35 protein-coding genes, 1 tRNA gene and 2 other RNA genes are annotated in these 52,651 nt (G+C 40.7%); 14 read left to right on the top strand and 24 right to left on the bottom strand.

Translation table 11 applies throughout. The features are described from left to right. The 4 genes from AN214_RS17495 to fabB form a co-directional block, all read right to left on the bottom strand. Positions 1-2,196, bottom strand: a 2,196-nt coding sequence (locus AN214_RS17495) for a FimV/HubP family polar landmark protein (RefSeq protein WP_327077703.1), incomplete at its 3' end; no start/stop codon positions are given. A gap of 321 nt (positions 2,197-2,517) precedes the next feature. Further along, on the bottom strand, positions 2,518-3,534 hold the full coding sequence (locus tag AN214_RS17490) for an aspartate-semialdehyde dehydrogenase (RefSeq protein ID WP_054980905.1): 1,017 nt from the start codon (positions 3,532-3,534) through the stop codon (positions 2,518-2,520). A 1-nt stretch (position 3,535) separates the two neighbouring features. Continuing rightward, positions 3,536-4,663 carry a 4-phosphoerythronate dehydrogenase gene (locus AN214_RS17485; protein WP_054980904.1) on the bottom strand — a complete coding sequence of 376 codons (1,128 nt, stop codon included), beginning with the start codon at positions 4,661-4,663 and terminating at the stop codon, positions 3,536-3,538. Between the two features lie 116 nt (positions 4,664-4,779). Continuing rightward, the gene (gene fabB, locus AN214_RS17480; RefSeq protein WP_054980903.1) at positions 4,780-5,994 is read right to left on the bottom strand and encodes a beta-ketoacyl-ACP synthase I; all 1,215 of its coding nucleotides are present in this window, start codon (positions 5,992-5,994) and stop codon (positions 4,780-4,782) included. Positions 5,995-6,201: 207 nt separating this feature from the next. Between fabB and mnmC the strand changes: the two genes are divergently transcribed. Next, complete coding sequence (gene mnmC / locus AN214_RS17475) at positions 6,202-8,184, top strand: bifunctional tRNA (5-methylaminomethyl-2-thiouridine)(34)-methyltransferase MnmD/FAD-dependent 5-carboxymethylaminomethyl-2-thiouridine(34) oxidoreductase MnmC (protein WP_054980902.1); 1,983 nt, start codon at positions 6,202-6,204, stop codon at positions 8,182-8,184. 81 nt (positions 8,185-8,265) lie between these two features. Here the strand turns inward: mnmC and AN214_RS17470 are convergent, their stop codons facing one another. Beyond that, entirely contained in the window at positions 8,266-11,064 is a 2,799-nt protein-coding gene (locus AN214_RS17470; RefSeq protein ID WP_054980901.1) for a collagenase, read from the bottom strand. A 372-nt stretch (positions 11,065-11,436) separates the two neighbouring features. On the opposite strand from AN214_RS17470, the gene AN214_RS17465 reads away from it, so the two are divergent. Further along, a complete protein-coding gene (locus AN214_RS17465; RefSeq protein WP_054980907.1) occupies positions 11,437-11,856 on the top strand; it encodes a CBS domain-containing protein in 420 nt (139 codons plus the stop codon). A 29-nt stretch (positions 11,857-11,885) separates the two neighbouring features. Then, positions 11,886-12,215, top strand: a complete 330-nt coding sequence (locus tag AN214_RS17460) for a hypothetical protein (protein WP_054980900.1) — start codon at positions 11,886-11,888, stop codon at positions 12,213-12,215. 54 nt (positions 12,216-12,269) lie between these two features. Here AN214_RS17460 and AN214_RS17455 read toward each other — a convergent pair whose 3' ends face one another. After that, complete coding sequence (locus tag AN214_RS17455; RefSeq protein ID WP_084616552.1) at positions 12,270-13,106, bottom strand: OmpA family protein; 837 nt, start codon at positions 13,104-13,106, stop codon at positions 12,270-12,272. Positions 13,107-13,334: 228 nt separating this feature from the next. Between AN214_RS17455 and rnt the strand changes: the two genes are divergently transcribed. Continuing rightward, complete coding sequence (rnt, locus tag AN214_RS17450; RefSeq protein ID WP_054980898.1) at positions 13,335-13,994, top strand: ribonuclease T; 660 nt, start codon at positions 13,335-13,337, stop codon at positions 13,992-13,994. 83 nt (positions 13,995-14,077) lie between these two features. On the opposite strand, the gene AN214_RS17445 is transcribed toward rnt, so the two are convergent. Further along, the gene (locus AN214_RS17445) at positions 14,078-15,376 is read right to left on the bottom strand and encodes a hypothetical protein (protein WP_152960799.1); all 1,299 of its coding nucleotides are present in this window, start codon (positions 15,374-15,376) and stop codon (positions 14,078-14,080) included. Positions 15,377-15,895: 519 nt separating this feature from the next. Between AN214_RS17445 and AN214_RS17440 the strand changes: the two genes are divergently transcribed. Both AN214_RS17440 and AN214_RS17435 read left to right on the top strand, forming a co-directional pair. Next, the gene (locus AN214_RS17440) at positions 15,896-17,629 is read left to right on the top strand and encodes a hypothetical protein (protein WP_054980896.1); all 1,734 of its coding nucleotides are present in this window, start codon (positions 15,896-15,898) and stop codon (positions 17,627-17,629) included. 380 nt (positions 17,630-18,009) lie between these two features. Continuing rightward, positions 18,010-19,020 carry a hypothetical protein gene (locus AN214_RS17435; protein WP_054980895.1) on the top strand — a complete coding sequence of 337 codons (1,011 nt, stop codon included), beginning with the start codon at positions 18,010-18,012 and terminating at the stop codon, positions 19,018-19,020. A 140-nt stretch (positions 19,021-19,160) separates the two neighbouring features. On the opposite strand, the gene AN214_RS17430 is transcribed toward AN214_RS17435, so the two are convergent. Next, entirely contained in the window at positions 19,161-21,200 is a 2,040-nt protein-coding gene (locus AN214_RS17430) for a nuclease-related domain-containing protein (RefSeq protein WP_054980894.1), read from the bottom strand. 239 nt (positions 21,201-21,439) lie between these two features. Between AN214_RS17430 and ssrA the strand changes: the two genes are divergently transcribed. From ssrA to AN214_RS17420, 3 genes are all read left to right on the top strand, one after another. After that, positions 21,440-21,794: a transfer-messenger RNA gene (ssrA, locus tag AN214_RS22290) on the top strand. Between the two features lie 310 nt (positions 21,795-22,104). Continuing rightward, entirely contained in the window at positions 22,105-23,154 is a 1,050-nt protein-coding gene (locus tag AN214_RS17425; RefSeq protein ID WP_054980893.1) for a type IV toxin-antitoxin system AbiEi family antitoxin, read from the top strand. Then, complete coding sequence (locus AN214_RS17420) at positions 23,135-23,989, top strand: nucleotidyl transferase AbiEii/AbiGii toxin family protein (protein WP_054980892.1); 855 nt, start codon at positions 23,135-23,137, stop codon at positions 23,987-23,989. The genes AN214_RS17425 and AN214_RS17420 overlap by 20 nt, the downstream gene beginning before the upstream one ends. Positions 23,990-24,315: 326 nt before the next feature. Here the strand turns inward: AN214_RS17420 and AN214_RS17415 are convergent, their stop codons facing one another. From AN214_RS17415 to AN214_RS17400, 4 genes are all read right to left on the bottom strand, one after another. Next, positions 24,316-24,624, bottom strand: a complete 309-nt coding sequence (locus tag AN214_RS17415) for a DUF1272 domain-containing protein (RefSeq protein WP_152960798.1) — start codon at positions 24,622-24,624, stop codon at positions 24,316-24,318. Beyond that, on the bottom strand, positions 24,624-25,871 hold the full coding sequence (locus tag AN214_RS17410; protein WP_054980890.1) for a S41 family peptidase: 1,248 nt from the start codon (positions 25,869-25,871) through the stop codon (positions 24,624-24,626). Before AN214_RS17410 ends, AN214_RS17415 begins: the two co-directional genes overlap by 1 nt. After that, on the bottom strand, positions 25,868-26,878 hold the full coding sequence (locus AN214_RS17405; RefSeq protein ID WP_054980889.1) for a GlxA family transcriptional regulator: 1,011 nt from the start codon (positions 26,876-26,878) through the stop codon (positions 25,868-25,870). Before AN214_RS17405 ends, AN214_RS17410 begins: the two co-directional genes overlap by 4 nt. Positions 26,879-27,041: 163 nt before the next feature. Next, positions 27,042-27,653, bottom strand: a complete 612-nt coding sequence (locus AN214_RS17400) for an RMD1 family protein (protein ID WP_200911143.1) — start codon at positions 27,651-27,653, stop codon at positions 27,042-27,044. 397 nt (positions 27,654-28,050) lie between these two features. Between AN214_RS17400 and speA the strand changes: the two genes are divergently transcribed. The 3 genes from speA (at position 28,051) to AN214_RS22540 (ending at position 31,192) form a co-directional block, all read left to right on the top strand. Continuing rightward, positions 28,051-29,955, top strand: coding sequence for a biosynthetic arginine decarboxylase (gene speA, locus AN214_RS17395; RefSeq protein ID WP_054980888.1), 1,905 nt, complete (start codon positions 28,051-28,053; stop codon positions 29,953-29,955). Positions 29,956-29,958: 3 nt separating this feature from the next. Next, complete coding sequence (speB, locus tag AN214_RS17390) at positions 29,959-30,888, top strand: agmatinase (protein WP_054980887.1); 930 nt, start codon at positions 29,959-29,961, stop codon at positions 30,886-30,888. A 130-nt stretch (positions 30,889-31,018) separates the two neighbouring features. After that, complete coding sequence (locus AN214_RS22540) at positions 31,019-31,192, top strand: DUF6435 family protein (RefSeq protein WP_152960797.1); 174 nt, start codon at positions 31,019-31,021, stop codon at positions 31,190-31,192. A gap of 31 nt (positions 31,193-31,223) precedes the next feature. Here AN214_RS22540 and AN214_RS17385 read toward each other — a convergent pair whose 3' ends face one another. From AN214_RS17385 to AN214_RS17355, 7 genes are all read right to left on the bottom strand, one after another. Continuing rightward, a complete protein-coding gene (locus tag AN214_RS17385; protein WP_054980886.1) occupies positions 31,224-32,030 on the bottom strand; it encodes a DUF4124 domain-containing protein in 807 nt (268 codons plus the stop codon). 76 nt (positions 32,031-32,106) lie between these two features. Next, positions 32,107-32,337: a TIGR02647 family protein gene (locus AN214_RS17380; protein ID WP_054980885.1), complete on the bottom strand. Its 231-nt coding sequence runs from the start codon at positions 32,335-32,337 to the stop codon at positions 32,107-32,109. A 323-nt stretch (positions 32,338-32,660) separates the two neighbouring features. Beyond that, positions 32,661-33,812 (bottom strand): cell division protein ZapE, encoded by a 1,152-nt coding sequence (gene zapE, locus AN214_RS17375; protein ID WP_082428617.1) that lies wholly within the window; start codon positions 33,810-33,812, stop codon positions 32,661-32,663. Between the two features lie 21 nt (positions 33,813-33,833). Next, on the bottom strand, positions 33,834-35,000 hold the full coding sequence (locus tag AN214_RS17370) for an FAD-dependent oxidoreductase (RefSeq protein ID WP_054980884.1): 1,167 nt from the start codon (positions 34,998-35,000) through the stop codon (positions 33,834-33,836). After that, positions 35,000-36,172 (bottom strand): 2-octaprenyl-6-methoxyphenyl hydroxylase, encoded by a 1,173-nt coding sequence (gene ubiH, locus AN214_RS17365; protein WP_054980883.1) that lies wholly within the window; start codon positions 36,170-36,172, stop codon positions 35,000-35,002. Before ubiH ends, AN214_RS17370 begins: the two co-directional genes overlap by 1 nt. A 16-nt stretch (positions 36,173-36,188) precedes the next feature. After that, positions 36,189-37,508 (bottom strand): Xaa-Pro aminopeptidase, encoded by a 1,320-nt coding sequence (pepP, locus tag AN214_RS17360; protein ID WP_054980882.1) that lies wholly within the window; start codon positions 37,506-37,508, stop codon positions 36,189-36,191. 15 nt (positions 37,509-37,523) lie between these two features. Continuing rightward, positions 37,524-38,084, bottom strand: a complete 561-nt coding sequence (locus AN214_RS17355; RefSeq protein ID WP_010559630.1) for a UPF0149 family protein — start codon at positions 38,082-38,084, stop codon at positions 37,524-37,526. A 176-nt stretch (positions 38,085-38,260) separates the two neighbouring features. Between AN214_RS17355 and ssrS the strand changes: the two genes are divergently transcribed. Then, positions 38,261-38,443, top strand: a non-coding RNA gene (ssrS, locus tag AN214_RS22285) — 6S RNA. A gap of 144 nt (positions 38,444-38,587) precedes the next feature. After that, positions 38,588-42,673 (top strand): ImpA family metalloprotease, encoded by a 4,086-nt coding sequence (locus AN214_RS17350; protein ID WP_161805697.1) that lies wholly within the window; start codon positions 38,588-38,590, stop codon positions 42,671-42,673. Between the two features lie 109 nt (positions 42,674-42,782). Here AN214_RS17350 and AN214_RS17345 read toward each other — a convergent pair whose 3' ends face one another. From AN214_RS17345 to AN214_RS17325, 5 genes are all read right to left on the bottom strand, one after another. Beyond that, positions 42,783-45,518 carry a TonB-dependent siderophore receptor gene (locus tag AN214_RS17345; RefSeq protein WP_054980880.1) on the bottom strand — a complete coding sequence of 912 codons (2,736 nt, stop codon included), beginning with the start codon at positions 45,516-45,518 and terminating at the stop codon, positions 42,783-42,785. A gap of 436 nt (positions 45,519-45,954) precedes the next feature. Further along, entirely contained in the window at positions 45,955-49,068 is a 3,114-nt protein-coding gene (locus tag AN214_RS17340) for an efflux RND transporter permease subunit (protein ID WP_054980879.1), read from the bottom strand. Then, complete coding sequence (locus AN214_RS17335; RefSeq protein WP_054980878.1) at positions 49,065-50,369, bottom strand: efflux RND transporter periplasmic adaptor subunit; 1,305 nt, start codon at positions 50,367-50,369, stop codon at positions 49,065-49,067. Before AN214_RS17335 ends, AN214_RS17340 begins: the two co-directional genes overlap by 4 nt. Next, a complete protein-coding gene (locus tag AN214_RS17330; protein WP_054980877.1) occupies positions 50,359-51,774 on the bottom strand; it encodes an efflux transporter outer membrane subunit in 1,416 nt (471 codons plus the stop codon). Before AN214_RS17330 ends, AN214_RS17335 begins: the two co-directional genes overlap by 11 nt. A 788-nt stretch (positions 51,775-52,562) precedes the next feature. Beyond that, a tRNA-Phe gene (locus AN214_RS17325) sits at positions 52,563-52,638 on the bottom strand. Positions 52,639-52,651: the final 13 nt, after the last annotated feature.

Here is a 52,651-nt window from a genome sequence, read left to right as displayed (position 1 = left end):
ATCTTCAAGGGCAGCTGCTTCAACGTTTACATCAGCAACATCAATTTCAGCGATATCAGCTTCACTAGACGCTTCATCAGATTCAAGCGTTTCTATTTCATCCGCTTCAGGCTCAATCGCATCAAGTTCATCTAATTCATCTAGCGTCTCTTCACTCGATGCAAGTGAATCATCCAACGACTCTTCGAGTGCTTTATCTAGCGATTCTTCAAGTGATTCTTCTACTGGTTCGTCTAACTCTTCAGAGGTGATATCATCTTCAAGGGCAGCTGCTTCAACGTTTACATCATCAACATCAATTTCAGTATCATTTGGCTCTGTCGCATCGAATTCAGATTCTATTTCTTCACTTTGTTCAATTAGCTCATCGATGTCATCGAGTGCCGATCCATTATCACTTTCAGCTGTCTGCTCTAATAAGGCATCAATATCATCATCTGATTCAAGCGAATCTTCCAATTCATCTTCTAATGTGTCTGTATTTGCAATAGCTTCTGCAGCGGCTTGTTGCGCAGCTAAACGTTCTGCATCTGAGTTAGCCTCTTCGATTAATGCATCAAGATTGGTTAGGTCAGTATCATCAGACTCAACCTCATTGATCATCGCATCAATATCATCCATATCTAATTGGATTTCAGGTTCTTTCTCTTCTTCGCTTTCTGTTACTTCAGACTCTAGTTCATCATTACTTAGCTCATCCATAATAGCATCGACATCAGCTACATCAGGCTCTTCCTGACTGAGCGGCTCTTGCTCTTCTGGAATATCTAGTTCAATTTCACTATCGCTTTCTGCTATTTCGTCAATCGCCACATCATCGCTATCAGCGCCTGTGTCAAAATCTTGCGCTAGAATTGCATCAATATCGTCAGCATCTGCTAATTCGTCATCTGCGCTATCATTATTTAAATCTGGCACGAGATCATCTGAATCACTTTCATCTAGCAAATCATCATCAAGCGCATCACCAAGTAAGCCATCAAGCTCGTCTTGATCTAGCAGCGTGTTAGTTTCTTCAAGCGCTGGCTCTTCATCTTCGTAGAGCAAGTCTTCAGGTTCGCCCAGTGTATCGTCTAGGTCATCATCAAGTGCAACAACATCATCGTCTAATGCATCGTCAAAGCTTTGATCAAGCACATCATCAAATGGGTCGTCTAAACCTTCATCTGAGCCTGAACTTAAATCATCGTCTACTGTGTTATCTGCCAGAACATCATCTAACCCATCGCTTAAATCATCATCTAAGGTATCGTTTACGATAGGGTCTGGCACCTTTGACATTGGCGTGTCAAAAATGGGTTCTTCTTCAGGTTCCACTTTATTGGCGCGCGATTTAAACCAATAAATTGCGCCGCCAACAATTAAAAATCCAGGAATAAGTGCAAGCACTACTAAAAGCAGTGGGTTATTAGTCAAATTTTGTAAACTAAACGATTCCGCCTCAGCCTTAGCCTTGGCTTCTTGTTCTGCAAGAATACGATGCTGGTCAGCAAGTAGCGCTTTTAATTCGTCTAGCGTTTGTCTATCGCTGTCTAATTGACCGCGAATATGCTCAAGTTCAGTTGATAGGCTGGTAACTTGCTTTTTCAGGTTTTCATTTTCGTTAAGAATTACCTCAACGTTATCAACCGATGATTTAAATTCGTCTTTAAGCTGCTCTAACTTCTCATTTTGTGCTTCTTTTGCCTGCTTAATTTCGTCACTCAGTTCTTTTTTAGCAACGATTACATCTTCTTTTTTAGCTTGCTCTGCTTGCTTTGCAACAACGTCGATTTCGGTTTGAGTAAGTTCGCCTTTAACCTTTTTATCCCAAAGTTTGTCATCTAGCTCTGAACGCTCTTGAGCAAAGCCTGCATTAATGCTTCGGATTTCGCGCATTGATGGCATAGCTAAGTAAGCGCCAGGGCGCAAGTGATTAATATTATTATCGAGGAAAGAATTGGGGTTTTTCTGATAAATCGCTTGCATTACCTGATAAATCGTAACCGAGTTATCAGGTCTTAATTTTGTTGCGATGCGCCATAGCGTGTCTGAATCGCGGATTGGCCCATAGCGTTTCCCCTGTTCACCGATATCTACGTTTTTCGGTCCGCGGATGCGAGTGCTGTCGGCAAAAAGGTCGAATGATAGGGTCGATGCACCTAGCAACACTGCCGAAAATAAAATAATCGCTTTTGAAGAAAAGAAGCTGCGCATGGGTTTCCTTTAATATTAACTCTGAGAAGTTTATATGTTCTTGAACACGGTGCTCGAACACCAAACTTATGCAAAGTTTGCACCATTTTTGTAGTTTCCTAGCTGTAACAGCTTAAAATAGTGCGACTCTTTTTATAATTTTCAGCGTAAAACTATAAACCAGAAAACACTGAATATCCATTAATTAGCATTAGTAAAGTAACTGGCGGGATTACATTATCTCAGTATTTGAACGTGCCGCTTTAAACTGAAACTCAATAAGTTACGAATAATGCCAAACAATTACGGTGGTATAATTGTTTGGCATCAAAGAATTGACAATTATAGGTATTGTTCGATTAACAACTCTGCGATTTGTATACTATTTGTTGCCGCACCTTTACGTGTGTTATCAGATACAACCCACAAATTTAATCCGTGAGGATGGCTAATATCTTGACGTACGCGGCCAACATATACCGCGTCATTGCCGCTCGCATCGGTCACCGGTGTTGGGTAGTCTTGCTCATCTTCGATATATTCTACGCCTGGCGCATCGTTTAATAACTGCTTCACATGTTCAACATCTACCGGCATACGCGTTTCTAGGTGAATAGCTTCTGCGTGACCATAAAACACAGGTACGCGCACAGCGGTTGGGTTAACCATTACACTGCTATCGCCGAATATTTTCTGCGTTTCCCACACCATTTTCATCTCTTCACGGGTGTAGCCGTTATCTTCAAACGAATCAATTTGTGGGATCACATTAAACGCGATTTGCTTTGGAAATACGTCGTTTTCAAGTGGGCGCGCATTCATTAGGTTTGCTGTTTGTTTTGCTAACTCATCTACCGCTTTTTTACCACCACCTGAAACAGACTGATAAGTAGTTATGTTAATACGATCAATACCATAGGCATCATAAATCGGCTTTAGTGCCACCATCATTTGAATAGTTGAACAGTTCGGGTTAGCAATAATATTACGATTTCTAAAGTCACTCAGCGCTTCAGGGTTAACCTCAGGCACAACTAATGGCACATCATAGTCGTAACGAAAATGTGAGGTATTATCGATAACCACACACCCTGCTTCTGCTGCAATTGGTGCGTATTTTTCCGAAACGCTGCCACCAGCTGAGAACAGGGCTATATGGGCATTAGAAAAGTCAAAAGTCTCAACATCAATCACTTCAATGTCTTCGCCTGCGAACTTAATATCTTCGCCGGCACTGCGCTCTGATGCCAATAAGTACAGCGTATCAATTGGAAACTTACGCTCTTCTAGTGTTTCGATAATTTGACGGCCTACTAGGCCCGTTGCACCTAAAACGGCAACATTGAATTTTTGTGACATGTTATTCCTCAATCACGTTAAAGCCCAGTTGGCTTAAACGTTTTGCATTTGCAGTTGAACTGCATTTTACCGTTAAAGTGCTAAATTCGCGACGTCCCGGATAGTTTTTTCTTAAACTATCGAATCCTTCGCTATTTAATCCGTTTTTTAATAAGCCATAATCGCGGCGCGCATCATACACGCTATGCACTAACTGACAAATATTTGCATCGCTAAACGTAGCGCCTAAATGTACTGCCATAAACTCAGGTTGAGGGAGAAAATCTGCCATTTTGTGCGTTATTGGTTTACCAAGTTGCTGACAAACTGCTTGATACAACATATCGGTCCCCCCAGCTTTACCCTCAAGACTGTGACCGGCAATATGCACTGAGCCAATGCGTGTGTATGGCAGTAAGGCTAACTCAATACTCGGTTCATTCTCCCAGACATCCAGTACTAACGATAATCCACCGCCCGCTTGCATAAAGTTGAGCAATGCGGAGTTATCAATGACATCACCGCGACATGAGTTCACCACAATCGCATTTGATTTTAACTTGGCTAAATTACCTTGGTTAAGTAGATGTTTTGTTTTGTGAATGCCTTCTTTTACTAATGGCACATGAAAGCTCAAGATATCAGCTTCATCAATCACCGTATCAAGTGACACACCTTCACTTAGTTCGCCTGCGGCTTGCTTTGGCGGATCGCACAAAAGTAGCTTACAGCCCAAAGCTTCAAGTTTAACCGCAAGGCGGCTACCAATATTGCCTACCCCAATAATACCAACCGTTTTATCGCGTAAACTAAAATCATCTTCTTGCGCAAGCGCCAGCAGGCTCGACACCACGTATTCAGCAACCGCCGTTGCGTTACAACCCGGTGCGCTGGAAAACGCGATACATTTTTGCTGTAACAGCGTTTGATCAACGTGATCTGTGCCTATGGTTGCAGTGCCAACAAATTTCAGTTTGTTTGCATGCGCTAATAAATTGGCATCAACTTTGGTAATTGAACGTACTAATAGAATATCAGTATCAATAAGTTGTTGGGGATCTAGCTCACGACCGGCAAATCGAGTGATTTCACCGAATTCTGAAAAAAACTCTTCGACCAAAGGCATATTTTGGTCTGCAAGAATGCGCATAGTTGTCCTATTGAGGCGAACGGGAGATGCGCTATTTTAACGGGAATAAAAAAGCCACTCAATCACTTAAGTGGCTTTTCTTAGATTCATTTAGCAATAACTAAAACGTTCGCTAATTAACCCTTGTATTTTTGCATTACAAGCGTTGCGTTTGTACCGCCAAAACCGAAGCTGTTTGACATCACAGTGTTAAGCTCGGTTTCACGCGCTTCTTTTACGATATCTAAACCTTCAGCTTGCTCATCTAATTCATCGATGTTGATAGATGGTGCAACAAAGTTATTTTGTAGCATTAGAATTGAGTAAATTGCTTCGTGTACGCCAGCAGCGCCCAGAGCGTGACCTGTCATTGCTTTGGTTGCGCTGATTGCAGGTGATTTACCACCAAACACTTCTTGAATTGCGCCAAGCTCTTTTACATCACCTACCGGTGTTGATGTACCGTGCGTGTTTAGGTAATCCACTTCACCTTCAACCGATGCAAGCGCCTGTTGCATACAACGAACTGCGCCTTCACCTGATGGTGCAACCATGTCGTAACCGTCTGACGTTGCACCGTAACCTACGATTTCACCGTAGATTTTCGCACCACGCGCAAGCGCGTGCTCTAATTCTTCAACAACAACGATACCGCCACCGCCAGAAATAACAAAACCATCACGATTTGCGTCATAAGTACGTGAAGCAAGCTCAGGAGTTTCATTATACTTCGTTGATAATGCACCCATCGCGTCAAATTCCATTGCTAATGTCCAGTGAAGTTCTTCACCGCCACCAGCAAAAATAACATCTTGCTTGCCTAACTGAATTTGCTCAACCGCGTTACCAATACAGTGTGCTGACGTTGCACATGCTGAGCTGATTGAGTAGTTAACACCTTTAATTTTGAACGGTGTTGCTAAACATGCTGAAGTAGTTGATGCCATAGTACGCGGTACCATGTATGGACCTACGCGCTTAACGCCTTTTTCACGAAGAATATCAGCAGCTTCAACTTGATACTTAGATGAACCACCACCTGAACCAACAATAATGCCCGTACGCGGGTTAGAAACTTGCTCTTCATTTAGGCCAGCATCTTCAATTGCTTGTTGCATTGAGATATATGAATACGCCGCTGCGTCACCCATAAAACGGAATGCTTTACGATCAACATGCTCTTTCGGGTCAAGATCAATGCTACCGCTCACATTTGAACGTAATTTTAAATCTGCAAACTCTTGATTGAATGTGATGCCTGAACGGCCTGCTTTTAATGATTCAAGTACTTCTTCTTGATTATTACCGATACTTGAAACAATACCGATACCCGTAATTACGGCTCTTTTCATGGATAAACCTTTTCTACAAAGATAATTGTGCTCTATTCTACGTGTTATTTACAAAAAACTGGTCTAATCTCAGCGTACACGTGTTTCGAATTTACAGTATTTTAACTTTAACTGCCAAATAAATAAGACTTAATTGTTCTAAATCAAGTTTAACCGCCCCCCTATATCTCGTACAATAGCGCTACGTTAAGTTTGTTTTAAATAATTATGATCCGCCACGCAAAAATTGAGTTTAATGAATCAGGCACACCGGTCGCACAAGACTTTGACGATGTTTATTTTTCGAACGATAACGGCTTGTTAGAGTCAGATTATGTTTTTTTTCAACAAAACAATATTGCTTCGCGTTGGCAAAATCACCCGAGAAGGCACTTTGTTATCGCTGAAACGGGGTTTGGCACAGGGTTAAATTTTTTAAACACCTGGCAGCGGTTTAACCAAGATAGCGACAAATCGGTTGAGCAACTGCACTTTATTAGCTTTGAAAAATTCCCGCTTGAACAATCAGCGCTGCAACAAGCGCTTGCTGCTTGGCCAGAGTTAACAAGCTTAAGTGAACAACTTGTTGCAAGTTATCCAACTGCCATTGCTGGCTGTCATCGTTTAGAGTTTGATCAAGGTCGCGTTATATTGGATTTGTGGTTTGGCGATATTCAAGACACGCTGCCACAGCTCTGTTACGGTGAAAACGGTATTGTTGACGCCTGGTATCTTGATGGTTTTGCTCCCAGTAAAAACCCTGATATGTGGCAACAGTCGTTATTTGATGGCATGGCCAATCTAGGGCGCAGCGACTGTACCTTTGCCACCTTTACCGCCGCAGGCTTTGTACGCCGAGGCCTTGCCGATGCGGGCTTTAGCGTAAAGAAAGTAAAAGGTTACGGCCGTAAACGTGAAATGGTGGTTGGCACATTAGAAAAAGCAAACCAAAACAGTACACAACCAGCCTATTTTGAGCGGGGCACGCAATCACTTGAAAAAGTTGCGATTATTGGCGGCGGCATTGCCACTGCAACCTTAGCTTACAGCTTTGCAAAACGGGGCATAACTTGCGATATTTTTTGTAAAGATGATGCGCTCGCAAAAGGTGCGTCGCATAATCACCAAGGCGCTGTTTACCCAAATCTACAAGCTGATTTTAATGCCATAAGCGAATTTTTTGCTCATAGCTTTTATTATGCTAAACGTGTTTATCAGCAAATACATGATGATGGGTATCACTATCCACACGATTGGTGCGGTGTACTATTACATGGTATCAGCGACAGTAAAGTAGAAATTCAACAGCGCCTTATTGAAAAAAACGCGTGGCCAAGTTCTTTAATTCGCGGTGTATCAGCACAACAAGCAAACGATATTGCCGGTTTTGAAGCTAACTTTCCTGGCTTATTTATTAGTGAAGCTGGCTGGGTTAAACCACCAGCATTAGTAAACGCTATTTTCACTGCAAGTAATAGTAATACATCACATAATACCGTTTTTAACACCGAAATTAGCGAGATTATAAAAACACAAAATGGCTATCAACTTATTGATTCAAACAGCAAAGAAGTTGGAGAGTTTAGCCAAGTATTCATCACCTGTGGTGAGCTAACCACCCGCTTTTCACAAACCCAAGTACTGCCATTTAGCCCTGTACGTGGTCAAGTTACCCGCGTTAAGGTAAACGACTTATCGCAAAAGTTAAAAACCGTGCTGTGTCATAAAGGGTATTTCACTCCCCAGTTAGATAACACTCACTGTATGGGCGCAACGTTTGAAAAACGTAGTATGAGTCGAGAGATTAGTAGTAGCGACAACGCAATTAATTTAAATCAGTTGCGCTCTTTTTACCCCGAGCAGTTGGGTATCACCGAAGAATCAATACTCGATGCTAAAGCCGCTATTCGTTGTACAACCCCAGATCACCAACCAATCGTTGGTGAAGTTCCCGATGAAGACACTTTGTTAAGCAACTTTGCACCACTGAGAAACGGCAAACATTACGACTTTGAAACTAATGCTAATCCAAATAACGGTTTATATGTGTTTTCAGGGTTAGGTGCTCGCGGGCTATGTACAGCGCCGCTCGCTGCAGAAATGCTAGTTGCAGCACTATGCGACGAACCGTTACCTGTGCCAACACACATCAGCGAAATGCTACATCCAAATCGCTTTATTGTGCGCGATTTAAAACGCAACAAACTATAAAAACCAAGCGATAAAAAACAAACGATAAAAAAGCCGCATAGTTTGCACTATGCGGCTTTTTGGAGAGTTAATTTCGGGAAATTAACGACAACCTGGCGTATTAAAGTCGACAACAATCGACGCACCACTTGCAGTACCTGAGACTTTTACATAGCCCCAATACTCGCTTTGGTTAGTGATGTAAATACACTCACCATTACCCACATTTTGTGATGATGCATCTACACTACCAGCACTTGGCCAACCGCCATTACGATATTCTAGATTAATGTCACCAGAACCATTTGACGTAGTAATAGCCACACTTGTTGCACTACTTACATCCGCAATGCTTAACCAAATTGGTTCTTGTTCAGCAAGACACATTACATCGCCATCGTATAAACGACCGCCGCCACTTGGGCCCTCTGTTGCACACGCATTTGGTACATTAAAACCACCACCACTTTGTACTGTGTAGTTAGCTTTTAGTTGCGTATCAAAATTAGCATAGCCGTAAACCATTACGTGATAAGTGCCCGCTTGTGGTTCTGCGATAGTACAACGCTCGCTATTACCGCCAACATATGGACGACAGTCATAGCTTTCCATTGTTGGTGCATCACCAAACTTCACATATAAGTCACCATCACCCGAACCACCATTTAAAGTTATTTCTAAATCACTGGCGTTTGCAGGTACGTTTACAACAAAGCGTTTCTCATCGCCGGTGTTACCCGTTACTTGCTGCGCTACGCCGTTTTGTAGTTCATTACCAACTGGTGGCTGTGTACCTGTCACTGTTGCTGTAGTTGACACGCTAGCACTTGCACCTTCTGCATCAGTCACTGTAAGTGTTACTGCATAGTCTGCCGCGGTTGCGTAACTGTGGCTTGGGTTAGCTTCTGAACTTGTTGTGCCATCGCCAAAGTCCCAGCTGTATGACGCAATACTTGATTCTTCATCATAAGAGCCATTGCTTGTAAACGAAATTAACTCGCCCACTTCGCCACTGTATGGACCATTAATTACCGCCACAGGCGCTTTATTTTGTGGTGGGTTTGTATCACCGTTAGCAAGTGCTTGTGTCCACTGAGTAAACTCAGCATCATAGTTTGTTGCCCAAGTATTGATACGTGATTTATACCCTGCCCAATCACCTGAACGTGTTGACGCTAACATTTGGTTTAGTTCATCGCGGTGATTTTCGAACATAAAGCGCACTGCTAAGTAACCCCAACGGTAAATACGATCTTGGTCAAAGCCATCGTATGTTGTTTCAAATACCGTACCTAAGCTGTAAGTCGAACCATCTTTAATGGTATCTATTGCCGCAGGGTTATCATTTTCGTTTGCGATGTACTCTGCAACACCTTCACTCCACCATACAATTGCTTCTGTTGGTGCGTTAAAGCCGCCGTACAAATCAAAACGACCATCAAGATAATGTACGTACTCGTGCTCTAAGTTCCATACAAAGTGGTCGGCATTCGCATAGCTTGCTTCATACGCAACAAAGTTTGGAATATTACCCGGTGTTGATGGGTTACCTTCTAAGTACATACCACCATTATTAGTGTTAATACCAAAAATAACGCCCGCATATTTACCGTAGTCGTCACTTGAGTCGAAAATATTCACTTGTAACTGGCTGTTCACGTCGTCAGCAACCGGTGTGTTATTGGTTTGCAATTGAACGTGGAAATACGTTTCTTCATAACCCATTTTGCTACACGCTGCTTGATGCTGCGCGCTAGTCATATTTTGTGAGCGGATTTTAATCGTGCTGCTACAGGTATACGTTTGTGATAACACTTGTGATTCAAGTTGCTCTTCAAATCCACAAATATTATAGGTATCACAGCTACCGTGGTAACCCGCTGTATCTGCTGCACCTAACCATACCGAATCGCCATACCCATACATTTGATAATCTGAGAAAATACGATTTAACGCTGCATCAACAGCTGTTTGAATAGTGCCAGGGTATTGTTTTAATCGGCCTAATTCACGTGCCGCATTTGCAATCATAAATTCAGCATCAGAGTCGATCATATAAGTACTTGTTGTAAACTTCGCTAGTGCACTTACTAAATCATTCGCTGAACCAACTTTATTTTTAAATTCAGTGTTCCATTGCCCACGGAATAAAATTGTAAATACGCCGTTTACCGCACTACGCATATTCCACTTGCCTGCGTAACTTGCATTCCAACGGTTTAGCCATTCAACAACCACAGGTAAATACACATCTTGCTGCTCAGAGCTATCCATTGTGATAAGTACTTCAGAAAGTGTCTTACCGTGCGCATCATTGTCATCATAAAAATGGCTATTATTTACAAATGCATCAATGGCATTCTTAACAGCTGGTTTTACCCAAGACGCAAACGTTACTTGGTCGTTATAAAACTCCACATAATAACCAGCACGCAGATACAAAAATAATGCTTCGATATCGGTGTCACCGCCACCTTGATAACTATCAGAAAGGCTCTTCACATGGTTCGCTACTGCATACATATTGTTAGAGTCATAAACAGCAGATTGAATATCACTTGTTGCGCCAAATAGTTCATTAACACAAGTTGTACCCTGCGATTTAATTTCGCTAATCAGCTGGGTTGAGTCACTCGTAGCCAACACATTTAAATCACACGTTGCCGCAGCTGCTTGCTGCATACTTTGTGATTTAAGCGTATGAATGAGTTTGTGTGCGTGATCGAAAGTGTGCGTAGATTGTTGAGTGGTTACCGCGGTAGGCGCGTTGTCCATGCGCTTAGACTCAACACCATGATGATGAACCTTAGGTTGATTTTGTGAAATAGGCGCGCTAGCAGCAAACGCACTTTGTCCATAACTTAATGTGGCAAGCACTAACGCCAATTTTGTAAGTTTCATTGTTTATTTCCAATTGTTGTTGTCATAATTTTTCGATAAAACCAGTATCGAGTTTCGTTGCTGAACGACATATTGAATCGATAAAACATGGATTCAATATACTGTATACAATATATTAACTTTTGTTCTAAATATAGGGGCAAACTAACAGCTTTTTTGTTAATGTATATTTTTCAATTGGTTGTATTGTAAAAATGCGAAAATTGTATTAGAAAATCACGCTATATTTGCAATAGTTACTTTGAGATGCCGTGCTGACAGGTTTAATTGCACTAAAAACAACAGTTATTCGGGCTTACATTGCCCTAGCGCAAAGCGACAAAACAAATAAGCGCTAAACTTAATATTAAGTTCACTAATAAGTTAATGGTTATGACAAAAACAATTGCAGAGTTAATGACGTGTGACGTGCTATCAATTGAACTAGACAACACGATGGCTGATGTTCACCAAATGATGAAAGATCATAATATTCGCCATATTCCTATTGTAGAAGATGGCCTTTTTTACGGTATGGTAACGCAAAAAAGTGTGCTTGCTAAAACCATGTATTTACTAGACAAATACGGCGTAAATGCGTTAAATAGAAGGGAAAAGCAAGTACCTGTTTCAGAGCTAGTGGATAAAGACGTGGTTTTCGCCAACGCGACAATGCCATTGACCGAGGCGGCACGCTTTTTCTTAAATAATCGGCATGGATGTTTGCCTGTCGTAGACGACAACAACCAGTTGCAAGGAATAGTTACCTCATCCGATTTCGTTAGACTATCCTTAACACTATTAGAAAGTTAACCCACAAATGGGTGATCAGGAGTGATAAAATGAAGAAGTTATGTTGCAGTATCGCACTGGGCGTTTTAATGAGCTTTAGCTTTGCGGCGCAAGCAAATATTGACGACGTATCCCTTCCGAACGATTTTCAAGTACGTATGGCACTTGAAGACGATTACCCTATGATCATCTCCGGTTTTGTAAAACAAGACTTAGATTCTGTAATGGCGTTTTATCGCAATACCTTAGGCGAGCCAGAAACCATCACTGAAGATATTGGCCGCTATACATATTTTTATACGGTAGCGGGTAAACGCGTTAAAATTGGTTTTTACCAGCAAGAAAGTTGGTGTGAAGTAAGTATTATGATGACGAAATAACTTCGTCATCATAATTTAGAAACCGTTTTAACAGACTTATCTGCAAAAAAACCGCTAAACCTTTTCTATTTGAATAACTACCCGACGGTTTTTACCACGTCCAATAATGGTGTTATTGGTTGCAACATGGCGTTTTTCGCCAAACCCTTGCGTAACAATTTTCTCTGCTGCTATACCCTTTTCAGTCATGTAGCTTTTAATTGCATCGGCACGCTTTTCTGAAAGTTGTTGGTTAATATAGCGACCACCGTATGAATCGGTGTAGGCATTAATTACCACCGAATCAATATTAGGATCGTTCTCCAAATATAACCCTATTTTCTCTAAACGCTTTTTCGAATCACGCGTTAACTCGCTGCTATTCGACTCATATCGCATCACTGTATACGCAATATCATCGAAGCTAAATGGCAATAGCGCATCGCGACACTCTAAAAAGCTTAAGTAATTACGACGAAAATTAACCGACGACAATTCAACTTTGATCTTGTCTTGGCTGTTATGCCAATCCTGATAATAAAACGTAGGGACATTACCTTTTTCAAGTTCGGTTAGCAGTAACCAAGATGCTTTTGAATCTAGCTCTGTATCAAACTGCTTCAACAAATTAGCATCGAATAAGCTACGCGCAGGATTACCCGCTTTCCAAATAGGTGGCACTGACAGCACATCGGCAACATCGTACCCTTCTGGCTTAATAAGCATATCTAAGGTGAAATGCAGCGGTTTATCTTTACTCGCAGTCGCTAAAAATCGCGCCTTACCAAAGCGCGGAATATTATGCTCTAACTGACAACTTAAACGTGATGCTTCAGGGGTATTCCAAATCGCATTGCTTTCAGCTGCGCCGTAACTACGTAGCGCCGCATTGGCAGAAAACACAGCACCCATCGACAGACCAACGAACAAACACTGTACTTGCTTCTTTACTAGCACTGAGGTCTCCTAAATCTGATAAACGCTTGGTTAAATTAAAACACCGCTGCAACAAGCAACACCCTATTAAAATTTAAGCAATAAATATACCTAAATCAAACGTCCTTGCGTAATATTTTACTGGTCAGCAACAACCTAATTTTGACATAATACGCGGCCTTAATAAGCACTGAAAGTAAGTATATGTCTCAAGCTGAAGCACCAACAACTTTATTTGCCAAGCGTTTTCGCGGTTTCTTTCCTGTAGTTATCGACGTCGAGACCGCAGGCTTTAATAATAAAACCGATGCATTGTTAGAAATTGCTGTCAGCCTACTAAAAATGGACGATTCAGGCGAACTAAGTATCGACAAAACAGTGCATTTTCACGTAGAACCGTTTGAGGGTGCCAATATTGAGCAATCAGCTATTGAGTTTAATGGCATTGATCCGTTTTCGCCCTTGCGTGGCGCGGTAAAAGAAGACGAAGCAATAAAAGAAATCTGTAAAGCTGTGCGCAAAGCACAAAAAGCAGCAGGTTGTCAGCGCAGCGTTGTAGTAGCGCATAATGCGGCCTTTGATCACGGCTTTTTAAATGCCGCAATTGAGCGCAATAATATTAAGCGCACACCGTTTCACCCATTCGTGAGTTTTGATACAACCACCCTAGCTGGCTTAGCAGTTGGTCAAACAGTGCTTGCAAAAGCATGTCGCGCCGCAGGAATTGAATTCGATAACAGCCAAGCCCACAGTGCACTGTATGACACCGAGCGCACCGCCGAGCTTTATTGTTACATTGTAAATAAATGGCAAGCCTTAGGCGGCTGGCCAATGCCAAACGATTCTGAGCAAGTAGACGAGTAACGGCGGGATTTATTACCACCGTTACTTTTTACCATGGATTTATGCACTAAACAGCTTTTGGCTGCGCGTGCTAAGTGGCACGTTTAGTGCTTCGATTGCGCTGAAATAATGCTTTTCAGCGCGTCATGTGCTTTTTCATTGTTAAATAAGATGTCTTGTAACACGTGTTTTAGCGAGTCAGATAATTCGGCTCTTTCGATAAACACATACACATCTTCAACCGAATAACTTTGCTCTTCGCTTACATTCATAATTTCGAGCCAAAGCTCAAAACCATTTTTATTCAACGCGTTAGCTAACACTTCAAAAAATACCCGACCACATGGATAACTTGCGCCAATTGCAGGCGTTGACTCCAGATGTGAAAGCGCAGTTTGTTTAACACCTTCTAAACACTCTTTTTGTTGCTGCTGTAAAAAATACTTAAAATGCGATGGTGGCATTAAGCCTGAATGCACCATTGCGCGATAGGCAAAAAAGTCAGCTGAGCCTTCGTACAGCCAAATCGGAGTGCCATCTGATGGTTGCCAAAAATGCGCGTTCCAAAGGTGTAACGCTTCATGTGCTAGGGTTAAATAAATTGTTCGTTGGTATTTACTCGGGTGCTGGACTGCATCTTGCCCTGATATCTCAAACATAATTTGATTTGATAGTGCGCTACCCAAAAAGCCAATGTATGACGCATTGCTATTAGCGTTAATCAAGAATGTAACGTCGCGGTTTAAAGGGGAATTAAGCTGTTGGCTAAAATAACGCATAAGTTTAGCGCTGTTTTGCTCAAGCTGCACTTTAAAATCATTTGGCAAATTTGGCTCAATAACGAAATAAACACCATCTTTAGAGGCATTAGACGGTAAAGTTAGACTAATAAACTGTGCTAAATTTAACGACGATACCTTGTTAATGGTGCGCGTTCGCTGATTTTGCTCATTTTTCATTTTTGCTATTATATTAAATGTCACACTTAGCGCATCGCGTGTTATTAATTCATCCGCTACTTTCAATGAATGCGGCACAAAATAGTCCGCATAAAACGCGCCGTTGTTAGAAAAGTTAATAAACGGCGCATTAAATCTAAGTTCACTCACATCAAAACCATCGGATACTTCAAGCATTAATATGTCATTAAGATTCGTTAGCTGAATTGTGCTGTCATCTTTAACCACCGCTTTGCCTTTAACCGCAAAATGGTTAGTCAGGAAATGAGGTGGTAAGTGAGAAAAATCTAACGTTTGAGTCAATTTGGGCAATTGATAACTTACTTGCCACACGTTGCTGCCAATCTGTTTTTCAACATTAATCGACAGCGCTATTTTACTCTGTGCAACCGCGTTCATCGCGATAAACAACAAACATATTATTATTGTTTTACTGATATTCATTGAAAACCTCCATTATTTCAATCAGCTGCATTGTATAGCGCCGAGCAATATTAACAAGCAAGCAATCCCTACCAACTCACTTTCATTTCAACATTCGTTTAAATTTAAAGCGATTAAACCATTTAAATACAGTTAATTGTGCTTTGCCCTTGTTTAACATAAAAACTAAGCGTTATAATCGTGCCAACTGAGTATGATTCAGATGAAACAAATTCAGGGGCTGATTAGGATTCAACCAAACTCTTTAAAATCAAGCCCTCCAGAGCCTTTCTATCTTAGTGGTACACTGAGTGAGCCACACGCCAGCCTCAAATTGAGGCAATTATGAACTTAAATTCCATCACTTCTGAAGCTTTCTTTCCTTATTCAAGTACATATTAAGAAGTTTTTGTCAACAACAAAAAATCACGAATAATCAATGTAAAAAGGAACACTTACCTTTTCTCCCGAAATGGCACTTATTATCTCCGAAAGCGGTTAAGCCGTGAAACAAAGCAAAACGACACAGGCGCACATAAATTGCCGAGTGAAATAAAATTTAGTTTAAGAACCAAAGGTTTCGCGCAAGCAACCATAGCCGCTAATGTGTTCTCAGAATTACTTCTGCGTTTTGATAAACAATTAAAAACCAACATTATCGCGGAGATAAAGAACGTGGCATTAGTCATCAAAAATGAAGTGAAACGTGTTTTAAATGGCACAAACGTTAATCAAATTTTGGCAAATATGCGATTAGAGGATTTTGATGTTGAAGCTTTATCAATCTGCCAAGAAAGTGATGATTTAGCTACCCTTGAGACTGCAGCGCCACCTGTTTTGCGAAGAGATGCTGAAAAGCAATTCTCTAATTTTTTAAAAGAATCAGAAGTTTTATTTGATGCAAACGATACCCCTTATAAAGCTGGTGTCGCAAAAATTGTTAGAAGAAAACAATTTATTGGTAGCTTAGCTCAGGCCAGGCACAATGAAGACTGCCAGAAAGAGAATGAGTTAATCATTCATGCCAGCAAATTTGCGGATTTTGGTATTGTGGATCCTCGCTATATCCAGCCACAAAAAGAAATAATCATATCGACTCTGGATCAGGTGCGCGAGATCTATTTACAGGAAGAATTTGGTATAGACCTTGAACAATGGGAAAGTGACAAAAATTACAGAAACGCCAAAGAGAATGACAGAGCCAAAAAGCTCAACGAATCCATTAAGGAAGCTATTTTTTTCTTAGGAGACCGACCTGTTAACCAATACAAGAGTCGCGATTTTGACAGAATGTTTAAAGCAATGCTCAATGCACCAAAAGCAAGAGCTAAACACCACAGTTCACTGACACTTGAAGAACTTGAAGCTGTTGACTGGTCTGAATTCAAGGTCACAGATAAAAATGGTAAAGTGACATTTATAGATTTGCAGATCTCTCCATCAACTGTCGATAAGCATCGACAAAAGATCAAACAATATTTTAATTGGATCATCAAACGCCTCAACGATGATGATGAAACATTTGATTTAATTAGGGTAAACCCCGTTCAAACTAAAGCAATTAAAAAGGCACATCGTTCAAAATCTTGGGCGGGGTTTTCTGAAGAAGACTTACACAATATTTTCACTAACGAAAATGTGACCATTCCTCAGCATCCTTGGCAGTTCTGGATACCTGTTTTATCGAGAGCAACAGGCGCTCGACCAAATGAGTTAGCACAATTAAGTATTAACGATGTTTGCCAAGATACAATTACTCTTGAAGGGGATTCACAGCCTACTACATTGTATTACCTAACGATTGACGATGCACTTGCAGAGCAATCAACTAAAAATGAATCAAGTCGTCGCCATGTGCCGCTTCACCCTAAAATAATTGAGCTAGGGTTCATAGATTATGTTAATGATATACGCTTAACATTTGAAAAGGGCGCTTCTCTATGGCCTACATTAACACCTAAAAATGGCTATTACACACCAGCCTATAGCAAGTGGTTCACCAGAAAAGTGCTTGATAACGCTAACGTCATTCAAGATAGGTTTGACGAAGATAACTGCAAAAAAGTTACCTACAGCTTCCGAGCAACATTCATAACAAACAAAAAAGGCGACCCAAAGGTCGCCTTCAATGCCAAATTTTATCAGCTTTTGGTTGCTGTTTATCTTGTTCCAAACGCTTTTAGCGGTGTCTGGCTGCCGCCTCGTGTTATCAAATTAAACGAGAATCCAACAATCGTCGAAGTTAATGCGACAACAAACTGTATGTGCACATAATAACTATTTTTAGGAGTTTTCCTCTTTAAAAGGAAAGCTTTAAAATCGTTTTTTCGACTAACTGGGCATTTATTAGCATTGCAGCGCCGAGTCCATTCGGCGAACATCATTCATCCCTGTATTTTGCATTGAGGTGTAAGTAAAGATTTATCAAGAAGACGAAAAGTGAATTAATTTGCTTTAGAGTAACTCAGCATCCTTGCTACTAGAATAATTAATCAAACATTGTGTAAAATACCTTTCATAGAAAGGTACATGAAAGAGCATTATAGAAGCTTATAAGTTATGTATTTAACAAAAATTAGATACTAAAAATTGACGACAGTAGACTCTAAGAATATTATACTTTTCAAGGTTTTACTTTAAGGGAGTTGTAGGTTGTGGATTCGGCTGTAATTAAAAGCGAGTTAGATTTATTAAAATTAGTAGAAAGTGTATTTAAAGGAGAAAAAGAAGCTCCCGGAAAGCTTCAATTTGATGGCTGGCCAATAATTGACATCAACGTTAAAGGAGAACGTTATAAAAGTAGCCTACCAACAGGAATGATGGAAGGGTTGATTAATTTTCAGAATGAATTAAGTCGCGCTTATGCTACAGTAAAATATAATACTGCTAATCTTCAAAAATTAACAAATGAAGATAGAAGTGCCCTTGAACTTATTTTTACTATCAAGGAAGGCTCAACAGATAGTAAAGGTAATGCTCATGACTGGTTAAATGGTATTTTTGATAAAATAGGTGTTGTTTTGGAAGGCATGACAGGTAAAGAAAAATTAGCACTATACAGCGTGATTGCTTTGTCAGTTGCTGGCTATTTCACCTATTCGCAATACTCTGACTCCCAAACAAAAATTGCTCTAGAAAAAGAACAAACAAAACAGATGGAAGTGGTTTCCAAAGCTGCTAAAGAAAACCCACTAACCAGACTACGTGATGAACTTGAACCTGAAATAAGACATTTGGCTGGGGAAACTGGTGAACGTGTGATTCGACATATTGACACAGGTTATACTGAAGTAGTACGAACTGTTCAGGATGCAACCGCAGTTTCAATTGGCGAAAAGAGTTATGATAAAGATGATATAAAGCGAATAGTCAGTATTAAAGAGCCTATCAAAGATGTATTAGAAGAAAAAGGTTCTTTTACTATCGAAGGTATTAAAAAAAATCTTGATTATCTTATCGTTAATGTTGTGAATCACTCTGAAGATTTAGCATTTAGTATCAAAGTTGATTTATCATTCACACCTAAAACAGAGCTAGATACTCTTTATGATGCCTTACGTGATGGGAATCAGCTTGAAATTAGCTATCAAGCACATTACCGTGACGGAGAAATAGTACGAGCACGATTGATAAAGTTGTTACAACCAATAGCTAACTCAGTTTAAATTCTATTGACGCCTTACTTTTTCGTTTGGCGTCAAATAGATTATCTATCCGGCCTCATAAATTAATACCATAGAACCCCATAGACCTTGAATGACCATAATAAGGTCTATTTCAACACTAATAATTATTAATTAAAAAATCAATGATTTAGTAACGAAGAAGATAACTTGTCTTTAAACAGTAGACTTAATCCTTTCTTTTGATCTGCGTCTAATTGTTCAATTATGAAGCCGCTCTTATTGCTAGTAATTATACCGCACCGTAACTTCTCTATATTATTTGTGTAAACTTTTAGATGGATAGGGTTATTCATGTGGTTAAGTAAATCAGTCGAATTAGGTGCATCTCCCTCCCACAACCTGAGTAATTCAGTCTGTTCATGACCACTTGAACCTTGTTTATTGCTCTCACTAAAGACTACATTACCCTTACTAATAAAGTGAGCAAAGCTTGAATAGTCAGATATATATACTCCTCGATATTTTCCTTTATAAGAAAATGGCTGAGCATTCATAATAACTGGTATTAACTTTACCTCACTTAATTCAAGTCCAAAATGTTCTTTTAATACTTCTGGGTATTGTTTAAGTCCATTGACCAGTCTTTTGACTTGTAAAACTGTTTCATCAATAAACTTTTTAAATCTCGCGCCTCTCACTGGAGACCATCCTGATAAGGATCTGTTTTTACACTCGACTACGAAAACTTTATTATCTAATAGGAATACGGTGTCATATTCATATTCATCTTTTCCCCTTTTAAACTTAAAACTTTTACTTTGTATTCCCTCATCTCTAAGCTTTTTTAAAATCTTTCTTTCAAAGTCTTCTCCTTTACTACCTACCACCACTTCTAAACTTGAGAATCGCGACAATAAGATGTTCAATACAGAAAAGCCTTTGCTTAATATTATGTCTGGTAAAAAAAACGTTCCATTATCAAGCTTAATTAGAGGTGTATCATATATATCACGAGACCCCTTCCCGAATGTAACTAGTTTAATAAAAGTAAGCGCTTTATTTTTAACTATGCCTCCCAGCTTAAGAATGTGTAAAATTTTATCATACGAAAAAATGCAAAAATCTTTCTTTGTTTCTACATTTTTAGTCAGGTAAATTAAACAAAAATATCCTCTAACCCATTCTTTTATAGTCAGCCCATGATATTGCTTATCACTCGAAAATATATCCGTACAATAATAATCTGAAAGAGAATTTAGACAATTCATTTCATTCTCAGATAAAAATAAGCCTTCCCTTAAATCAGAAATATTTTCAACTACTAAGGCTTTGAACTGTGGATCTAAGACTAACTCAAAAAAGTTCTGACTTTGCCTATCTAGGTTTCGACGTTGTGATATAAAGTCATAAACTTCAAAATCACTAAAATGAGGTTCAAAATGTGAAATACAATTAAACCCAAAATCAATTTCTTCTCTTGCTAATTCACTACCTTTTCTAACATAAGCTTGCCCTCCAAATAATACGCATCTTGCGGAAGTATCCTCTAGCTTCCTCCATGCTGTAGCTAAATTAGGCATTTCAGCAATATCAGGGATTGTGTCAAAATTTGATTTAGCCTGTGTCGGTGCCTTAATAATTAATTCACCACTTTTAACATCAAAAAGTGAATTTTTATGGCCATATAAAATTGTAGATAGACTTAAAGCACAAATTAGTTGCTCAATCTGGAAATCAGGATCAACATCAACTCCATTTAGATTAATCCTATGTCTTTGTGCAACTAGGAGGCCACCATCACGCTTTGCCATTTGTTTTATTTGCCTTTGAAGCAAAGACGTTATTTTAATTATCTCTTTTTCAATACAAACGAGTTGAGCCCAAAATTGATCTTCAACCGGCAATTGATTTAACGCACTATCACTTATTGAGCCTTTAATTTCATCGAATTGTTCTTCTGCGCGGTGGAATAGGTTTACTTTTATAAATAAATGACGATTGAGGTTAACAAAACCTTTAAACTGGCAAAAATTTAGCACCTCAGCAAAAAAACTATCACGATCTTTTCTTTTCTTTAGATCATGGGGATAGATATGAGTCACCCCATATAAGAATTGCTTATCAAAAATATCTTTCAAGCCTTTTTCGTCTAAATAATTTGCCGCATCAATAAAGCTGTTATAGTTATATTTATTGGCAAACTCTAATAACTTACTCATGTGCTAAGTCCTTTTTAAAATCTCAAAGTCGGCTAATTTAATATTAATAAATAACTTATGACAAACATAATTAACTTTCACAACTCAAAATCTAACCGCCATAGCTGATACACAAACTGGCACACAAGAAAAAATGGAAAAAGGTTGTCAAACCAATACAATACCGCTACAATCCGCACCATCACTAGCTTTGCTGGCGATAGAAAAGTATTCTAAGATTTATGTCTTATGACTGAATCGGGGCTGATTAGGATTCGACGGGATTCATGAAGCCTAAGGTGCATGTCGAGGTGCGGCTGGCCTCGTAAAAAAGCCGTATTTAAAGTAATCGCAAACGACGATTCTTACGCTCTAGCAGCTTAGGCCGCTAGCGCTCCTTCCAAGTATTCTTGTGGACTGGATTTTGGAGTGTCACCCTAACACCTGATCGCGACGGAAACCCTGGCCGGGGTTGAAGCGTTAAAACTAAGCGGCCTCGCCTTTACTTATCGTGTTCGTCCGAGATTTAAAGGTTAACCAAAAGACGATACTAAACATGTAGGACCGAAGGTCGACGCTTTTCGGACGGGGGTTCAAATCCCCCCAGCTCCACCAAATATAAAAAGCCTGTGCATTGCACAGGCTTTTTTACTTTAAGGGCGTTAGTAATTTTTTCTACACAAAGTTATTTAGAGTGGTTTTAACCCTATCACTGTAGCAAAAGGCAAGACTTGACCCTGCTGGTTTTTTTAGACTATTTCCAAAATGGCAGTTTTGCACCTACATAAGGTAGCTTTTCTTTTTTGTTCACTAATAAAGATTGTTCAATAATAATGAACGTAACAGTTTATTGAACAAACTCTTGCTTTATGTTCAATTTATATTATCGTTCAATATTAATGAACGAAATTATTTATTGAACACCATGTTAGAACAAGAATTAATTCACAATACTATCAAAAATTTAAACCAGCAAACTGGTTTAGGTATCGATTATCGTGTTTTTGAAAACGGAAATATCGATGGTGAGTTGGTATTGCCTAATGTAAAACAACGATTGCAAGTCGAATGTAAAAAATGGATAAACAAGGCTAACTTACAAAAGTACCTTGCTGAATTAACATTCAAAAATAAACTCACTGATGTTGTATTAATTACTGACTATATCAATCCAAGTCAGGCTACTCAGTTAAGAGATCATAAAGTACCTTTCATAGATTTAGCAGGAAATGCTTATATCAACACCCCCCCTGTTTATATTGATATTCAAGGTAAGAAGCCAGAAAAGCCGATTCAAGAAATAACTTTGGCGAGACAACTAGGAAAAGCATTTCAACCTAAAGGCATGAAAGTGGTGTTTATGTTGTTAGCCCATCCTGAATTATTGAAAGAACCGATGCGCACCATTGCTGAGACAGCAGAAGTTGCTCTCGGTACAGTTAAGCAAGTGATCGATGATTTACTCTATCAAGGGTTTATTATTCAAAAAAACACTCGTAACAATAAGAACGCTATCAAAGAAATGAACAATCTACAGGGTTTACTCGACAAATGGTTAGACGCATATCCAACAACCGTTGAAGCTAAACTAAATAAAGAAGTTTACACCACTGACAACTTAGAATTATTAAGGACTTTAGACCTCACCGATACTAACGCGTTGTGGGGCGGCGAATATGCAGTTGAACTATGCGACAACTACCTAAACGCAAAAGACTATCTGCTATATGTTCAGCCAGAGCATAAAAATCAAATTTTGAAAACTGCCAGGCTGCGTAAAGCTAAAACTAACGAAATTCTAAATAAAACGACTACAAGAGTAATTCTAGCTGAACCACCTTTAGGGATCAGAAAGATAGAAGGTAAACAAGATAATATGGCACATCCATACTTCATCTATGCAAACTTACTCGCTAGCCTAGAGCCAAGGAATATTGATGCTGCAAGGAGGTTTTATGAAAACCACATCGCCTAATGTTGTCGGCAAGCTGCCAGAAGGACTAGTAGAGCTTTATCAAATTATTTCACATCATACTGAAGCTCTAGATATCCCATACTTAGTAGTTGGTGCAACAGCCAGAGACATCATTTTACATCACGGTTTTGGAGCGGCTATTGAGCGCGGTACACGTGATGTAGATTTTGGTATTCAAGTTGAAAGCTGGGAGCAGTTTGAACAGCTGAAAATAGCGTTAATTGAGAATGGTTTTGCTCCACATAAAACGAAACCTCATCAATTAATTACGACGGTTTCTAATGGACAAGAATGGGAAGTTGATATTATCCCATTTGGTGAGATTGCTAATGATGAAAGTACAATTGCGTGGCCGCCACAGTATAATATAGAGATGTCAGTTACAGGGTTCAAAGAAGCATTTGATCATAGCCTAAATGTGACTATTTCAGATGACCCTACTTTAGAAATTAAAGTCGCATCACCTGCCGGAATGTTGCTTCTAAAACTCATCTCTTGGTTAGAACGAGAACATAGTATTCGCCAAAAAGACGCGATGGATATTTACTATCTAACCAAGCATTACTCAAAAATACCGGAAATAGCTGATTCACTATATAGCGATAATTATATGGAAGATCAAGATTTTGATGAACATAAAGCAGGAGCAATGAAGTTGGCCGGTGATGCCAAAGATATTGCCAGCGAAGAAAGTCTTGTATTTATAAATGAGAAACTATTCGCCGATGAAGCTAAACTCGACAATCTAATATTAGATATTAGCCGCAATATACAAATAGAATATGCTGAAGCTCAAGATTTGATAGAAGTGATCAAACAACAATTAGACCAGTGAGCGTAAATGTTTAAGTAAGATTTGATTTAATCTTGAGACTCTAAAACCTCAATATGAGAAAACTAATCGTTATTATTGAAAAGTGTGTATGGTTGATTGTAGTAAAATTAGTTTCGATAAAACGGGATAATGCAAAATACCTAAAAATGGAACTGCACAACGAATGCACGAGCCACTCGCTAGCCCTTTAAAACTAGATGTTGGACGCGCGTTCAAATCCCCCCAGTCCACCGATAGCACAGACAAACCCGCTTTTTAGCAGCTTTTCTTTTGCCTAAAATTTTTATAAATCATTCAACTAACCATAAAGACACTTCCCGATAAGCTTATCGCTCAGCTGCTGCAATAGCGCAATGGGCCTTTGCGAATAGCTCAATTTCTTCAATGCTATATGATGTATGAACTTTGTTTGTTGAGGCTGGTTGGTGCTTTAAGCTAACACCTTTTCTTCTCGCTAATTTAGGCCTTATAGGGCGATGTGAAAAGCCGCCACCACAATTCGGGCATACGTTTAAAAGTACCTTTTCAACACATGTTTTACAAAACGTGCACTCATAACTGCAGATCATTGCATCGGTTGATGTTGGTGAAAGTACTTTGTTACAACACTCACAATTTGGTTTAAGTTTTAACATTATTGCGCCTTGTTTTTATTAATTAAGTTAAGTACTTCGAGCAATACGGTATCTTTGCCATTTTGATAATCTTGCCAGCTTGGTGCTATTTGGATATTAGGATAGATGGCATCTGTTGACTCTTTCAAAAAGGCGTAATAACGCTTCGATAAACTCAGCTTTCGTTTTGAGTTAGGTAAAGTAAAACGATAACTTTCTGCATAATGATTTGGGTCGCCCCCAGTTGGCGTGCCAACAATTTTTGCGTTTAAAATCTGCTGATATTGCACCGTATTACTCATGGCCGCTGAAAATGTTTGGCCATCGGTGAGTACATAAACTCCGTGTTGCCAATCAAATTGGTCAAGGGGTAATAAGCAAGATGAAAATGCAAGTCCCGTATAAAAATCACCTCCGCCGTTTGCTCTAAAATCAATCACCAAATAACGTGATTGCGCACTTTTAAGCTGCGTTTGTAATGCCTTGCAATTATCAACAACCTGTTCAAATTTGGGGTATGAATTAAACGCAAAATAGGCGACGCTCTTTTCGTTTAAATACCTTAATTTAATGCCAGGCATCGCAATGTCTGTATTTTGCAACTTTGGCATTGTTTGCGAAAATGCTGAACTTAATTGGCCAAACTCCCCCATTGAAACAGGCAGTATCTCTTTTTCAATCACTTTACCTTTATGCCAAAACTCAAACTTTGTCGGCTTTCCCTCTTTTACAATATCTAATCCCAGCAACAACTTATGCAGCGTTAGATAATATTCAAAACTCACTTTTGCACTAAATTGGTTATCCACACCGGGTAACAGCGGTGAAACAATCTTAAATAATTCACTCACGCTTTTACCATTAATGGCTTTTAACGCTTTGCCACGCAAGGATTGATAGGCTTTTGTTGTATCGATTACGCGTAATTTATCTTCAAAAAATTTATAGCGAAACGGAAAATGCTGATGCGGCCCAGACATCATAAAATAGTTGCTATGACCATCACCTAAAGCACCAGTTATTGCCATAAGGCGTGTTTCTATCTCGACTTCACAGAGGTTCGCTAGATCATTTTTTAAGTCGTTAATATGTTGATTAAATTCCGCTTCTGACAAGGTATGAAATGGGTTGATATGCCTTGTTTTAACTTCATTTTGATAAAACTCGATATCTTCTAACCACAGTTTTTGCTGCTTTGTTGTTAAATTGGCTGCGTTTAAATTAAACGATGCAACAACCAACATCGCTAAAATCAGTTGTGCTCTCATTTCCCTTCTCCTAGCAGCACTGTGTTTTGAGTAAAGGTGTTATTGGTAATTAACGAAGAATGACGTGTGCCATTTAAATAATGGGAAGGAGAAACACCAAACTGTTTGGTAAATGCGCGGCGAAAACTATCGTAATTATTAAAACCCAGCTTGCTTGAGATTAGTCGTAAATTGCTATTTTCTTGAGAAAGCAAGTCCCGTGCATGGTTGAGTTTTAGCATGCGAAAGTAATGGCTCGGTGTGCTGTTAAGATGCAACTTAAACAACCGAGCAAGCTGCCTTTCGCTTAAACTGCAATACTCTGCCATGCGCGACACTGAAATTGCGTTATTAAGCTGTGTTGCTAGCCAGTCGATAAGTGGCGAAAGCTTTAAACTGTCACCCGATTGCAGCGCAAGCACATCGGAATATTGCTGCTGTGATCCTGCGCGCTGTAAATATACAACCAAATCTTTCGCAACTTTTGCCGCCATACTGTTGCCGTAATCTTCACGAATAATCGCAAGGGCAAGATCAACACCTGATAACACGCCTGCTGATGACCAAATAGTATGGTCGCGAATAAAGAGTGGCTCTGGTGTTACAATTTTATTGGGATGCTGCTTGGCTAAACTAGCTGCATGACGCCAATGGGTTGTCAGTGTTAACGCTTTATCTTGAAAAAGTTGGGCCAAAATAAAAGCACCGGTGCAAATGCTAAATACGCGCTTCGCTTTTAACGCAATTTTTTTGAGCGCTGCGAGTTCAATGTGACTAAGCGCAAGTGTGCGCATGCCTGTACCACCACAAATAATTAAATCGTCCAGTTCAAAGTCATCTTCTAGCGTAAAATCAACGCTCACTTTTTGACGGTATGCCGTTTGCACGTCCTCACCATTTATGCCCAATAACTTACAATCGTAAGCACCGCCTTTAAAACTATTGGTTTCCATAAATGCTTCAAGCGGGCCAAATAAGTCGAGCGCCTGGAATCCATTTGCAATAAAGTAAACTTGTTTAATCGTCATGTATGTTCCTCCATGCGCTCATCATACCCCGCTTAAAATGTCATTTAATACATTAAAACGACATTACCAGACATTCAGACATTAAGTTTAGAGGTATAGAACAAATAAAAAAAAGCCTGTGAAAACACAGGCTTTTTGTTGCTTTTAAAATTTAAGCGGAGGCTTAAAAGAAATAAATCGCGATATCTACGGCAATTAAAATAATAATCACCCACTCTAAAAACGCAGAGTGCTTGTGGTTTTGCTCGGTACTTAGCATGTCGACCAAGTTGTGAATGGTGTCGAGCTTTTTTTGTAAAATATGTATACGTGGCAATAAATCTAAATATTTGCTGAGCTGCTGATAAACACCTTCTAAATTTGGGTTATCCCAAAAGAACTCGGGGGTATCGAGCAAATTAAAGTGCAAATTAATATCCGTGCTGGTTTTAAAAAGTGTACCACGCAACTTTGCTAATGCTTTTCGTGTTAAAGGCACCTTGCCAGTTTGCGCAAGCTGCTGAGATAAATATGCATTTTCGCTAATTACCGCTTGAGCTTGCTCTTCAAAAAACTCAAGCTTAGCCGACTGTGCTAGCGCATGACTAAGCGCCAACTTGGTCATATCATCTGAGTTATCCAAAAATAGGCAATCATTTTTAATATAAAACTCACTGCTTTCGCCTTCACAATATATGTAATGATCAATACTTGGGCGTTTAAGCGGTGCAATAATTACATCATCTAACTGTTGTATTAATTGCTCAAGCTCGAAAGGCGTAAAATCCCAACACACCAAAACCGCATAATCAAATAACCAAGCTTGTTTTGTTTCAAGTTTAATACCATAGGCATCGCGAATTTTGATTACATTTGGCTGTGCTAAAAAATTTCATCCGCTTTTCGTGTATCAAGCGAATGTCCTAAAAAGCTTATCGTTAGCCGGTGTTCGTTGTGCGCTAGTTCACGCATGTAGTCGCTCCGAGTAAAACCAGTTAACCGCAATACTGGGTCACCAATTTGCTTTTGGTTTATAGCCTGTAACTCGTTAAAAATAAATTACTTTAATGCGTTTTTTCACAACATAATAATTGTCGATACGACAAAAATTTTGTGTTGGACTTCACCCCCCTATTCCCTTTAAATGCGCGCACTTTTTGGTCTTATGGCCGATTTATTTTTTAAGGGTAGAAATGAAAGAAACCACTGCAATTGAACATGTTCGTGCAAGCTACAATGTACCTCATTGGAGCCAAGGTTATTATGGCATTAATGACCAAGGCGAAATTACTGTGTCACCAAATATGGCAAAGCCAACGCATGCAGTAAGTTTGTCTAAAATTGCCGAACAAATTCAACAGCAAGGGTTATCGTTACCAGCGCTTGTGCGATTTCCGCAAATTTTACACCACCGCGTACATAGCTTATGCAATGCGTTTAACGCGGCTATTGAAAGCTATGACTACAGCAAAAACTATTTACTGGTATACCCAATTAAAGTAAACCAGCAACGCGAAGTGGTGGAAGAAATTTTAGCAAGCCAAGCGAGCCAATCGGTAAAGCAATTAGGTTTAGAAGCTGGCAGTAAAGCTGAGCTACTCGCAGTACTTGCGATGGCGCAAAAAGTCAGCTCTGAGATTGTGTGTAACGGTTATAAAGACCGCGAGTATATTCGCTTAGCACTTATCGGCGAAAAGCTTGGCCACAAAGTTTATATTGTACTTGAGAAACGCTCTGAACTTGAAATGGTGCTTGAAGAAGCAAATAAACTTGGCGTAAGCCCACGCTTAGGTGTGCGCGTACGTTTAGCATCGCAAGGTAAAGGCAAGTGGCAAGCAAGCGGTGGTGAAAAATCAAAGTTTGGTTTGTCAGCATCTCAGGTATTAAGTGTACTCGCTGAGCTTAAATCACACAAAATGGAAAGCGCACTACAACTTGTTCACTTTCACTTAGGTTCACAAATGGCGAACATTCGCGATGTGCGCACAGGTGTCAGTGAAGCAGCACGTTTTTACTGTGAATTGCGCCGTTTAGGTGCAAATTTAGCCTGTATGGATGTGGGTGGTGGTTTAGCCATTGACTACGACGGCACGCGCAGCCAATCGAGCAATTCTATGAATTACTCACTTGCTGAATATGCGAATAACATCGTCTACACCATTGGCGACATGTGTAAGCAATATCAGCAGCCAATGCCGATGATTATTTCAGAGTCAGGTCGTGCCTTAACAGCGCACCACGCGGTACTTATTACCAATGTGATTGGTACTGAATCGTATCAGGTAGAAGAATTGCCAGCGCTTGAGAGCGATGCACCACTACTTTTACAAAACATGTGGCGTTCGTGGTTACAACTTAATAACCGTGTTGATGACAGAGCGTTAATTGAGATTTATCACGATTGCATTAACGACCTAGCCGAAGTGCACAGCCAGTTTGCAATGGGCCTTTTAAGCCTAGAGCAACGCGCATGGGCTGAGCAAATTACACTGCGCATTAACTACGAGTTGCAGCAATTGATGGATGGTAAAAACCGTTTTCATCGGCCAATTATGGACGAATTAAACGAGCGATTAGCAGATAAGTTCTTTGTTAATTTTTCGCTGTTTCAATCGCTGCCAGATGCATGGGGCATTGATCAAGTGTTTCCTGTGTTACCGCTTTCTGGCCTAGAAACCATGCCAGATCGCCGTGCGGTGCTACTTGATATTACTTGTGACTCAGATGGCACAATTGATCAATACGTAGATGGACAGGGCATAGAAACAACGTTGCCAGTGCCAAATTGGCAGGCCGACTCACCATACTTGTTAGGCTTTTTCTTAGTGGGTGCTTATCAAGAAATTTTAGGTGATATGCACAACCTATTTGGTGACACACACAGTGTGGTGGTCAATGTGAATGAACAAGGCAACAGTGAAATTGTTGAAATTAACGAAGGCGACAGCGTAGAAGATATGCTGCGTTATGTGCACTTAGATGCAGAAGAATTTAGACACGCATTTGCTCAATTAGCGAATAGTAAATTACGAGCGAGCGCAGTGCTTGCTGAGCTAGATGCGGGTTTGAAAGGCTACACCTACTTGGAAGATATTTAACCTATGGTTAAGGTTTTTGATAAACACAACGGCATGCTTTTTGGCAACGGCGCAACCTTTATGCGCCAGCCATTAGTTAACGACCCAACATCAAGTAATGCAGATGTGGTTGTACTTGGCTTGCCATTTGATATGGCAACTTCTGGTCGCTCTGGTGCCCGCATGGGCCCAGATGCAATGCGCCGCGCATCTGTAAACCTTGCATGGGAAGAAACGCGTTACCCATGGCCATTTACACTAAACGACCATTGCAGAGTAATTGATGCGGGTGATTTAGTGTATTCATCTGGCGATAGCGAAGGTTTTACACAACAAGTAGAAGATGCCGCAACACAACTTTTAGAACAAGGTAAAAGCCTATTAAGTTTTGGTGGCGATCACTTTGTTACTTTGCCGCTGTTGCGCGCCCATGCAAAACGTTTTGGCAAAATGGCTCTGGTGCATTTTGATGCGCACACCGACACCTATGCTAATGGCAGCCAGTATGACCATGGCACTATGTTTTACCATGCGCCAAATGAAGGGCTTATCGACAAAAACAGTTCGGTACAAGTGGGTATTCGCACTAACTACACCCAAGCTGAGCATGGCTTTAAAGTGATTGATGGTACTGAAAGTAATGCACTATCGGCACACACGATTGCCGAAATGATTAAACACTCAGTGGGTGAGTTACCGGTGTATTTAACCTTTGATATTGATGCACTTGACCCAGCCTTTGCACCAGGTACGGGCACACCGGTTTGCGGTGGCTTAACCACCGACAAAGCGCTCAATATTCTTCGTGAATTAAAAGGGCTGAATATTGTCGGAATGGATGTGGTAGAAGTTGCTCCCACTTACGATAACAGCGAAATTACCGCACTTGCAGGCGCGACCATTGCGCTTGAAATGCTGCATTTGTGGACATATAAACATAAGCTTGGCAATTAACCACGTTTATATTTTGGCACCCAACAAAAAGCCTGTGTTTTCACAGGCTTTTTTTTATTAACACGAATGATCCACATTCATAGTAAAAACGTTTCATTCACATGTTAAAGAGTAATGACTAGGTTCTATCATGTTTAGTTTCTTAAAACCTAACCCAATAAAAAAAATGAAGAAAGATTATTTTAGTTTACTAGAAAAAGCGATGCACGCTCAGCGAAGCGGTGATATAAAAACATACTCTATGTTAACGGCCGATGCTGAGGCCCTTTGGCTAAAAATCGAAGCACTAGAAAATAAAAACTAGTTTATATATCGTCAAAAAGGTCAAAGTGTCGCTAATCCACTTCGCCTTCATCGCGTGTACTTTTTTGTTTGCTTCGTAAAAGCGCATTATCGCTTACCAGTGCATCGATTTTTACTTGATATTGTTTGTTAATTGCGGCCATTTCTTGTGCCAGCGATTGCTGAAGTTTGGCACCCGCTATATTGCTTTTGGCTTGCCCAGATTGATTTTTTAATGCTGCTAATTCGTCATTCATTTCACGCTGTAAACGCTTTATTTGCGCATTATTATTCGCTATTTTTCGCTCTACAGCGCGCTGTTCAACATAACTGCCAATGCGATTTAATTCTTGCTCGTGTGAGTTACCACTAAAACCGCTACTTTGACTGCTGTTATTAAGCTTATTTAGCTCTTTTTGCAAACGCTCCAAATTACCTTGCTCTAACTCAATAGACGATTTGTAACGTTCTGTAATGGCATTCATTTCAAGTGCTAACGCTTCTGAACGAGTGGCACCATAAAGGTTATTTGCGGTACGCACTGTCATGTTTTTAACCTCGCTTATCTCGGCATCCATGTCTTTTTGTAGCTTTTTAATACGCGCTTTCACTTTATCTATCTCGCGCTTTAACTGGCGTGATTTAACGTAGTTATCGGTTGAATCGGTATTTTGCTTCGCACCCGACTCTGGGCGCTTTTTTATTACTTGTGGACTGACTTCGATTTTCTCGTATTTATCACTACATGGGGTATCGCTAAACGTTAATACACCATCAATTTCGCACTTATAAATTGCACTATAAGACGCAAAACTACTCAACAAACAAACAGATAAAAGGGGAAATTTAAGATTAAACATAACAGTCCTTATTTAACGTAGCCTGTCTAGATTACACCAATCTAGACAGGTTTTGGACTGTTTATTTTGCGCGGGATTATTTTAATGCGTTGGTTAAATGTAACGCGTGTTGTTGTAGTTCATGGCCTAATTCCGTTAAATAGCCACCATCTACTTGATCAATAATGCCACGGTCAAATAAACGTTTTGCCGAGGCCTGCATACTTTCTGGCGCATCATGATGAATTTTAAGACCTTGCATCGCACTCGCTGTAGGAAATTTTAAAAGTAATTCTAAATCGGTGATTTGTTCTGTCGCTAGGCTCATTGTGTTTCCTTTTTTATTATTGGTTCCGTTACACAGTATAGATAACCTGAGCTCGGAATAACAAATTACTTTCTAGCAGCTTCTTTTTCTTATTACTGCGTTAAATTTGTTTGCAAGAGGCTCCGCTATTGACGCACAAATTTGCCTTGTCCTAAGAAAAATTATCAAGCTAGCAGGTTTAAAATAATAAAATATATATAATACAAATTGTTAGTTAACTTCGTATCCCGAGTTCAGGTTAGATAAACTTTTTTAAAATTGCTTGATCTTGCTCATGTAAAACACTGAATTTTCAATAATACTTTGTTTACACAGTATTTTGTTTAAGCTTTGTACTGAAAACGTAAAAGCTGCATTTCATTTAAACGGCTTAGTGTACGCCTAAATGCAAACGCCAAAATCCCTTGCGTATATAATTCATCTAATGGCACATCGGCATTAATGTAAAGTGGAATTGATCGGTCATAGCACTCATCAACTAACGCAATAAAGCGGCGCACGCCATCATCTTTTCGCGACAGCATTGGCAATTCACGATCGCCAGCAGCAACACGTACCGCACCATCTTCCGTGCCCCGCGCTATTTGCTTAGTAACCGACTGACATGAAAGTTGCGGTACCTTGTCTAAAAATATGGCCTTAAACGAATCACATAAAGTGATAAAATCTACCGCCGCTAATGGTTGCTCGCATAACGCATTGTAATCACATAAAAGCAATTGCTCGCTGCGCTTATGTATTGGTATTTGCAGATGACCTAACTCAAACGGTGTGGTTATCAATTGCTGCTGGTCCAGTGCTAAATACGTATTGGTAAAACTCGTTTCTAATGCGCTTGGTTGGTTAACCCAATAGCGACAAAATTTTTCACCAGGGTGTAAGCGATGATCTTGTCCACCATCAACACTTAGCACCTGCATATGTTGTTTTAATGCATTAATGGCAGGGAGCAGCCTTTCACGATTAAAACCATTTTCATAAAGCGCATTAGGATGCTGATTAGAGGTGGCCACCAGCACTAAACCTTGGTCAAAAAACGCCTGTACCAAACCACTTAATAAAATTGCATCGCCAATATCGCTAACAAAAAACTCATCAAAACACAGTACATCAACTTCACTTGCCAGTTCACTTGCAAGCACATTAAGCGGGTTTTCACGACCTGTTAATTGAAATAAGCGTTGATGTACCCAGCGCATAAAGTGATGAAAATGCTGACGCTTTGCAGGCACGGTTAACGCGTTGAAAAAGCTGTCCATCAACCAGGTTTTACCGCGTCCAACAGGGCCATATAAATAAACGCCTGTTACGGCTTTTCGCTTATTTTCCAAAGCTAAATAACAATCTTGCAGCGCAGCGACAGCAACCGCTTGCGCCGCATCATGTTTAAAACCCTTGGCTAACGCGTTGTTGTATGTATCGAGAGGCCCAATGGCTGTTTGAAAGATAGACATAAGTGCAAAGATTTGGCGCATTATGCGCCAAACTGGGAGACGTTATTGCAGTGCTTTTTCAGCAAACAAGTGCTTTATTGGTTTAGCGGCATCAACCACATTTAAACCAATGCCACGGATCAGCTTTTTAACTGGGTTGCTGCCCTCAAACAGCTCTTTTAAACCTTGCATCATTGCAATATGCGTTTGTGCATCGGCTTTTCGTGCCATTTCGTATTGACGCAATAGTTTGCCACTGGCAAATACACTACTTTGGTCATCTGCAACTAACTGTAGTAATTTTGCTACGTCTTTTAAGCCCAAATTCATGCCAAGGCCAGCTAGCGGGTGAATGGTATGCGCCGCATCCCCCATTAAAATAACACGGTTTTCGACCCACTTTCTTGCATAGCGCATTTTTAGTGGGAAACTCAGTCGTTGGCTATTTACACGACATAAACCTAACTCACTATCAAATGCAGCAGTAAGTGCTTTATTAAATTCGCCCTCTTCCATTGCCACTAGTTGTTTGGCATGTTCCGGCGAAGTAGACCACACAATTGAGTGGGTATTTTGCTCAGGTAATGGCAAGAATGCGAGTGGGCCTGTAGGTAAAAACACTTGGCGCGCTGTATTTGCGTGTGGAACTTGGCTTGTTACGGTTGCCACTATTGCGTGATGGTCGTAATCCCAAAACGTAATTGGCATTTTAAATTGGCTGCGAATTGCTGAATTTGCGCCATCGCACGCAATTAACAGCTCTGCCATAACCGGCTCACCAGAAGCAAGGGTAACCAATACTTGTTCATCGGTTTGATGAATGCTGCTATACGGTGTTTCGAACAAAATTTCTAAATTGTCGTTTTTTTCACATTGAGTAATCAGCGCCTGACGGATCACCTCGTTTTCAACAATATGACCAAGCTCAGATAAATCGAGTTCGTTACTAGCAAAGTGAATGCGACCAATTGAATCTTTATCGCGTACATCCATATTTGTGTAAGCAGCTAAGCGCTGTGCTTCAATGCCCTGCCAGATCCCTAGCTTTTCAAAAAGTGCTTGGCTTGCTTTACTAATCGCGCTGACTCGTAAACCAAATTCGTCGCTATCTACCTGAGCTGGCTTGCCTGCATCAATCAATAACACCTTTTTGCCAAGATTAGCTAAGCCTAGCGCTACGCTTAACCCAATGCAGCCACCACCAACAACAATTGCTTGAACCTGTTTCACTAACCTACATTCCCCATCAGTTGTTTTGCTAGTGGCGCTTTTACACGTTTACACTTGGCCATAGCGGTTAAAACAAGACTGCGCGTTAATGCAAACGCGCGATTATCATTAGAAAATCCTCTAACGAGAGCATCAGTTAACCACAACACAGTGTCAACATCTTGATTTCGCTCAACTTGGTATCGATTAAGCAGACTTACATCGCCAATATCTTGTTTTGCTGCAAGTGCTTCAGTCACGAGCTTTTCAAGTAATATCACATCGCGCAAACCAAGATTAAAGCCTTGACCTGCAATAGGGTGAACAAGATGAGCAGCATTGCCTAAAATCGCAACACGATGATGCATTAAACGCTCCGGCTTACCCACTTTAAGAGGATACGCTGCACGCATACCCACTTTGGTGAAAAGTCCCGCTCGATAGCCAAATGATGTCTGTAATTGTGCTATAAATTCGTCGTCTGGCAGTGCTAATAAAGTCTCTTGCTGTTCAGGTTTAACACACCACACCAATGAAAAACGATTTTTCGTCATTGGTAATAGTGCCATTGGGCCTGTTTCTGTAAAACGTTCAAATGCTTTATTGTGGTGACCGTCTGCCACCTCAATATTGGCGATCAGTGCCACTTGGTCATAATCAAGGGTTTCGGTATGAATGTGCAATGGCGCCAATGTTTTAGAATGCGCGCCATCTGCCACCAGCATCAATTTGGTGCTGATCTCAGCGCCTGATTCAAGCGTGAGGTCAACTCTGCTCACGTGCTGTTGGTAAGTACTCACCTTATCTGGGCAGTATAATTCTATACCTTGTGATGCCATCTTTTTATGTAATTGTTGGCCCCATGGTCTTACCTCAACCACATAACCAAGCGCTGGTACTTGATATTCCGCGCTCGATATTTGGGTTTTACCAAAATGGCCGCGATCAGATACTAATACATCGTTTATTGCGGCAGTAAAGTCATTATTGGCATCTAACAAATTAAGTGCCGATAAATATTTAAATGATTCACTTGCCAATGCAATACTGCGGTCGTCAAAGCTTGGTTGACTTTCATCAGTTGCAACAAACGCTTCTATTACGGCGATAGTTAACTTTGGGTTGCACAACTTTAAGCTAAGGGCTGCGCACGCACCAGTTAAACCACCGCCTACAATTACAATGTCGAACATAGCTTTACACCTGAGATTACTGAGCCATTATTGCTTCAATTTCGTCAATCGCTTTTGGCACACTTGCAGTAAGATTTTGATGACCTTGCTCTGTAACGACCACATCATCTTCAATGCGAATACCAATACCGCGGTACTTCTCTGGCGCGTCACTATCGTTAGCAATATATAACCCCGGTTCAATCGTCAGTACCATGCCTGGCGCAAATGGACGGTCTAGATCGTCTAATTTATATTCACCAACATCGTGTACATCTAACCCTAACCAATGGCCTAAGCCATGCATGTAGTAATCTTTGTATTTTTCGTTTGCAATCAGGCTGTCGATATCGCCGTTTAAAATACCTAAATCAACTAATCCTTGCGTTAAAATACGCACCACAACATCAGCAGTTTGTTTTAGGGTATTGCCTGGTTTTACCATTTCAAGTGCCGCTAGCTGCGCTTTTAAGACTAAGTCATATACTTCACGCTGCGCGTCGCTAAACTTGCCATTTACTGGGAAGGTACGGGTAATATCTGCTGCATAGCCATTTAGCTCACAACCAGAATCAATCAGCACTAAATCGCCATCATTGAGTACATCGCTGTTTTCGGTGTAGTGTAAAATATTAGCGTTATCGCCGCCGCCAACAATTGTGCCATACGCTGGGTGGCGCGCACCATTCATTGCATAATGGTGATGAAGTTCAGCTTCTAATTGGTATTCGGTCGCTCCCGCTTTAGCAAATTGCATTGCACGGATATGGCCTTGTGCACTGATTTCACCTGCTTTAGCCATAATTGCAAGCTCAGCATCTGATTTAAACAAACGCATTTCATGCAAGGTGCTGCGAATATCACTAATCACCGTTGGTGCTTTCCAGCCACGCTTTGGCGCACCGCGTAATGTGCTTAACAGCGACCATACTTTGTCATCGAATTCTTTATAAGTGCCTTGTGCGTAATAAAGTGTTTGTTTACCAGACACTAAATCAATCAAGCTGTCGTCAAGATCTGCTAATGTGAATGCATTATCAAAACCGTAGTCTTGTTTTGCTTTTTCAGCACCGATACGACGACCACACCAAATCTCTGCTAATTTATCTTTCTCGCGACAAAATAAGTGCGACTCTGCCGTTTCGCCTTTTACCAGTACGAGTACAGCATCAGGCTCTGGAAATTGCGTTAAATAGAAAAAATCACTGTCTTGGCGAAACGCAAATTCCGTATCACGACTACGTGTTATTTCAACAGCGGCAGGAATAATCGCAACTGAGTTATCTGTCATTGCATCAAGTAATTTACTGCGACGCGCATTTACTTCTTCAACTGAAATTGAAAGTGGATGTGTCATATTACTTCCTACTGCTTAGTGAATGGTGGTGTTAACTGCTGCGTTTTGTTGTTCAATTTTGCCTAGTTCAGCAAAACATAAATGCACCGAAATACGCACATATTCAACTACTTCATGAAACGCTTGTTTATCTTCTTCGCTTTCATCAAAGGTTGTATCCATTTGGTTAATTTCGGTAAAGTCGTGAATTACTTCTTTTACCTCTGCGGATAACTTACCGTAGTCTTTTTGTTTTAAGCCAAAACCCAGTAGAAAACCTGACACCCATGATACTAAAGCGTTTGCTCTGTCATGTAGCGATTCATCTTCGTCTGGCAGGTACAACTCAAATTGCAGTTCTCGATTGTCTAGCGTGCTGCGAATTTGGCTATAAAAGCCCACTAATAACTTCTTCAGATCGCCAGAAAATGCGATGCCGTCATTAAACACATCGCTTAAAATTGTTAGGTATTCTTTATCTTCAATATCAATGCCGCAAGCAAGTAAGCCGGTAATAACGCCGTGTACTTCGCTTGGCATAATAAACAGTTCATTTTGTTCGAGAGTAACTTGAGTTGCTTGATAATCTTGTGACATAACGCGCTATTTGAGTTGCTGTAGTTCAATGATAATGCTAACACTGACGCCCTATTCACGCCATTGTTTTAGACAACAGTGTTGAAAACACACACAATTCGAATACTTTTGCTGCACTTGATCAAACAATATTAGATTTGCACTAGTTATCTCGGCAATATTTCTTATAATAAAGATGTTCCCTCGAGTGTTGGAGAAAGGTTACGTCCCTGAGCCGATAAACTTTTCTTAGGAACTCAGTTCAGATTACTATTGCGCAAGCTCGGCATGTACCGAGAAGCCTACGGTAACTAACTGCGCTCCGCCTTGAGCCTTAGGGTTCAAGGGCTGACACCTGATACCGCACTTTTGGGAACACCTTCCTTGCTTTATGATTTCCCTTTTTATCTTAAGCTAACTTTTTGATTCATAGCTTAAAAAACCAACTTTTTGGTTATACCTCTGTTATTGCACAAATGTTAGAGTTAAAACTCAACTTAAATGCAAAATTAACAACAATAACAATGAAAAACATCAGTGCACTCTTTCTTGCTGTTGCATCTCTTACGTTATCGGGCTGTGGTGGTGACGATAGCAGCGAAGAGAATACGCAAATAGTACTCAACACTCTTCCTACGTTAACTGGCGAGCCAGACAATGCCTTTGTTGGCAAAATGTTCGAGTTTAAGCCAACTGTTAGCGATAAAGACAACGACCTTGTTTCAATAAGTGCGAACAATTTACCCAATTGGTTGACGCTTTCTAACAATATACTCATAGGCACACCAGCCGTGACGGATTTAGGAAGTATTACATTCGAATTGATTGCATCCGATGGCAAAGGCTCATCGACGTATACATACAGCCTTCAAGTCATTGACTCACAAGAAACCAACACAGCGCCTGAAATTTCAGGTACGCCGCCAAACGCATATGAAAACAAAGCATATACATTTGTGCTTTCTGTTACCGATAAAGAAAACGATACACTCACATTTGAGGTTAATAACCTTCCAACATGGCTTTCGTTTGATGAGTCAAATACCACTTTTAGTGGCACCCCATCAGGCGACAATATTGGACAGCACAATAATATCAACCTAACTGTAAGTGACGGCAAGCTACAGAGCGAAATAACCTTTTCGATTACTGTATTAGCCGCCGAACCTACAAATACCGCACCTGTTATATCAGGCACACCTACGAATGCACAAGCTAACTACCCTTACTCATTTATTCCAACCGCAAGTGATGCTGATGGAGACACGTTACGCTTTAGTGCACGTAATCTGCCAAGTTGGGCTGCGTTTAATACTGTAACGGGTGAGATCTACGGGACACCGCACGAACAAAGCGTTGACACCTATAACAATATTGTAATTACCGTTAATGACGGCAAAGATACTGCAAGTATGACAGTGAGCATTACCGTGGATGCTGCGCCAATTATCAATAACCCACCAGAGATTTCAGGTACGCCATCGAATGCGGTTGTAAACACCGCTTACGAGTTTACTCCAACCGCGAAAGACAGCGATGGGGACAGTCTTAACTTTAGCGTGAAAAACTTACCAAACTGGCTAAGTTTCGATAATAAAACGGGTCGCCTATTTGGTACGCCAACTAAGGATAACGTAGCAACGTATTCTAATATTGCAATTAGCGTTTCTGACGGTAAGGCCGAAGCAACACTCATTATTGAGATAACTGTTGAAGCAATTAACAATCTGCCTGTACTACTCACAACAACAGCTAAAACACGAGCGGCTGAGCCATTTAGCCTAGCGCTAAACGTTAAAGACGATGATAACGATACAATCACTATTACCCCAGTTAATTTACCAACTTGGCTTTCGTTTAATCAAAATACTAAAACCCTCGCGGGCAGTGCGAATGATGACAATGTTGGCTCAGAGCAATTAACGTTTAGCTTATCTGATGGTAAAGAAAGTAATACTCAATCCCTTACTTTAGAAGTTGAAAAGAGCTGGCTAACAATTGCCATTGAAACTGGCAATGCCTTGTTTGTTAAGGAAAGCAACACCATCTTAAATGCTGCTATTAGCGAGTTATCGTCACATAAAGCGCGTTTTAACACGATTAAATCACAATTGTTTAAACAAAATGCTCAAGGTGGCATGCTAACCGCAATTGATTGGGACCCAACGCATGACGCTGCGATTTTACAAGGCCAATACCCGTTTAACGATACTGTGCTTTACAGTACCAACTCAAATCAATCTGGCGGGCCTGACAGAGTACTACCAATAGCCATTGCCGGTAGTAAAACTGAAAACACAAGCAGATACCTAGCATACGGTGGCAACCCATTTAGAAACACAGTAAACGACCAAATGCTAACCTTTATGACCAATGCATTTGATTGGCTTACGCAAACATCCACAACCACTAAAAGCCAATTTAATGTGGTGCTAACTCAGCTTGATGAAAGCTACTGGTTTAGAGACCGAAGTTTAACGCGCGCGTGGTTTGATAATAACTACAGCAATGTTTCCTACAACCAAGAGGGTGATTGTGATGGCAGCAAACTGGCTCAGTGTATTGCTGCTAAGCCCGATGTGATTATTATTTCTCGTATGGTACGTGATGATGATAACAAACAAGCCATTTTAGATGCAGTTAGCTCGGCACTTGAACAAGATATCCCTGTAATATATATCCAATACGATGGTGGTATCGGCGATCATGGCCGTAAGCTGTTACAACTGCTAAATATTAGCCATCAAAATGATAATTATTGGTGGAAGCTTTACTTAGGCGACTTTAATCCAAGTACCGTATTTAATACCTTGCCAAGCGATATGGTGGCAATAAATACCCTGCTAAATAATTTTAGAGCAGGTAACTTTAATGTCGATTTATCAAATTGTGAAACGCGCAGTTGCCCTGCAGAATCTAATACTCAAAGCGAATTTTTTGCCGGTGCAGATGCTGTTAAAGCAATGTTTAACGGGTTTGATAGTGAAAAACGGAATATTTTTACAAGTGCTGACTATCGTTTAAATAAACTGCTGATTTTACTGGCTGATCATTATCGCCAAACAGTTAGTTTTCCGATGGATAAAATCACTACTGATACCACCTCATTTTTTAAATCTTTGTATGCCGATTACGCGGTTTACAATGTACGAGATATCAACCCTATTCAGCCAGATATGGGTAACTTTAGTCGCTCAGATTTCAGTCATATAACGCCTGAACATACTTCAGTTACGCTAACTGCAAAACCGTACTTTCGCTCTGCTGGGGTATACGCTATTCCCGGACAAAGCTTTACCGTGACGCGCACCGACAACCAAGATGTATCAACCCATGTATTTATTAATACACTGCGCACTGGCGCAACGCATATATTTAATGAAAATAAATACAACCGACCTTATTTACTACAAACGCAAAGAATTGAAGTAAAACCTAACGAATCAGTCACATTGACATCCAGCTATGGTGGGCCAATTCAAATTGCATTTAATAAAAAAGATGTGGATGTAAGCTTTAGCTTTACCCACATTGGGCGTCACCCGCACTGGCGTAATAAAGCTGACGATGCCATTTTTGCAGAGCGCATGGCAAGCGGCGACTATGACTGGGCAGAAATTGCGACGCCCGGCTTTGAGGTGCATTCAAAACTGACTAAATTAGAAGCCTCACTTGCAGGCAGCATCTGGCCTGTGGCATCTGATTTTGCCAATGCAACATCTCGCTATACTCATAACTTAGTACATGTGCTTGCAGGTTTTAAAGGACCTGGAATTGATGTAGAACCAGAAATACACGACTTTGTAACCACTCGTGGTTTGGACGTTGATACCATCGACATAGTGAAGCATATGAATGCCGACCAACCCACTTGTGGCTGGGGTTGTAGCGGTAACCCGTATGATGCAGGTTGGAACTTTAGCCCTACGGGTCACGGTGACTTACACGAACTTGGCCATGGCATAGAACGCGGTAGCATGCGCTTTGAAGGCTATGGCGGTCACTCAAATACCAACTTTTATTCGTACTTTAGTAAATCAGTTTACGAAGATGAAACAGGTGAGTCTGCAAGTTGCCAAAGCTTACCTTTTAAAGCGCTATTTAATACGCTGCAGCAGAGCAAACTTGATGCCGACCCTGTCGCTTATATGCAAGCTAACTTAACGAAAAGCTGGTCTGAGCATCATGCTATTTACATGCAGCTTATGATGGCCGCACAAGCACAAAAAACGCTAAATAACGGCTGGTTTGTTTACCCGCGCCTGCATATTTGGGAGCGAGAATTTTATCGAGCTGATGATTCAGATAGCGCGTGGGAAGGTAAAAAAGTAGGCTTGGGCTTTGCCAATTATACCCGTTCAGAAGTTGCCAGTATTGCACGCAACGATTGGCTGTTTATTTCATTGAGCCACATTACGCAACTTGATTTAACCAATTGGTTTACCATGTACGGATTCACCGTATCAGATAAAGCGAAAACACAGGTAAAATCGAATGGTTTTAACGAACTAGCAGAAGTATTTTACACAAGTGACGGTACAGGTTATTGCTCGAGTTTAGAACAAACTGAATTACCGGTTGATGGTACACAAACATGGCCACATAACTAACCACTGCAACTCTTTTACAACAGTAACAACAAAAAAAGCCCAGTTATTATAACTGGGCTTTCGCTAACTAACTCCAGGGAAATTAAAAGAGTTAATTATTAGGTTGATATTAGAAACGCTGCGTGTAATTCAACGTAAATACGCGACCACGTACATCATAAAGAGATAACACAGGTTCACGCGGTGAACTAGTTTCGCGTGGTGTATCTTCATCAAGTACATTTAACGCAGCAATTGACACTGTTGCATCCCACGGCGCGTTATAGGTGTACGTTAAGTTGTGACCAGTAAACGAGTCCAACTCATTGGTAACTTGCTTTTCACCGTTATCGTCAACATACGCATTTTCTTGTGCAGAAATGTAGTATGAGTATAGGTTTACAGCATGATCGCCTAGTGACCAAGTAATGTTAGCGTTGATTCTATCTTGTGGACGGTAAACATCACCAAGTTCGTCTTCACCAAGCTCTACACCACCTTCTTCATTAATAAAGCTGGTTTTGTATGCCACCATGTGCGACCAATTTAGGTCAAAATCAAGTTCACCTGCAGCTTCAAAGTCAAACTTACCTGTCAGTGTCATATCAAGACCAGCACTTTCACGTAAACCAGCGTTTGCTAATGGGCTAATAATTTCAGAAACATTGTCACCACGATAAAGAATATCAACACCCGGTAAACGCGCTGAAATTGGTACGTTTTGGCCTTCAGTTTCCCAAATTTGAATTTGCATAATTTGCAGTAATTCATGGTCAATCGTATCTACACGGCCTTCTACATCAAGCGTCCAGTAATCGGCTGAAAGTGACCAACCATCTGAGAACTGCCAAACCACACCTAAGTTCGTATTATCTGATTCTTCTGGCTCTAAGTCTGGGTTACCACCTGAACTTGCCCAGTAAGATGTACGATATTCACAATCGCCAATACTAATGCCATCTTGATAACAGCCAATAAAATCCACTTCGTTTTCAGCATAACCACGTACTACATCGCTGTATAAATCGGTTAATAATGGTGCTTGGAAACCACTGCCTATTGATGCGCGAAGTAATAGGCTATCGATTGGACGGTAACTAATATTTGCTTGAGGGTTAAATGTGCCACCAAAGTCGCTGTAATCATCATAACGAGCGGCTAGTTTCACTTCCATGCCTTCGATAACAGGAATAACAACCTCGGTAAATGCTGCAGAAACAGTACGTGAACCAACACCACCGCTACCGCCGTTACCACCACTTACGTTACCTGCTTCAGCCTGACCATCGATTTTGCTGTAGTAAGTTTCACGGGTATGCGATGCACCAACATAAGTTGACATTGCGCCTGCTGGTAGTTCGACGATATCAAATTGTAAGCCACCGCGAACGGCAGTTTGTGTTGCACGTCGGAACTTATCAAAGTTTGCTGATACTGATGCTGGTGGACGAGATTCAGGGTCACGAGGATCCCAACCTTGCCAAACACCGTCGTCATCAAAACTGCCTACTGAACCTGAAAGCTGAGGCGTACTTGTGTAGTTTGTGCCCCAAGTAAACGCATCATAGCGCGCATAATTAGCACTTAAATCCCAGTAAACATCACCAAAGTTACCGTCAAAACCAACTGCTAAATCAAGCGAGTTGTCATTGTGATCTGCAGTACGGTCGCCCGCTGAATTCATACGGTAGCCAAACCAACCGCCCGCTTCTACTGGCGTTAAGTTAAGTGTTGTACCATCTGATGTGGTAATTGTGCGTGCAGGTAATGCGTCATTTACTGGGAACCATGCTGGGTCACCTGCCGAAACATCGACTGTGTTTTGGTTCATCCACATACCGCGAACAAACATGCTTGTATCTTCAGTTAATGAATAAGTGAAGTTAGCCATTACAGAGTCACGACGCGTTTCTGGTAAAACTTGCGCCGCTTGCGTCCAGTCGTAACCACAAATTGAGTAGCTCTCATCAGATAAACGGGTTAATGGACCGATAAATGTACCAGAACCTTGACCGTTATATACATCACAGTTATTTTCTTGGTTTAGCGATTGCGTTACCCAACCGTTACTCCATTGCTCTAATGCGCGACCTGTTGGGCTAATACCATGCCAGTTATCAAGATAACGTGGATCTAACCCTTCTTCTTTAAGTTGCGCTTTCGCATAAGGTAAGTCAGCGTATAGAACTTGCTCTTCTTTATAGTGCTCCCAAGCAAATACAAACGATGTTTTATCTGACGAACCACCAGCTGTAAACGTATAACGCTGCGAATCGCCGCTATCGATTGTATCTGGCGTTTCAAGTTTTGCTGAGAACTCAGCGCCTTCATAATCACGTTTTAAAATTACGTTGATTACACCCGCTACGGCATCTGAACCGTAAACTGCCGACGCACCATCAGTTAAAATATCAATGCGCTGAATTGCCGCAGTTGGGATCATATTTAAGTTTGCAGAGCCCCCCGTAACTGGTGATTTAGTCAGTCTAACGCCATCGATTAAAACCAAAGTTTGACGAGGATCGGCACCACGCAGTGCAACTTGCGCTTGCGAGCTCCACCCATTGTTTGATGCGCCACCAAATGAGCCAAAACTGTTTAGTGTTGAGTTACGTAAAACATCACTTACTGTTGAAAAGCCCGATAATTCCATATCGGCCGCAGTAATTGAAATAACCGGTGACGCCCCTTCCATATCAACGCGTTTAATACGCGAACCAGTAATTGCAATACGTTCTACTTGTTCTGCTGCTGCATCTTCTTCGGCAGCCATAAGAGCTGGTGCGCCAAGAAGAAGTGAAGAAATCGTGAAAGGCAACAATGCCTTTTTAAAGCCCGTTTGAGAACCCCATTTATTTGTTTTCATTATTTTACTCGCCATTTATAAAAATAATTTACGTACGTGTTACTGATGTGAGAGTTCGTAACACGGGATAATTTATATAAAATATATTGTATACTTTCTACATAAATTAATACTTTTTTACACTTTTGTATACAAAATATTAATAAGAGGTTTATTGATTTGACTGCAATAGTATTTTTAATACTTATTTATCAGTAAGATAGAAAAGGCATGTGATTAAATGTAATCACAAAATATTTTTTTAAAAATAATAAAAAAGGAGCCGAAGCTCCTTTTTATAAATGACGTTTTTGATTAGCGAACCTATTGCATTAGGAACATCAACAGATCTAGTACCAACCAAATATGCGCAAAGTTCTCAAATGTAGCCATTCGAATGCAATAAATTTAAGTACCCTCTGTAAGCTATATTTAGGGCACTAGAGTGACTCGCTACTTAAGCTGTTTGCTGATTTGTCTCTGTTAGTTTTGCGTATCCCGTCTTTAGCTTCTCAACAATTAAGTAATTTACTGGCACCAGAATTAGCGTAATTAACGTGGCAAAAATGATACCGAAGCCAAGTGATACGGCCATTGGAATTAAAAACTGCGCTTGAGTTTGCTGTTCAAACAATAACGGCATTAAGCCACAGAACGTGGTAATACTTGTAAGCATTACTGGTCTAAAGCGCGATACACCTGCAGTTAACACGGCTTCCATAAGTTCATGACCATCATTTCGTCGTTTATTAATATAATCAACCAATACCAAGGAGTCGTTAACCACTACGCCAATTAACGCAAGCATACCGAGTAAACTCATAATGGTTAATTCCATTGCCATTATCCAATGACCTAGCACAGCACCAATCATGCCAAAAGGAATTACACTCATAACAATAAGCGGTTGAATATACGATTTAAAAGGTATCGCTAACAGCGCATAAATGACAAAAAATACGAAGATTAGTGCCCACCCAAGCGAACTAAATGACTCGCGCTGCTCTTTTGCTTCACCTTCCAGTGAATGACGCACGCCAGGGTACTTTGCAACTAAGCCATCTAAAAAGTCTTTTAATTCTGCCTGCAACACGGTCATATTCGTATTGGCTTTTTCAATATCCGCGGTGATATTTACTGTGCGGAAACGGTCAATCCGATAAATGCTCGATGGGCTTTTACCGGGAGTTAATGTTGCTACATGATTTAACGGTACTTGACCACCACTTGGCGTATCAATCAGCAAAGCATTTAATGTAGTTAGCGAACTGCGCTCGCTGAGTGGTAAACGCACCATTACGCGCACATCATCTCTACCGCGTTGAATACGCTGTACTTGAACACCAAAAAATGCATTTCGTACATGACGTGTTACATCTGTACGGGTTAAACCCAGCGTTTTACCCTGCGCGGTAAGCTCCAATTGTAACTCTTGCTTACCATCACTTAGGCTATCTGCGATGTCAAAAACGGTAGGGTACGTTGCCAAATGCTTTTTAACTTGGTCGGCCACTTCCTGCAAAGTAGTCAGTGACATGCCCGTTAGTTGCACATCTATTGGATCGCTTGAACGACCAATTTCGGCTCTAAACGTTAGTGTTTCGGCACCTGGAATTTGCCCGATTAAACCGCGCCATTCGGATACTAATTCGCGCGATCCAATATCAAGAGCGCGAGATTCCGGTGGCGTTATTTCAAAACGCACGCCACCGGTATTTGTTGCCCCACCGCGCCCGCCAGTGGTAGCTAATACATTTATAATAACACTCTCACCGGTATCAGGATCGCGATACTTTTCTCGCAATACCTCTGCTTTATCAGCCATTAAGTCAATGTATTTTGCCGTCACGTTAAAAGGCGTACCTGTTGGTAAAGTGAGGTTTGCACGCACGGTTTCACTCGGAATTCTCGGAAAGAAAATAAATTTAGTCCAGCCGCTCATAATCAATGACAAGATAATAAAAAATACCGCCACAAATAAAGATAATGTGATGCCTTTATTACTCACCGCTTTATTTAGAAAAGGACGATAGTATTTAAAAATTTTACGTTCAAAACCATCAGCAAAGTTCTGTTGGAACTGACTAAACTTGCTTACCTGCCCTTTTTCCTTACGCAACTTTAAGTACTTAAGGTGAGCCGGTAATACAAATTTGGATTCCACCAACGACATTAGCAGAACTGGGATCACAACTACTGGAATTTGCGCAAATAAAGCGCCGCGAGCCCCATCAATAAAAGCGAGCGGTAAAAACGCCGCTACTGTGGTTAAGATGCCAAACGTTACTGGCGTTGCAACTTCTTGTGTGCCTTTTATGGCCGCTTCCTCTCCGGACTCAGAGCCATTTAAGTGAGTATAAACGTTTTCTCCGGTAACAATGGCATCATCAACAACAATACCAAGTACCAATATAAAGCCAAACAGACTCATAATATTGAGTGTGATGCCAAAAAGTGGCATCGCTAAAAATGCGCCCATAAATGACACAGGAATACCAATAAATACCCAAAACGCAATCGCGGGACGTAAGAATAACGTCAATAAAGCAAGCACTAAAATGCCGCCTTGCAATGCGTTTGAGGTCAATGTTGAAATACGATTTTTGACGATAACAGAGTCATCATCCCAGTAACTTAGCTCGTACCCTGCCGGTAATTTGCCTTGCTGACTTTGAATATAATCTTTTACTTTATCAGCCACATCTATCGCACTTTGGTCGCCAATGCGATACACCTCAATAAACGCAGCTTGTTTGCCATTAAAACGCGTACGAACGGGTGACTCTTCAAAGCCATCTTGAATATTAGCCACATCAGATAAACGGATCAGTGAGCCATCTGGCAAGCTCTTTACAATAATACTTGCAAATTCATCTTTGTAATACGCTTGCCCTTTTGAGCGCAGTAAAATATCACCGCCACTTGAGCGTAGATTACCTGCCGAAATATCAGCGCTTGAACGATCAATCGCATTACTAATATCAGCAATGCTTAATTGATATTGACGCAGTTTATCTTGGCTTATTTCGACCGCTATTTCATAGTTACGAACACCGTCGAGTTCAAGTTGGGTTACGCCCGGAATACGTAATAAATCATCGCGAACCTGTTCGGCAAATTCTCGTGTTTCTTTCTCTGAATAATTGCCCGACACAGTTACGTTAATCACATCGCGTTTACGCTGGGCAAGCGATACTACTGGTTTTTCAGCATCACTTGGAAAGGTATTTATAGCATCTACGCGACTTTTAATGTCGGCCAACATATCGCGAGGGTCGTAACCTGAATCGACTTCGATGGTAACTGACGCCGAGCCCTCAGAGGAGCGACTGCGGATTTCTTTAATACCTTCTAAATCCTGCACCGCTTCTTCTATGCGAATAGTGATACCTTGCTCTACATCTTCCGGTGTTGCGCCGCGCAATGACATACTGACGCTAATGCGGTCGGTTTCAAACGACGGGAACACTTCAAGCGGTAATTGTGTTGTTAGCGAAAACAGGCCACCGATTAAAATGCTGATCATCAACAAGTTTGCGGCAACATGATTGCGTGTAAACCAGGCGATCATAGTGCTTTCTCCTGTTCACGCATGGCTTTACGTTCAGCTTTTAATTGCTCTACGGTAATGCCTCGCTGTTTTGCGATTTCTTGTAACTTAGTTACGCGTTGCTCTGAGTCGCGTTTTTTTGCTGGTGCTTCACCAATAACAGCAACACGTGTGCCACTACTTACTTGACCAAGCGGTGTTACTACCAAGCGCTCATTCGCCATTAAACCGGTCGCGACCAAACTCTCACTTTCGCCCTGCCAAGCAAGAGAGATATCTTTTCTTAGTAATTGATTTTCTTTATCCAATACATAAACATAGCTACCTTGATAAATCGCGTTATTTGGAATGACCAAGGCGTTTGGAATTTCACGACCTTTAATAGTAGCGCTAACATATTGGCCAATTTTTACTGGATTTTGTCCAGATATCGGCGTTGAGTATGGGTCTTCAATTTGAGCTACCACATAAAGTTGTTGTGACGCATCATTAATCGCCCCTTCCGTTCTCACTAGGGTGCCTTGCCATGTTTGCTCGCCAATTAAATCAGAAGTGAACGTAACCATACTATTTTGATTGGTTTTTTCACCACTTTGATACACTTCTGGCAAATTTATAAAGGCTAAATCTTTATTATTAATCGGTAATCGAATTTCGACTTTATCGGTGGCAAAAATCTCGGCAAGTTGGGCATTGTTCGACACCACTTGACCAATATCAACATGCTTTTTAAGTACACGCCCAGAAAACGGCGCGACAATTTTTGTGCGCTCAAGTGCAAGCTGTGCTTTTTCAAGCTTTGCTTGTGCCGACAATACATTGGCCTGCTGCGCGGCTAATTGCGGTTTACGTAACACTAAGTCACTGGGTGCATCGCCACTTCCTAAACGTTGCCAATCTGCTAGCGCTTGTTTTCCTCTTGCCTGCTCTTCCACTAACGCTTGTTTTGCCGATAATAAACTCGCCTCTGCAATTTTTACTTCAGCACGATAGTCGCGCTCATCAATGCTGAGTAACATTTGACCCTTTTCGAAAAAGCCACCATCGCGCAAGCTATCGCTGATAAAGCTGATTTCGCCTGACACTTGTGCTACCAAAATACTTTGCGTCCGCGGTTTTACAATACCATAACTTGCCACATGTACTCGGTAAGAACGCGGTTCAATAGTCTTTGCATCAACAATAAGTTGCGCTTGTTTAGCACCGCCAAAACGCTTTGCTGTGGGTGGATTTTTAAAAATAACACTGACGATAATGCCCGCCACAATCAAAATTAAAACTGGCATTACAAAACGTGGGAATCGTGTTTTATTAGTTGGCATTAGCGTTTTCCTTTAATTCTGCGACGTTAAAATCGCCACCGAGTGCAACATGTAAGTCAACACGGTTTGCTATCAGTAAATTTTTTATCGTTATTAAGCTACTTTGTGCGTCAAAAGAACGCTTCTGCGCGTCAAGTACCGTGGTATAACTCACTAAACCTTTCAAGTACTGCTCAAATGATAAGGTTTCAGCAAGCTTAGCGTTATTTGCGGCAAGTAAGGTTGATTCGTACCTTTGCTGCAAATTGCGCTCTGCTGAAATGCCATTTTCAACACTTTGGAATGCTAAATAGAGACTGTCTAAATAGCTGAGTTCTTGTTTATTAAGTTCAAGCAATGCTTTTTCTTCGTTGGCTTGTAAGCGACCCGCGTTAAAGAATGGCGCGGTAAGCGACCCCGCCAAAGACCACGCAACATTGCCACCAGCCAGTAAATCACTAATATCGCTGCTATCTGGCCCAATGCTGCCGGTCAATTTTAAACTAGGAAAACGCTGTTTATGGGCATAGGCCAGCGCCGCATCTTTTGCCAGCAGACCATACCAACTTGCAATAAGCGACGGCTTTCGTGTAATTAACTCTGACGGCATACCAAGTGGAATATCTGATGTTAATAGCGGAAGCTCAGCAGTCACCGAAAGTAAACCCGATGGGTAGTCACCTAGCAGCAACTCTAAATCCCTAATGCGCTCCACTTGCGTATTTTGCTGCGCAACTAAACGAGACTTTTCATTGTTAAGTTCGTTACGTGTTAAGTACACATCCAGTGCATCATTGAGTCCTTGGCGGTAACCTGACTCTATGATCTCTAAATTTTGTTGCGCAAGCACAAGGCGTTCGTTTAGAAGTGCAACTTGATTATTCGCCTCAATTACGGCAAACCAGGCTTTAACGACAGCGGCAACTAATGCTTGTTTTTGCGATAAGTAATCGGCTTCTAATGCCATCACATTTAAATTAGCATTTCGCTCTTTTGCCGATAATTTTCCCCAAACATCTAATTCATAAGATAAATTTAGGTCTAACCCACTACCATTGGTGTAACTGTCTGTAGTTGGATTATAGCGGCGATTACTGGCAAGCGATAAATCAAGTGTTGGCCATAAATCGCTACCAGCCACGATGAGTTGCTGCTTCGAAACGGCAATATCTAACGCCTTTTGCTGCAAACTGCGGTTATTCGCAAGTGCTTTTTCAACCAACTCAAACGCTTGCGTATTTTGCAATTCATTCAACCAATTATCTTTCACCGCCAAGTATTGGCTTTGCGTTTGCCATGCTTCGGGGGCATTTATGTTAGCCCTGTAATCTGACGTTATTTTATTTGTTGTATTACAGCCTACTAATGTTATCAGTAAACCTACAGCGAGATTTACTTTATAAAGCGGCTTCAACCTGTTGCCCATAGTGTCTTCTCACTAGAGAATAAATATCTTCAATATCATAGTTTAATAATTGTCTAACAAGTGTCTCAATAAACTTTACATAGACTTACATTCATTGCTAATACAGAAACACCTGCCAATAAGATCATTATGGCTAACCGTCAAAACTTAATCGAGTACGTGAGAAGTAAATGGATAAGTGAATTTGTCGCTGATAAACGAAAGATCTTAAAATTGATTTAAAACAGAAGCTTATAAAAGTATAAGTTAAAAAGAAGAAATAATTAGAGGGTTTCAGAATAAGTGGTGCCCAGCAATTGAGGCAGACAAAATTGTCAAGAACAATTTTGAACATGCGTAGCATGGCCTGCAAAATATGAGGAAGTATTTTCTCATCGAACTCATACCAATTTTATTAACTACTTTGTCATTCTATCGAGTTAAACGCCTCATTAACTGCGTTAAAAAATTCTTATTTAGAACAACCACATGTTAAATTTTTCGCCTTGTTTATGAACCGTTTCTCTGTCGCAATAAGTGACCTATCAATTAATGCAATTAGTATAATGAGATTTCGCCAAACATTAAATTTCAGACATAAAAAAAACGACCTAAAGGGCAGGGTTTCAGAATAAGTGGTGCCCAGCAATTGAGGCGGACAAAATTGTCAGGAACAATTTTGAACATGCGCAGCATGGCTTGGAAAATACAAGGAGGTATTTTCTCATCGAACAAACGTGAGATTGCGCCAAACACTAAATTTCAGACATAAAAAAACCCCGACCTAAAGGTCAGGGTTTCAGAATAAGTGGTGCCCAGAGGCGGAATCGAACCACCGACACGAGGATTTTCAATCCTCTGCTCTACCGACTGAGCTATCTGGGCGCTTTAATTGTAT

The sequence above is a fragment of the Pseudoalteromonas sp. P1-9 genome (assembly GCF_001399975.1).
Classification (GTDB): Bacteria; Pseudomonadota; Gammaproteobacteria; order Enterobacterales; family Alteromonadaceae; genus Pseudoalteromonas.
This window is presented reverse-complemented; position numbering and strand designations above follow the sequence as displayed.

Excerpts from the sequence above, each read along its gene's own strand:
- AN214_RS17490 (WP_054980905.1), bottom strand. The coding sequence starts at position 3,534 with ATGTCACAAAAATTCAATGTTGCCGTTTTAGGTGCAACGGGCCTAGTA.
- AN214_RS17485 (WP_054980904.1), bottom strand. The coding sequence starts at position 4,663 with ATGCGCATTCTTGCAGACCAAAATATGCCTTTGGTCGAAGAGTTTTTT.
- fabB (WP_054980903.1), bottom strand. The coding sequence starts at position 5,994 with ATGAAAAGAGCCGTAATTACGGGTATCGGTATTGTTTCAAGTATCGGT.
- mnmC (WP_054980902.1), top strand. The coding sequence starts at position 6,202 with ATGATCCGCCACGCAAAAATTGAGTTTAATGAATCAGGCACACCGGTC.
- AN214_RS17470 (WP_054980901.1), bottom strand. The coding sequence starts at position 11,064 with ATGAAACTTACAAAATTGGCGTTAGTGCTTGCCACATTAAGTTATGGA.
- AN214_RS17465 (WP_054980907.1), top strand. The coding sequence starts at position 11,437 with ATGACAAAAACAATTGCAGAGTTAATGACGTGTGACGTGCTATCAATT.
- AN214_RS17460 (WP_054980900.1), top strand. The coding sequence starts at position 11,886 with ATGAAGAAGTTATGTTGCAGTATCGCACTGGGCGTTTTAATGAGCTTT.
- AN214_RS17455 (WP_084616552.1), bottom strand. The coding sequence starts at position 13,106 with ATGGGTGCTGTGTTTTCTGCCAATGCGGCGCTACGTAGTTACGGCGCA.
- rnt (WP_054980898.1), top strand. The coding sequence starts at position 13,335 with ATGTCTCAAGCTGAAGCACCAACAACTTTATTTGCCAAGCGTTTTCGC.
- AN214_RS17445 (WP_152960799.1), bottom strand. The coding sequence starts at position 15,376 with ATGAATATCAGTAAAACAATAATAATATGTTTGTTGTTTATCGCGATG.
- AN214_RS17430 (WP_054980894.1), bottom strand. The coding sequence starts at position 21,200 with ATGAGTAAGTTATTAGAGTTTGCCAATAAATATAACTATAACAGCTTT.
- AN214_RS17425 (WP_054980893.1), top strand. The coding sequence starts at position 22,105 with ATGTTAGAACAAGAATTAATTCACAATACTATCAAAAATTTAAACCAG.
- AN214_RS17420 (WP_054980892.1), top strand. The coding sequence starts at position 23,135 with ATGAAAACCACATCGCCTAATGTTGTCGGCAAGCTGCCAGAAGGACTA.
- AN214_RS17415 (WP_152960798.1), bottom strand. The coding sequence starts at position 24,624 with ATGTTAAAACTTAAACCAAATTGTGAGTGTTGTAACAAAGTACTTTCA.
- AN214_RS17410 (WP_054980890.1), bottom strand. The coding sequence starts at position 25,871 with ATGAGAGCACAACTGATTTTAGCGATGTTGGTTGTTGCATCGTTTAAT.
- AN214_RS17405 (WP_054980889.1), bottom strand. The coding sequence starts at position 26,878 with ATGACGATTAAACAAGTTTACTTTATTGCAAATGGATTCCAGGCGCTC.
- speA (WP_054980888.1), top strand. The coding sequence starts at position 28,051 with ATGAAAGAAACCACTGCAATTGAACATGTTCGTGCAAGCTACAATGTA.
- speB (WP_054980887.1), top strand. The coding sequence starts at position 29,959 with ATGGTTAAGGTTTTTGATAAACACAACGGCATGCTTTTTGGCAACGGC.
- AN214_RS22540 (WP_152960797.1), top strand. The coding sequence starts at position 31,019 with ATGTTTAGTTTCTTAAAACCTAACCCAATAAAAAAAATGAAGAAAGAT.
- AN214_RS17385 (WP_054980886.1), bottom strand. The coding sequence starts at position 32,030 with ATGTTTAATCTTAAATTTCCCCTTTTATCTGTTTGTTTGTTGAGTAGT.
- AN214_RS17380 (WP_054980885.1), bottom strand. The coding sequence starts at position 32,337 with ATGAGCCTAGCGACAGAACAAATCACCGATTTAGAATTACTTTTAAAA.
- zapE (WP_082428617.1), bottom strand. The coding sequence starts at position 33,812 with ATGCGCCAAATCTTTGCACTTATGTCTATCTTTCAAACAGCCATTGGG.
- ubiH (WP_054980883.1), bottom strand. The coding sequence starts at position 36,172 with ATGTTCGACATTGTAATTGTAGGCGGTGGTTTAACTGGTGCGTGCGCA.
- pepP (WP_054980882.1), bottom strand. The coding sequence starts at position 37,508 with ATGACACATCCACTTTCAATTTCAGTTGAAGAAGTAAATGCGCGTCGC.
- AN214_RS17355 (WP_010559630.1), bottom strand. The coding sequence starts at position 38,084 with ATGTCACAAGATTATCAAGCAACTCAAGTTACTCTCGAACAAAATGAA.
- AN214_RS17350 (WP_161805697.1), top strand. The coding sequence starts at position 38,588 with ATGAAAAACATCAGTGCACTCTTTCTTGCTGTTGCATCTCTTACGTTA.
- AN214_RS17345 (WP_054980880.1), bottom strand. The coding sequence starts at position 45,518 with ATGAAAACAAATAAATGGGGTTCTCAAACGGGCTTTAAAAAGGCATTG.
- AN214_RS17340 (WP_054980879.1), bottom strand. The coding sequence starts at position 49,068 with ATGATCGCCTGGTTTACACGCAATCATGTTGCCGCAAACTTGTTGATG.
- AN214_RS17335 (WP_054980878.1), bottom strand. The coding sequence starts at position 50,369 with ATGCCAACTAATAAAACACGATTCCCACGTTTTGTAATGCCAGTTTTA.
- AN214_RS17330 (WP_054980877.1), bottom strand. The coding sequence starts at position 51,774 with ATGGGCAACAGGTTGAAGCCGCTTTATAAAGTAAATCTCGCTGTAGGT.